The 57,671-nt window shown below is 73.6% G+C and carries 43 protein-coding genes (1 of these 43 only partly in view); 25 read left to right on the top strand and 18 right to left on the bottom strand.

All coding sequences use genetic code 11. The features are described 5' to 3' along the window. The 3 genes in view from zwf to tkt are tightly spaced (at most 21 nt apart) and all read right to left on the bottom strand, a layout consistent with a single transcriptional unit that may run on beyond the window. Positions 1–835, bottom strand: partial view of a glucose-6-phosphate dehydrogenase gene (zwf, locus tag KUM32_RS15050; RefSeq protein ID WP_217142378.1) — the 5' portion only. Its footprint begins 944 nt before the window's first position; 835 of the gene's 1,779 nt are visible here — the first part of the coding sequence; its start codon is at positions 833–835; the stop codon falls past the left edge of the window. Continuing rightward, a complete protein-coding gene (tal, locus tag KUM32_RS15045; protein ID WP_217142377.1) occupies positions 832–2,001 on the bottom strand; it encodes a transaldolase in 1,170 nt (389 codons plus the stop codon). The genes zwf and tal overlap by 4 nt, the downstream gene beginning before the upstream one ends. Positions 2,002–2,022: 21 nt before the next feature. Further along, positions 2,023–4,107: a transketolase gene (tkt, locus tag KUM32_RS15040; RefSeq protein WP_217142376.1), complete on the bottom strand. Its 2,085-nt coding sequence runs from the start codon at positions 4,105–4,107 to the stop codon at positions 2,023–2,025. A 157-nt stretch (positions 4,108–4,264) separates the two neighbouring features. Here tkt and KUM32_RS15035 point away from each other — a divergent pair, with 157 nt between their 5' ends. Beyond that, positions 4,265–5,179, top strand: coding sequence for an AraC family transcriptional regulator (locus tag KUM32_RS15035; RefSeq protein WP_217142375.1), 915 nt, complete (start codon positions 4,265–4,267; stop codon positions 5,177–5,179). Between the two features lie 101 nt (positions 5,180–5,280). Here the strand turns inward: KUM32_RS15035 and KUM32_RS15030 are convergent, their stop codons facing one another. Beyond that, complete coding sequence (locus KUM32_RS15030; RefSeq protein ID WP_374227515.1) at positions 5,281–6,315, bottom strand: Ig-like domain-containing protein; 1,035 nt, start codon at positions 6,313–6,315, stop codon at positions 5,281–5,283. Positions 6,316–6,934: 619 nt separating this feature from the next. On the opposite strand from KUM32_RS15030, the gene KUM32_RS15025 reads away from it, so the two are divergent. The 3 genes from KUM32_RS15025 (at position 6,935) to KUM32_RS15015 (ending at position 10,017) form a co-directional block, all read left to right on the top strand. Then, positions 6,935–8,272 carry a 6-phospho-beta-glucosidase gene (locus KUM32_RS15025; protein ID WP_217142373.1) on the top strand — a complete coding sequence of 446 codons (1,338 nt, stop codon included), beginning with the start codon at positions 6,935–6,937 and terminating at the stop codon, positions 8,270–8,272. Positions 8,273–8,470: 198 nt separating this feature from the next. Further along, positions 8,471–9,340 carry a metallophosphoesterase gene (locus KUM32_RS15020; RefSeq protein ID WP_217142372.1) on the top strand — a complete coding sequence of 290 codons (870 nt, stop codon included), beginning with the start codon at positions 8,471–8,473 and terminating at the stop codon, positions 9,338–9,340. Beyond that, the gene (locus KUM32_RS15015) at positions 9,337–10,017 is read left to right on the top strand and encodes a 4'-phosphopantetheinyl transferase superfamily protein (RefSeq protein ID WP_217142371.1); all 681 of its coding nucleotides are present in this window, start codon (positions 9,337–9,339) and stop codon (positions 10,015–10,017) included. The genes KUM32_RS15020 and KUM32_RS15015 overlap by 4 nt, the downstream gene beginning before the upstream one ends. A gap of 85 nt (positions 10,018–10,102) precedes the next feature. Here the strand turns inward: KUM32_RS15015 and KUM32_RS15010 are convergent, their stop codons facing one another. Further along, positions 10,103–10,339 (bottom strand): hypothetical protein, encoded by a 237-nt coding sequence (locus KUM32_RS15010; RefSeq protein WP_217142370.1) that lies wholly within the window; start codon positions 10,337–10,339, stop codon positions 10,103–10,105. Positions 10,340–10,747: 408 nt separating this feature from the next. After that, positions 10,748–11,404: a helix-turn-helix transcriptional regulator gene (locus KUM32_RS15005; RefSeq protein ID WP_217142369.1), complete on the bottom strand. Its 657-nt coding sequence runs from the start codon at positions 11,402–11,404 to the stop codon at positions 10,748–10,750. A 231-nt stretch (positions 11,405–11,635) separates the two neighbouring features. Between KUM32_RS15005 and KUM32_RS15000 the strand changes: the two genes are divergently transcribed. The 5 genes from KUM32_RS15000 (at position 11,636) to KUM32_RS14980 (ending at position 24,252) form a co-directional block, all read left to right on the top strand. Continuing rightward, a complete protein-coding gene (locus tag KUM32_RS15000; protein WP_217142368.1) occupies positions 11,636–12,283 on the top strand; it encodes a hypothetical protein in 648 nt (215 codons plus the stop codon). Positions 12,284–12,448: 165 nt separating this feature from the next. After that, the gene (locus KUM32_RS14995; protein WP_217142367.1) at positions 12,449–13,321 is read left to right on the top strand and encodes a DUF4132 domain-containing protein; all 873 of its coding nucleotides are present in this window, start codon (positions 12,449–12,451) and stop codon (positions 13,319–13,321) included. Between the two features lie 35 nt (positions 13,322–13,356). Next, positions 13,357–18,402 carry a DNA-binding protein gene (locus KUM32_RS14990; RefSeq protein ID WP_254405570.1) on the top strand — a complete coding sequence of 1,682 codons (5,046 nt, stop codon included), beginning with the start codon at positions 13,357–13,359 and terminating at the stop codon, positions 18,400–18,402. A 67-nt stretch (positions 18,403–18,469) separates the two neighbouring features. After that, positions 18,470–22,090: a DUF5682 family protein gene (locus tag KUM32_RS14985; protein WP_217142366.1), complete on the top strand. Its 3,621-nt coding sequence runs from the start codon at positions 18,470–18,472 to the stop codon at positions 22,088–22,090. Then, positions 22,087–24,252: an SWIM zinc finger family protein gene (locus tag KUM32_RS14980; protein WP_217142365.1), complete on the top strand. Its 2,166-nt coding sequence runs from the start codon at positions 22,087–22,089 to the stop codon at positions 24,250–24,252. The genes KUM32_RS14985 and KUM32_RS14980 overlap by 4 nt, the downstream gene beginning before the upstream one ends. Before the next feature lie 10 nt (positions 24,253–24,262). Here KUM32_RS14980 and KUM32_RS14975 read toward each other — a convergent pair whose 3' ends face one another. Further along, a complete protein-coding gene (locus KUM32_RS14975) occupies positions 24,263–25,558 on the bottom strand; it encodes an MFS transporter (RefSeq protein ID WP_217142364.1) in 1,296 nt (431 codons plus the stop codon). Between the two features lie 171 nt (positions 25,559–25,729). Between KUM32_RS14975 and KUM32_RS14970 the strand changes: the two genes are divergently transcribed. After that, positions 25,730–27,784, top strand: coding sequence for a phosphocholine-specific phospholipase C (locus KUM32_RS14970; RefSeq protein ID WP_217142363.1), 2,055 nt, complete (start codon positions 25,730–25,732; stop codon positions 27,782–27,784). Between the two features lie 227 nt (positions 27,785–28,011). Here the strand turns inward: KUM32_RS14970 and KUM32_RS14965 are convergent, their stop codons facing one another. Both KUM32_RS14965 and KUM32_RS14960 read right to left on the bottom strand, forming a co-directional pair. Next, the gene (locus tag KUM32_RS14965; protein ID WP_217142362.1) at positions 28,012–28,962 is read right to left on the bottom strand and encodes a hypothetical protein; all 951 of its coding nucleotides are present in this window, start codon (positions 28,960–28,962) and stop codon (positions 28,012–28,014) included. Then, on the bottom strand, positions 28,959–29,762 hold the full coding sequence (locus KUM32_RS14960; RefSeq protein ID WP_217142361.1) for a phosphatase PAP2 family protein: 804 nt from the start codon (positions 29,760–29,762) through the stop codon (positions 28,959–28,961). The genes KUM32_RS14965 and KUM32_RS14960 overlap by 4 nt, the downstream gene beginning before the upstream one ends. Before the next feature lie 211 nt (positions 29,763–29,973). Here KUM32_RS14960 and KUM32_RS14955 point away from each other — a divergent pair, with 211 nt between their 5' ends. Beyond that, the gene (locus tag KUM32_RS14955) at positions 29,974–30,588 is read left to right on the top strand and encodes a TetR/AcrR family transcriptional regulator (RefSeq protein ID WP_217142360.1); all 615 of its coding nucleotides are present in this window, start codon (positions 29,974–29,976) and stop codon (positions 30,586–30,588) included. Positions 30,589–30,733: 145 nt separating this feature from the next. Here the strand turns inward: KUM32_RS14955 and KUM32_RS14950 are convergent, their stop codons facing one another. After that, positions 30,734–31,753: a DUF2510 domain-containing protein gene (locus KUM32_RS14950; protein WP_217142359.1), complete on the bottom strand. Its 1,020-nt coding sequence runs from the start codon at positions 31,751–31,753 to the stop codon at positions 30,734–30,736. Positions 31,754–32,025: 272 nt separating this feature from the next. Between KUM32_RS14950 and KUM32_RS14945 the strand changes: the two genes are divergently transcribed. Further along, entirely contained in the window at positions 32,026–34,593 is a 2,568-nt protein-coding gene (locus tag KUM32_RS14945) for an AAA family ATPase (RefSeq protein WP_217142358.1), read from the top strand. 197 nt (positions 34,594–34,790) lie between these two features. Here the strand turns inward: KUM32_RS14945 and KUM32_RS14940 are convergent, their stop codons facing one another. Then, complete coding sequence (locus KUM32_RS14940; protein ID WP_217142357.1) at positions 34,791–35,873, bottom strand: DUF3048 domain-containing protein; 1,083 nt, start codon at positions 35,871–35,873, stop codon at positions 34,791–34,793. A gap of 222 nt (positions 35,874–36,095) precedes the next feature. On the opposite strand from KUM32_RS14940, the gene KUM32_RS14935 reads away from it, so the two are divergent. Then, positions 36,096–37,286 carry a zinc-dependent alcohol dehydrogenase gene (locus tag KUM32_RS14935; protein WP_217142356.1) on the top strand — a complete coding sequence of 397 codons (1,191 nt, stop codon included), beginning with the start codon at positions 36,096–36,098 and terminating at the stop codon, positions 37,284–37,286. A gap of 22 nt (positions 37,287–37,308) precedes the next feature. Here KUM32_RS14935 and KUM32_RS14930 read toward each other — a convergent pair whose 3' ends face one another. After that, on the bottom strand, positions 37,309–38,376 hold the full coding sequence (locus tag KUM32_RS14930) for an ATP-dependent DNA ligase (RefSeq protein WP_217142355.1): 1,068 nt from the start codon (positions 38,374–38,376) through the stop codon (positions 37,309–37,311). Between the two features lie 129 nt (positions 38,377–38,505). Between KUM32_RS14930 and ligD the strand changes: the two genes are divergently transcribed. Then, positions 38,506–39,531 carry a non-homologous end-joining DNA ligase gene (gene ligD / locus KUM32_RS14925; RefSeq protein WP_217142354.1) on the top strand — a complete coding sequence of 342 codons (1,026 nt, stop codon included), beginning with the start codon at positions 38,506–38,508 and terminating at the stop codon, positions 39,529–39,531. Between the two features lies 1 nt (position 39,532). Here ligD and KUM32_RS14920 read toward each other — a convergent pair whose 3' ends face one another. Further along, positions 39,533–41,719: an OmpL47-type beta-barrel domain-containing protein gene (locus KUM32_RS14920; protein ID WP_217142395.1), complete on the bottom strand. Its 2,187-nt coding sequence runs from the start codon at positions 41,717–41,719 to the stop codon at positions 39,533–39,535. Positions 41,720–41,733: 14 nt separating this feature from the next. Further along, entirely contained in the window at positions 41,734–44,211 is a 2,478-nt protein-coding gene (locus KUM32_RS14915) for a ThuA domain-containing protein (RefSeq protein WP_217142353.1), read from the bottom strand. Positions 44,212–44,410: 199 nt separating this feature from the next. On the opposite strand from KUM32_RS14915, the gene KUM32_RS14910 reads away from it, so the two are divergent. The 3 genes from KUM32_RS14910 to KUM32_RS14900 all read left to right on the top strand — a co-directional run bounded on the left by KUM32_RS14910 (position 44,411) and on the right by KUM32_RS14900 (position 47,254). Continuing rightward, entirely contained in the window at positions 44,411–45,424 is a 1,014-nt protein-coding gene (locus KUM32_RS14910) for a multicopper oxidase domain-containing protein (protein WP_217142352.1), read from the top strand. Between the two features lie 236 nt (positions 45,425–45,660). Beyond that, the gene (locus KUM32_RS14905; RefSeq protein ID WP_217142351.1) at positions 45,661–46,710 is read left to right on the top strand and encodes a LacI family DNA-binding transcriptional regulator; all 1,050 of its coding nucleotides are present in this window, start codon (positions 45,661–45,663) and stop codon (positions 46,708–46,710) included. Positions 46,711–47,008: 298 nt separating this feature from the next. After that, the gene (locus tag KUM32_RS14900) at positions 47,009–47,254 is read left to right on the top strand and encodes a WhiB family transcriptional regulator (RefSeq protein WP_217142350.1); all 246 of its coding nucleotides are present in this window, start codon (positions 47,009–47,011) and stop codon (positions 47,252–47,254) included. Positions 47,255–47,312: 58 nt separating this feature from the next. Here the strand turns inward: KUM32_RS14900 and KUM32_RS14895 are convergent, their stop codons facing one another. After that, positions 47,313–48,287 (bottom strand): acyl-ACP desaturase, encoded by a 975-nt coding sequence (locus tag KUM32_RS14895; RefSeq protein ID WP_217142349.1) that lies wholly within the window; start codon positions 48,285–48,287, stop codon positions 47,313–47,315. A 457-nt stretch (positions 48,288–48,744) separates the two neighbouring features. On the opposite strand from KUM32_RS14895, the gene KUM32_RS14890 reads away from it, so the two are divergent. Together KUM32_RS14890 and KUM32_RS14885 are read left to right on the top strand one after the other, a co-directional pair. After that, complete coding sequence (locus KUM32_RS14890) at positions 48,745–49,743, top strand: DUF1259 domain-containing protein (RefSeq protein ID WP_217142348.1); 999 nt, start codon at positions 48,745–48,747, stop codon at positions 49,741–49,743. After that, complete coding sequence (locus KUM32_RS14885) at positions 49,743–50,948, top strand: cytochrome P450 (protein ID WP_217142347.1); 1,206 nt, start codon at positions 49,743–49,745, stop codon at positions 50,946–50,948. Before KUM32_RS14890 ends, KUM32_RS14885 begins: the two co-directional genes overlap by 1 nt. Positions 50,949–51,038: 90 nt before the next feature. Here the strand turns inward: KUM32_RS14885 and KUM32_RS14880 are convergent, their stop codons facing one another. Next, a complete protein-coding gene (locus KUM32_RS14880; RefSeq protein WP_217142346.1) occupies positions 51,039–52,676 on the bottom strand; it encodes an ABC-F family ATP-binding cassette domain-containing protein in 1,638 nt (545 codons plus the stop codon). Positions 52,677–53,071: 395 nt separating this feature from the next. Between KUM32_RS14880 and KUM32_RS14875 the strand changes: the two genes are divergently transcribed. The 4 genes from KUM32_RS14875 (at position 53,072) to KUM32_RS14860 (ending at position 56,182) form a co-directional block, all read left to right on the top strand. Further along, entirely contained in the window at positions 53,072–53,734 is a 663-nt protein-coding gene (locus tag KUM32_RS14875) for a GPP34 family phosphoprotein (protein ID WP_217142345.1), read from the top strand. 269 nt (positions 53,735–54,003) lie between these two features. Beyond that, positions 54,004–54,420 carry an SsgA family sporulation/cell division regulator gene (locus KUM32_RS14870; protein WP_217142344.1) on the top strand — a complete coding sequence of 139 codons (417 nt, stop codon included), beginning with the start codon at positions 54,004–54,006 and terminating at the stop codon, positions 54,418–54,420. Between the two features lie 261 nt (positions 54,421–54,681). Beyond that, entirely contained in the window at positions 54,682–55,710 is a 1,029-nt protein-coding gene (locus KUM32_RS14865) for an oxidoreductase (RefSeq protein WP_217142394.1), read from the top strand. 142 nt (positions 55,711–55,852) lie between these two features. Beyond that, positions 55,853–56,182 (top strand): plasmid stabilization protein, encoded by a 330-nt coding sequence (locus KUM32_RS14860; protein ID WP_217142343.1) that lies wholly within the window; start codon positions 55,853–55,855, stop codon positions 56,180–56,182. Positions 56,183–56,195: 13 nt separating this feature from the next. On the opposite strand, the gene KUM32_RS14855 is transcribed toward KUM32_RS14860, so the two are convergent. Further along, positions 56,196–56,492, bottom strand: a complete 297-nt coding sequence (locus KUM32_RS14855) for a YciI family protein (RefSeq protein WP_217142342.1) — start codon at positions 56,490–56,492, stop codon at positions 56,196–56,198. 40 nt (positions 56,493–56,532) lie between these two features. Here KUM32_RS14855 and KUM32_RS14850 point away from each other — a divergent pair, with 40 nt between their 5' ends. Beyond that, a complete protein-coding gene (locus tag KUM32_RS14850; RefSeq protein WP_217142341.1) occupies positions 56,533–57,228 on the top strand; it encodes an endonuclease V in 696 nt (231 codons plus the stop codon). On the opposite strand, the gene KUM32_RS14845 is transcribed toward KUM32_RS14850, so the two are convergent. Then, a complete protein-coding gene (locus tag KUM32_RS14845; RefSeq protein ID WP_217142340.1) occupies positions 57,225–57,419 on the bottom strand; it encodes a hypothetical protein in 195 nt (64 codons plus the stop codon). The genes KUM32_RS14850 and KUM32_RS14845 overlap by 4 nt on opposite strands. 169 nt (positions 57,420–57,588) lie before the next feature. On the opposite strand from KUM32_RS14845, the gene mmpA reads away from it, so the two are divergent. Next, the coding region (mmpA, locus tag KUM32_RS45280; RefSeq protein WP_374227514.1) for a morphogenic membrane protein MmpA at positions 57,589–57,671 on the top strand (83 nt) is incomplete at its 3' end.

Raw genomic sequence — 57,671 nt, 5'->3', positions numbered from 1 at the left:
CCTGGTCCGGGTCGAAGACCTCGTGCACGAGAGCGTTGAGTTCACGGGCGCTGTTCAGGTCGTGCCCGAACGGCTTCTCGATCACCGCGCGGCGCCAGGAGCCCTCCGGGGCGTCGGTCAGCCCGTGCTTCTTGAGCTGCTGGACGACCTTCGGGAAGAACTTCGGCGGCACCGAGAGGTAGAAGGCGTAGTTGCCGCTGGTGCCGCGGGAGGCGTCCAGCTCCTCGACGGCCTTGCGCAGCTGTTCGAACGCGTCGTCGTCGTCGAAGTCGCCGGGGATGAACCGCATGCCCTCGGCGAGCTGCTGCCAGACCTCCTCGCGGAACGGCGTGCGCGCGTGCTCCTTGACGGCGTCGTGCACGACCTGGGCGAAGTCCTGGTCCTCCCAGTCCCGGCGGGCGAAGCCGACCAGGGAGAAGCCCGGCGGCAGCAGACCGCGGTTGGCCAGGTCGTAGACGGCCGGCATGAGCTTCTTGCGGGACAGGTCGCCGGTGACGCCGAAGATGACCAGCCCGGACGGGCCCGCGATCCGGGGGAGGCGGCGGTCCTGGGGATCGCGCAGGGGGTTGCTCCAGTCGAGGGGTGCCGCGGGGGCGACGGCCTTCTCTTCCGCCGCCGCTCCCTTGGCGCCCTTGCCGGCACCGGCCGTCCCGGACTTCTTGGAGGTCCGGGCCGCCCTGGCCGGCTTGACCGCCTCGGGCGTGCCGGCGGCGCGGGCGTCCGCGGCCTCCTCGGCCTGGAGCGGCCCCGCGGCCTCCTGGGCCGTCCTGGCCTCCTTGGCCTCCTTCGTCGCCTTGGTCTCGTGGACCGTCGTAGCGGGAAGGTCCTCGCTCATTCCCCGTCAACTCCCTTGCTGTCGAGGGACTTCGTCACGGCGTCGAGCAGGTCCTGCCAGGCCACCTCGAACTTGGCCACGCCCTCCTGCTCCAGCTGCTCCACCACCTCGTCGTACGAGATGCCGAGCCGTTCCACGGCCTCGAGGTCCGCCCGGGCCTGGGCGTAACCACCGGTGACCGTGTCGCCCCGTACGTCACCGTGATCGGCGGCGGCGTTCAGGGTGGCCTCCGGCATCGTGTTCACGGTGCCGGGGGCGACCAGCTCCTCCACGTACAGGGTGTCCCGGAATGCCGGGTCCTTCACACCGGTGGACGCCCACAGGGGGCGCTGGGCGTTGGCGCCGGCCCCGGCCAGGGCGGCGAACCGGTCCCCGGGCCGGGTCGCACCGCCGACGGAGCCGAATACCTGTTCGTACGCCTCGTAGGCCAGGCGCGCGTTGGCCAGCGCCGCCTTCCCCTTGAGGGCGAGGGACTCGTCCGTGCCCAGCAGCGTCAGGCGCTTGTCGATCTCGCTGTCGACGCGGGAGACGAAGAACGAGGCGACGGAGTGGATGTCCGCCAGGCCGATCCCGGCCGCCCGCGCCTGCTCCAGGCCGGCGAGGTAGGCGTCCATCACCTCGCGGTAGCGCTCCAGGGAGAAGATCAGCGTGACGTTGACGCTGATGCCGGCGCCGATCACCTCCGTGATCGCCGGCAGGCCGGCCTTCGTCGCCGGGATCTTGATCATGACGTTGGGGCGGTCGACCAGCCAGGCCAGCTGCCGCGCCTCGGCCACCGTGGCCTTCGTGTCGTGGGCGAGACGGGGGTCGACCTCGATGGAGACCCGGCCGTCCCGTCCGCCGGTGGCGTCGTAGACCGGACGCAGGACGTCGGCGGCGGCGCGGACGTCGGCGGTGGTCATCATGCGGACCGCCTCGTCGACGGTGACGCCCCTGGTCGCGAGGTCGGCGAGCTGCTCCTCGTAACCCTCGCCGGAGCCGATGGCGGCCTGGAAGATCGACGGGTTGGTGGTGACGCCGACGACGTCCTTCGTCGCGATCAGCTCGGCGAGGTTGCCGGACTCGATCCGCCGCCGCGACAGGTCGTCCAGCCAGATGGAGACGCCCTCGTCGGACAGGCGTCGCAGTGCTCCCGCGGGCGCGGTTGCTTCGGTCACAGTGATCATCTTCTCTTTCTGCGGGTCGGGTCAGCCGCGGGCGGCGGCCAGGGACTCCCTGGCGGCGGCGGCGACGTTCTCGGCGGTGAAGCCGAATTCGGCGAACAGGGTCTTGGCGTCGGCGGAGGCGCCGAAGTGCTCCAGGGAGACGATGCGGCCCGCGTCCCCGACGAACCGGTGCCAGGTCAGGCCGATACCGGCCTCCACGGCCACCCGGGCCCGCACGGACGGCGGCAGCACGCTCTCGCGGTACTCGCGCGGCTGCTCCTCGAACCACTCCACGGAGGGCATCGAGACCACGCGCGTGGCGGTCCCCTCGGCCTCCAGCCGCTCCCGTGCGGCCACGGCGAGCTGGACCTCCGAGCCGGTGGCGATCAGGATCACGTCCGGGACGCCGCCGGCGGCGTCCTCCAGGACGTACCCGCCGCGGGCCGCGTCAGGGTTGGGCGCGTACGTCGGCACGCCCTGGCGGGTGAGGGCGAGACCGTGCGGGGCCGGGTTGGTGGAGTGGCGCCTGAGGATCTCGGCCCAGGCGGTCGCGGTCTCGTTGGCGTCGGCCGGGCGGACGACGTTCAGACCGGGGATGGCGCGCAGGGCGGCCAGGTGCTCCACCGGCTGGTGGGTCGGGCCGTCCTCGCCGAGGCCGATGGAGTCGTGCGTCCACACGTACGTCACCGGCAGCTGCATCAGGGCGGACATGCGCACCGCGTTGCGCATGTAGTCGGAGAAGACCAGGAAGGTGCCGCCGTAGACGCGGGTGTTGCCGTGCAGCGCGATGCCGTTCATCTCCGCGGCCATCGAGAACTCGCGGATGCCGAAGTGCACGGTGCGCCCGTACGGGTCGGCCTCCGGCAGCGGGTTGCCCTCGGGCAGGAAGGAGCTGGTCTTGTCGATCGTGGTGTTGTTGGAGCCGGCCAGGTCGGCCGAGCCGCCCCACAGCTCGGGCAGCACCGGGCCGAGGGCCTGGAGGACCTTGCCCGAGGCGGCGCGGGTGGCGACGGCCTTGCCGGTCTCGAACACCGGCAGGGTGTCCTCCCAGCCGTCCGGCAGCCGGCCGGCGACCACGCGGTCGAACAGCGACGCGCGCTCCGGCTGGTCGCCGCGCCACGCGGCGATCCGCTTGTCCCAGGCGGCGTGCGCCTCGGCGCCCCGGTCCAGGGCCCGGCGGGTGTGGGCGAGGACCTCGTCGGCGACCTCGAAGGACCGCTCCGGGTCGAAGCCGAGGACGCGCTTGGTGGCGGCCACCTCGTCCTCGCCGAGCGCGGAGCCGTGCGAGGCCTCGGTGTTCTGGGCGTTCGGTGCGGGCCAGGCGATGATCGTGCGCATGGCGATGATGGAGGGGCGGCCGGTCTCGGCCCGCGCCGCCGTCAGGGCCGCGTACAGCGCGTGCACGTCGACGTCACCGCTCTCGGCGGGCTCGATCCGCTGCACGTGCCAGCCGTACGCCTCGTACCGCTTCAGCACGTCCTCGGAGAACGCGGTCGCGGTGTCGCCCTCGATGGAGATGTGGTTGTCGTCGTACAGGAAGACTAGGTTGCCGAGCTTCTGGTGCCCGGCGAGGGACGACGCCTCGGCGGAGACGCCCTCCTGGAGGTCGCCGTCGGAGACGATCGCCCAGATGGTGTGGTCGAAGGGGGACTCGCCCGCGGGGGCCTCGGGGTCGAACAGACCGCGCTCGTAGCGCGCGGCCATCGCCATGCCGACCGCGTTGGCCACGCCCTGGCCGAGCGGGCCGGTGGTGGTCTCGACGCCCGCGGTGTGGCCGTACTCGGGGTGCCCCGGCGTCTTCGAGCCGTGGGTGCGGAACGCCTTGAGGTCGTCCAGCTCCAGCTCGTACCCGGCGAGGTAGAGCTGCGTGTAGAGGGTCAGCGAGGTGTGGCCGGGGGAGAGGACGAAGCGGTCACGGCCCGCCCACTCGGGGTCGGCGGGGTCGTGACGCATCAGCTTCTGAAAGATCGTGTACGCCGCCGGCGCGAGGGCCATCGCCGTGCCGGGGTGCCCGTTGCCGACCTTCTGCACGGCATCGGCCGCGAGGAGGCGGGCGGTGTCGACGGCACGCCGGTCGAGGTCGGTCCATTCGAAGCGGTCCGCGCTGTCCGCAGTGTGCGTGCTCATCTTCAAGAAATCCTCGATCGGAGCGTAGGGGCTGGTCTGACGTGTTCAAACTTAAAAGTCTGACTTTTTGGAGTGAAGGTCGTCCTGTGCCAGCCTGTGGTGAAACTGGGACACGCCCCGGCGCCTCGGCGTACGGGTGGGACGGCGCGAGAAGGACATGGCGGACGAAAACATGCAAGACGGCGACGGTGACGGCGGCGGGATCAGAACGCTCCCCTTCCCGGTCGATCTCAGCCTCCTCGGCGTCGGCATGCAGGTCGGTCCCATGGGGGCCGGCCGCACCTGGCACACGCACGCCCCACTGCACCGGGTGCACCGCATCGACTTCCACGTCGTCATGCTCTTCACCGGCGGCCCGGTCCGGCACATGATCGACTTCGCCGAGTACGAGGCGACCGCCGGCGACCTGCTGTGGATCCGCCCCGGACAGGTCCACCGCTTCTCACAGACGAGCGAGTACCGCGGAACGGCGCTGACCATGCAGCCCGGCTTCCTGCCCCGCTCCACCGTGGAGGCCACCGGCCTCTACCGCTACGACCTGCCGCCCCTGCTCCACCCCGACGAGGCGCGGCTCGCCGCGCTGACGGCCTCGCTCGACCACCTGCGGCGCGAGTACGAGGACGCCACCACCCTGCCGCTCAGCCTGCACACCGCGGTACTGCGCCACACGCTGTCGGCGTTCCTGCTGCGCCTGGCCCATCTCGCGGCCAGCTCCGCGCGGGCGCCGGGGCAGGGGCGGGCGGACACGCCGGGGGACAGCACCTTCACCCTCTTCCGGGACGCGGTCGAGCGGGGCTTCGCCACCAACCACAGCGTCAGCGCCTATGCCGACGCGCTCGGTTACTCCCGCCGCACCCTCGTCCGCGCGGTGCGCGCCGCCACCGGCGAGACGCCCAAGGGGTTCATCGACAAGCGGGTCGTCCTGGAGGCCAAGCGACTCCTCGCCCACACCGACATGCCGATCGGCCGGGTCGGCGCGGCGGTCGGCTTCCCGGACGCGGCGAACTTCTCCAAGTTCTTCCACCAGCACACGGATCTGACGCCGGCGGCGTTCCGGGCGGAGCTGCGCTGAGCGGCCCGCGCGGGCATGGGGAAGGGGCTCCACGCGCGCGTGGAGCCCCTTCCCCATGCCCGTCGTGTCCGGGCGCCCGGGTGGTCCCGGGCTCCCGGCGGTCAGGAGCCGTGGAGTGCGCTGCCCGACTTCCACTTCTTCCAGGCGAGGTTCCAGCCGTTGAGGCCGTTGGCCGGGTCGACGGTCCGTTCACCCGAGCCGCCCGCGTTCTTCACGATCACCACGTCACCGAGCCGGGAACCGGTGTAGAAGGCGTGGCCCGCCGTGGCCTCGTCGTCCCCGCCCTTGGCGTCGTGCAGGCCGATGCAGCCGTGCGTGGAGTTGCTGTGCCCGAAGACCGAGGCGGAGGTCCAGTAGTTGCCGTGGATGAAGGTGCCCGAGGTGGTCAGGCGCTGGGCGTGCGGCACGTCCGCGATGTCGTACTCGTGGCCGAGCCCGACCGTCGAGGACTCCATCCGGGTCTGTGCCAGCCGCTCGCTGATCACCATGATCCCGGACCAGGTGGTGTGGTCCTCGTTCCCTCCCGTGACCGGGTAGGTGGCGAGCGTCCTGCCGTCCCGCTCGACGGTCATCCGCTTCGCGGCCAGGTCGACGGTGCTGATCTGCGCACGGCCGATCGTGAAGGCGACGTCCTTCGACCGGGCGCCGTAGACGCCGTCGGCGGCTTGCACACCCGCCAGGCGCAGGCGGACCGTGACCTTCGTGCCGGGCGCCCAGTACTTCTCGGGGCGGAAATCGAGCCGGGTGTCGTCGAACCAGTGGCCGACCACCTCGACGCCGGGGTCGGCGGTCACCGTGATCGCCCGCTCGACCGCGGCCTTGCGCGTCACGGCATGCGAGAAGGTGATCGACACCGGCATCCCCACGCCGTACGTGCCGCCCGCCTCGGGGGTGACGGAGGCGGTCAGCGTCTTCCGGGCGGCGGTGGGGGTCCCCTCGGCCGCGCGCGCCGGGCCGCCGCCCAGGCCGGTCAGTGCCGCCGCGACCGGCACGGCGCCGAGCGCGGCGAGCACCCCGCGTCGGGACCACCCGGTCTGCTGGCCGGCCCGGTCGGGTATGTGGGGGTTGCTCACTGCGTGCGGCCTTTCTGCGGGGTCAGGAGATTCAGGATGACGAGTGCAGTCTGTACCGTATATCCGGCCCGCCGCTGTGGGCGCCCGGCAGAGGGCTGTGACGGCTGTGAGAAATGTGGCAGACGAGCACACGCGTGCGGCCCGTCGCTCTCCGTGGCCCGTCCGTTGCGGCATGGCCGACGTCGTCCCCGCCGCACGCGCCGCACGCGCCGCACCGCCCGTGCGCCCTGCGCGCAGCGCCTGCGTGCCTCCGTGCCCTGCGCCCTCCGTGCCCTGCGCGCACCGTGTCCTCCGCGCCCGTGTCCTCCGCGCGCACCAGGTCCTCCGCGTGCACCGGGCCCTCCGGCTCTTCCGGGCTCTCCGGCCCCTGCGCGCCCTCCGGCTCTTCCGGGCTCTCCGGCCCCTGCGCGCCCTCCGGCCCCTGCGCGCCCTCCGGCCCCTGCGCGCCCTCCGGCCCCTGCGCGCCCTCCGGGCCCGGCGGCCCGGCAGCGCCGTCGTCGCCGGGACCGGTGGTGTCCGTACGGACGTGACGTCGACCGGCACCCTTTGCCAGGACGCGAGCGGTGTGCCCCGCCCCCGGTGTCGCGGGCCGGCCCGTGGCCCGGCGGTCGGCGGGGCTCCGCGCCGGACGTGCCATGATCGGCACCAGGCGGAAGTGGGCCGGGCGACGGGAGGCGCGGACATGAGGCTGACGATTCTGGGGGGCGGCGGTTTCCGGGTGCCGCTCGTGTACGGGGCGCTCCTCGGGGACCGTGCCGAGGGCCGCGTGACGCATGTCGTGCTGCACGACCTGGACGCGGACCGGCTGTCAGCGGTGACCCGGGTCCTGGCCGAGCAGGCGGCCGGGGTGCCCGACGCGCCGGCGGTGACCGCCACGACCGACCTGGACGAGGCGCTGCGCGGGGCCGACTTCGTCTTCTCCGCGATCCGCGTCGGCGGCCTGGAAGGGCGTGCCGACGACGAACGGGTGGCGCTCGCCGAGGGGGTGCTCGGGCAGGAGACGGTCGGCGCGGGCGGCGTCGCCTACGGACTGCGGACCGTCCCGGTCGCCGTCGACATCGCGCGCCGTGCGGCCCGGCTGGCACCGGACGCCTGGGTCATCAACTTCACCAACCCGGCCGGTCTGGTCACCGAGGCCATGTCCCGGCACCTCGGCGACCGCGTCATCGGCATCTGCGACTCGCCGGTCGGTCTCGGCCGCCGTATCGCCCGCGTGCTGGGCGCCGACCCGGACCGGGCCTTCGTCGACTACGTCGGCCTCAACCACCTCGGCTGGGTCCGCGGCCTGCGCGTGGCCGGACGCGACGAACTCCCGCGGCTGCTCGCCGATCCGGCGCTGCTCGGCTCCTTCGAGGAGGGCCGGCTCTTCGGCCCCGACTGGCTGCGCTCTCTCGGCGCGATCCCCAACGAGTACCTGCACTACTACTACTTCAACCGGGAGACGGTCCGCGCCTACCAGGAGGCCGAGCGCACCCGCGGCGCGTTCCTGCGCGACCAGCAGGCCCGCTTCTACGAGGAGATGCGCCGCCCCGACGCCCCGGCGCTGGCCACCTGGGACCGCACCCGTGCCGAGCGCGAGGCCACGTACATGGCCGAGAACCGCGAGTCGGCGGGCGCGGGCGAGCGCGAGGCCGACGACCTGTCCGGCGGGTACGAGAAGGTGGCGCTGGCCCTGATGCGGGCCGTCGCCCGCGACGAGCGCGCCACCCTGATCCTCAACGTCCGCAACCGCGGCACGCTGTCGGTCCTCGACCCCGACGCCGTGATCGAGGTCCCCTGCCTGGTCGACGCGAACGGCGCCCACCCGGTGGCCGTGGACCCGTTGCCGGGTCACGCCACCGGCCTGGTCTGCGCGGTCAAGGCCGTCGAGCGCGAGGTGCTGGCGGCGGCCGAGTCCGGCTCCCGCGCGGCAGCGGTGCGTGCCTTCGCCCTGCACCCCCTCGTCGACTCGGTCAACGTCGCCCACCGCCTCGTCGACGGTTACACGGCCGTCCACCCGGGCCTGGCGTACCTCAGGTAGGGCGGCCGTTCCACGGCGGGCGGCGGGGAGAGGCGTGGCATGCACGGCCGGGGGAGCGCGCCCTCCCCGGGGCGCAACGCGCCTCACCCGGATGCGCCGGGGTGGGCCGGGGCCCCGGCCGCAGAAGCGAGCCGCCCTTGTGACCGGGCACCGCGATGTGATCTCGTGGGGCGGAACGCGCGTCCGGAAGGGGTGGGGATGACGTCGACGGCCGGACGTCCGGGGCAGCTGTGGGCGATCAGCGACTTGCACATCGGTTATGCGGAGAACCGCGCCCTGGTCGAGGCGATGCGCCCCGAATCCGACGACGACTGGCTCCTGGTGGCCGGTGACGTGGCGGAGACCGTCTCCGCCGTCCGCTGGGCCCTCGGCACCCTCGCGGAGCGCTTCCGCCGGGTCGTCTGGGTCCCCGGCAACCACGAGCTGTGGACCCACCCCAAGGACCCGGTCGCCCTGCGCGGCGTCGCCCGCTACGAGCTCCTCGTCGAGATGTGCCGCGAGCTGGGCGTGACGACACCCGAGGACCCCTACCCCGTGTGGGAGGGAGCCGGCGGACCGGCGGTCGTCGCGCCGCTGTTCCTGCTCTACGACTACTCGTTCCTGCCCGCCGGATGCGCCACCAAGGACGAAGGACTGGCGTACGCCCACGGCACCGGCATCGTGTGCAACGACGAGTTCCTGCTCCACCCCGACCCCCACCCGAGCCGTGAGGCCTGGTGCCGGGCGCGGGTCGCCGAGACGGAACGCAGGCTCGCCGCGCTCCCCGCGGACCTGCCGACGGTCCTCGTCAACCACTACCCGCTCGACCGGCACCCCACCGACGTCCTGTGGCACCCCGAGTTCGCCATGTGGTGCGGCACCCGGCTGACCGCCGACTGGCACCGCAGGTTCCGCGTCGACACCATGGTCTACGGGCATCTGCACATCCCGCGCACCACCTGGCACGAGGGCGTCCGCTTCGAGGAGGTGTCGGTGGGCTACCCCCGCGAGTGGCGCAAGCGGAGCGGGCAACCGGGACGGCTGCGCCGCATCCTGCCGTCGCCGTCGCGCGAGGAGGTGGCCCGGTGATCGAGGAACTGCTGCCCGACACCGTCGTCGTCGTGGAGGCGCACGGACACGACGACGCCGGACACCCGCCCCTCTATCCGGAGGAGGAGGCGCTCGTGGCGCGCGCGGTCGCCAAGCGACGCCGCGAGTTCGCCGTCGTACGGTCCTGCGCCCGCCGGGCCATGGAGAAGCTCGGCGTGCCCGCGCAACCCGTGCTGACCGGTGAGCGCGGCGCGCCGCGCTGGCCCGCCGGCCTGGCCGGCAGCATGACCCACTGCGACGGCTACTGCGCCGCCGCCCTGGTCCGCGCCACCGACCTGGCCTCCCTCGGCATCGACGCCGAACCCGACGGGCCGCTCCCGGACGGGGTCCTGGCCGCCGTGTCCCTGCCCGGCGAGGCGGAGCGGCTGCGCCGACTCGCCGAGGAGCGGCCCGGCATCCACTGGGACCGGCTGCTGTTCAGCGCCAAGGAGTCCGTCTACAAGGCGTGGTTCCCCCTCACCGGGCAGTGGCTGGACTTCATGGAGGCCGACATCGAGATCGCCGTGGACCCGGATGATCCGCGCCGCGGAACCCTGCGCGCCGAACTCCTGGTACCGGGGCCGCGGGTGGGGGGCCGGCGCCTCACCCACTTCCGCGGCCACTGGACCGCCCGGCGCGGCCTGGTCGCCACGGCGGTGACGGTCCCGCACGCCTGAGCCGCCCCCCCGGCGGGTACGCGCCCCGGTGACCCAGGCCCACCGCCGCCCGCCCCCGGCGGGTGCGCGCCCCGGTCGGCCTGGGTCACGGGCGCCCGCACCAGTGGGTCAGCAAGCGGAAGAACGCCTCCTCGTTCCCGGCGAGTCCGGCGGCCTCCAGCGCCTGCTCCGCCTCGGCCAGGACGGAGGGCGGGACGACGGGCGGCCGAGGGGCGCCCGCAGGTCCCTCCGCGGTGTCGAAGCCGGCCCGCACGGTGTGCAGGAGCCGCAGGTACGCCTGAACGGCGGTGCGCTCACGGTCGGTCAGTACGGCGGTGGTCATCGGTCGGCTCTCCCCACAACGACGTCAGCGGTCACGCGCCCCGCCACGGCGGCGGCACACTCCCAGCTTGCCGTCCGCCACTGACAATCACCCCGGCCCTCGCCCCGCGCCCCGCACGTCGCATCCGGCGCGGGCCGCGTCGAGCCGCCGGACCAGGTGCCCCTGCGACGCGCCCCGCCAGACGTACCCGCCGCACCGGCCCGCGCCGTGACGGCCCGTCGGCCGGGGCCGGCACCAGCCGGCCGACGCAGTCTGAAGGTCTCGGCGTCCCTCTCGTCACCTCGCACGGCGCGTACGCTCGCCCCTGCCGTGCCGTGCCGTGCCGGGGCGGTGAGCGTCAGTTCCTCGGCCGGCTCGCCGCACGCGCGGCGCGTGCGTCTGCCCACCGGTGCCCTGCCCCTCCCGGGCTCACGACTCGGGCCGCTTGACGCTCTCCAGGAGCATGTCCAGCCACTCGGCGACCTTGTCACGGTGCTGGTCGGTGGGCAGCTGAGCCGCCCGCCAGGCGATGCCGCGCACGCCGTGGTCCTGCAACAGCCGTTCCAGCGGGTCGTCGGCGGCGACCGCCGCCTCCCGCTCACGGTCGGCGAGCTGCTGCAACAGCTCCTGCTCGGTGTGCCGCAGGGCGTCCGCGAGCGCCTCGGGGTCCTCGGCGGTCAGGAATCCGGCGTGCACCCGGAAGAACCGCTGGATCGCGTCGCAGTGCTCCATGGTGGGCCGCCGGTCGCCGTTGATGAGGGCCCCCGCCTGCTGCCGGGACATGCCGGCGCCGTCGGCGATCTCCTGCTGGGTGTACTTGCGGCCGTTCGGCTTCAGCCGGGTGCGGCGCAGCAGGTCCAGCCGCTGCACGAACCGGGCCTGCACATCGGGCTCGCCCGCCGGGCGCCCGCACAGCAGGGCACTCACCACGTCCTCGGGGACGCCGGAGGCGGCGGACAGGCGGCCGACGTCGAAGACCTCGGCGTGCGGCACGCCGAGCCGGTCCGCGAGTGCGGTGACGCGGGCGACGACGGCGGGCAGTACGGCCGTCGGAGGGGCACCCGGACCCTCGAAGCCATCCGTCACCGACTGATCTTCTACGTCTCTCACAGGCCTCACAGGCTTCTCACACGTGCTTGCCGTGAACTCCCGGAGAGTAGCCTGCCGTTCGAACCCGCATCCAGGTCTCGCCACAACTGTGGCCAATTTCAGCCGTCAACAGGCATGAAATGCCACGATAGTTGACACGCCTCGCGTCGGGGCACCAGGATCGGGTCGCCGCGAGAAGGCCGCATAGGCAAGAGGGGTGACCTCCCGATGGCATTTCAGGCAGGAGGGCAGCGGCCGGCGCCGCGGCCCGCTCCCGCGACCCCCGAGGCCCAGGCGTATCTCCAGGACTACTCCACCCTCCTGGAAGCCGTTCCCTTCCCGTCCCTCGTCGTCGACCACCGGTGGGACGTGGTGCTGACCAACGGCGCCTTCCGCACCCTCTTCGCGGGGGCCGGGCCGCATCCGACGGCCATGCCGGGCGACAACTTCCTCAGGTTCGTCCTGTTCCACCCCGACGCGTCCGCGGTCCTCGGGGAGCACGAGTCGAGCTGGTGCCTGCCCATGCTGGCGCACTTCGCCGCGACCCTGGAGCGGTACGGCCACGACCACGGCCTGCAGGGCGTGCGCCGCGACATCGCCCAGGACCCGATCATGGAGGCCGCCTACCGGCAGGGCCTGCCGCACTGGATGCGCGCCGTCGGCGCGGAGGCCGTCGAGCACGACGGTGCCGTACGGCCCCTGCACCACCCCGACCCGCGCTGGGGTTCCACCGAGTGCAGGGTCGTGGTCGAGACCCCCAGGGCACTGGAGGAGCTGGGGTACAGGCGGTTGACGCTGGTCCTGCGCGAGCCGCACCGTCCGCCGAGCACCCGCCGCGGCGCCTCCCACCTGAGGGTGGTCCCCGCCGCCCGGTGACCGGGGCCCTGCCCGCCCGTGCACGGCTTCCCCCGCATCGGGGAGGCGTCCGCCGGGGGACTGTCGGTGGGTGCCTCTACTCTTTCGCCATCGTCACAGCGGGCGCGCCGATGGGCCGCCGGACGTGCTGTGCCGGATTCCGGATCAGGAAGAGGCGAGGAAGCAATGGGTTGGCTGGCAGCGGGCGGCACCTATGAAGTCGCTCTCGTGGAGGGACAGGTGGTGGCCCGGTCCGCGTCGGGAGCGTCGTCCCCCGCCGGGCAGGTGACGACCCTGCCGGCCGAGATACGGGACCGTCCCGAAGTGCACGAGCTCCAGCGCTTCGCCGAGTGGCTGGAGCGGCACGCGGCCGAGTGCACCGCGCAGGTCTCCCACTGGATGGTGTCCTCGCTGCCGGTGCCGACCGCCCTGCTGGCCCAGGTCTGGCCCGACGAGGCGTGGCAGGCGGCCCTGCGCGACATCGTCGTCGTCGGTGACGGCCCGGGCGAGGCCGGCTTCCTGCGCGACGTGGACGGGTCGGGCGGACTGCGGGTGGTCGACCTGGACGGTGAGACCGTCCGCCTGGCGTGCCGCACGGTGACCATGCCCCACCCGGTCCTGCTGCCGGATCTCGAGGAACTGCGCTCGTTCGCCGCCGAGTTGGGCGTGGTCCAGGGGGTCGATCAGATCCACCGCGCCACCTGGCGCAAACCCGGCGACCTCCGTGCCGGAGCCGTCAGCGTCAAGGAATTCGCCGGGGCCGAGTACCGCTCGTGGTTCCACCTCTCCTCACGCGTCACGTCGCTCGGCTACAAGGTGTCCGGCGCGTCGGCCGTGGACCGGATCCGGGACGCCGGGCGGATCGTCACCGCCTCGGTCGACATGGGCAACCCCTTCACCGAGGAGAAGGCCTGGACCGGCAGCCTGTCCTGGAGCGACCAGGACGGACGCCGGGTCCTCCCGCTGACCGACGTCGGCCCGGTGGCCTGGTCCGAGGGCATGCGCATGGCGGCGGCCCTGCACGCCGGCCGCACCGTGACCGCGGACGGCGCCGAGTGAACGACGGCGCGGACACCCAGGAGAGGCACGCAGGCATGGACGACGCGACGACGCGGGACGGGGCGACGGCAGTGGCAGGGAGAGAAGCGGGCTCGGCGGCAGGCGCCGAGGTGGAGGAGCTGCTGCGCGCCGGTGCCGTACTGCCCCCCGGCACCACCGGGGCGGGCGACCGTGCCGTGCCCATGGTCACCCAGGCCTACCGGCATCCCGGCCTCGACGGACGCGTCGTCGTCCGCCTGACCGCCGCGGACACCACGGAGCCGGACGAGGGCCCGCGCACCGGCTTCCTCGGCCTCGAACCCGAGGGCGAGCCCGTGGAGGTGGGTCTCGGGCAGCCCCGCGCGCTCGGCTTCCCCGAATGGGTGCTGGTCCGGCACCCCTCCGACGGTCACCTGGCCATGTCGCTGGTCGAGGAGATGAACCAGGTGGCACGGACGGTGAGATCCAGGCGGAAGAAGGCCCGCGCCACCTACGAGTCGATCGGCGAGCGGCTCGCGCGATCCGTACCGCACTTCCTGCCGACCTTCTACGAGCAGGCCGGCCGGGTCTTCCTGGGGGTCGACGAGACGGCGTACGCGTCGCAGATGTTCGTCAACGCGCGCAAGGCGGAGACGGCACACGCGCTGCCGTTCGACGAGGCGCGCATGGACGCGGTGTTCCTCGAGTTCGCCCTGGCCGACGCCGTGCCGGCGAAGATACTGTCGAGCTACGCCAAGGGGCTGTCGTCGCGGGTCCCGGCCGCGACGGCGTTCCGGCACCTGCGCGGGCTCTTCGTCCGGCTGGCGGCGCACGGCGTGCCCCCGTCGAGTCCGGGCGCGACCGATCTGCGCCGACTGGCGAAGGCGGTCGCGGGCAGGAACGCCCTCGCCGAGGAGATGGCCTACCTGCGCGAGATGCTGCCCCTGCCCGGCACCGTCAAGGCACCGCCCGGCTGGTGGAAGGCCCACCGTCCCGCCCTGCTGGAACTGACCCGGCAGGAGCCCGCCGTCCGCGGCACACTGCTGGGGCTGCTGCCCGAGGACTGGGAACGGGAGGACCTGCCCCAGTGGCTGGACCTGCTGGAGAAGTCCGGCGCCACCGCCGGGCTGTGCGACGCCACGCTGCCCGCCGAAGAGCGCTCCCCGGACGGAACGGCCGGCTGGGTGCGCAGGTTCCTGGAGCTGTGCCGCACCCGCAACTGGCGCCTCGCGCCGACGGAGCTGTACCCGCTCGTCGACCGCCTGGCCGACACGCTGCGCGCCGAACTCGTCGCCTCCGGCGGCACGTTGCCGCCCCCGGTCAGTGACGTGGACCTGCTCGACCAGCTTCTGGCGCTGCGCGTCCCGGTCGCGGACCCCGGAGAACGCCAGGGGCTCAACCTGCCGGAGTGGGCGGCCCGCGACGGGCGGCGCGACCTCGTCGCCCTGGAGGCCGACGCCCGTTTCCGCGAGGCCTTCCGGCGCGGCTGCCCCACGTACGAGCGGGAGGGCATCGACAAACGCACCGTCACCGCGCTGGCACAGGCCCCCGGCGGGCGGCCGATGCTCGCCGAGTGGGTGGCCGAGGTCAGCCGGAAATACCTCACCGCGGGGCTGGGCGAGTTCTCCCGCCTCCGCGGTCCCCTGGAGACCCTGAGCTGGCTGCCGGGCGAGATCCTGGCGACCGCCGAGAAGGAGGTACGGGAAGCGCTGGGCACCGGCATGGCCCCGGTGCTCGCCCGCACCCTCCGCACCGGCATCATCGACGAACTGGGCTGGCCCGCCTGGGACGAGGCGGTCGGCTCGCCCGAATCCGGGGAGGCGGCGTCCGGCATCCGGGTGAGCGAGGCCTGGCCGCACCTCATCGTCCTCAACGGCACACAGGTCCGGGTGGTCGGCGCGGAGGGCACGGTACTCGGGCACGAGCTGAGCCTCCCGGACAAGGCGGACCGCGGGAGCCCCGACGTCCGGTACGTGGACGGCGGGCTGCTCGTCTCCTGGTACACGTACTCCACGGGCAGCTCCCACGGCTACTGGCACGACGCCGATGTCTCGTCGCCGCTGCCGGTCGACGGCGACGTCCGCCACTCCTACGTGTGCGCGGTGGACGGGAGCAACGGGATGAACGGCATGCCGCCCACCTCCCTCCCCCTGCCCGGAGGCGGCCGGACCACAGGGCACGGCGTGCTGCGGAGAGGGGACACCCTCGTTCCGCCGAGGCGGCAGGTGATCGGCGACGGCACGTCGTACTGGGTATGGGTCAAGGACTGGGCCGACGAACGGAACAGCGCCTGGTACGCCTACGACCCGCTCAGCGACACGCTGGGTGAACGCGCAGCGCCGGAGTGGTTCACCGAGGGCGTACGCACCGCCCCGGAGGGCAGCACCCTCGACACGGCCTGGCTGTTGCCCGCCCCGTCCGCGGCGCCGGGGCCGGTGTGCGCACCGGTGGACGGGCTGCTCGGCTGGCGTGTGACCACACTGCCCGACGGTTCGCGGCGGGGCGAGGACCTGGCCGGGCGCTCGGTCGTCGTACCCCCCGGCATGGGTGGGAGCCCGGAGCACGCGCTGGTGTTCCCCGGCACCGACCGGCCCGTGACCGTGATGCGGTGGTCGAGCGACATCCGGCTGCTCGACGCGGACGGCAGGGTGGTCGCCGAGGTCCCGCGTGCCCAGACGGCCGGCCCCTTCAGCGCCGGCACCGCCCTGCTGCCGCCCCTGCGCTACTGGCACCTGCTCCAGCCCCGCGACCCGCAGGGCTCCGCGGCCCTCCGGCAGGTCGGTGAGGACACCGCGGCGGCGCTGCTGGCAGCGGCCGTGGCGGAGACGCCCGGCGCCGACGGGACGGACGACCGGGACGTGTTGCCCGGCCTGGTCCGCACCCTGCTGCCGCAGGCCGGCCACGAGGCGCTGCGCGCCGGCATCACCGGCGTGGCGCGGTACGCCGCCGAGCAGCAGCGGGTCCTGGACGCGGTGCTCGCACGGCTCGACTCCGCGGTCGGGGGGGAGTCCGCGGAGGAACCGCGGCCCGCGCTCGACGACAGCCTGCTCGCCTCCGCGCTGAACGGTGTCGGGCTGACCGAGCGCGACAAGCGCGGGTACGTCCACTTCCAGCGCGGCATCTTCGGACTCCCGCGCCTGCTGGCCCGGTCGATGCGGGGCCTGGCCGAGCCCGCGCCCGCCGGGAGCGTGCACGTCTCCCTGGCCAAGCGGGAGACGCTGGAGATCGTGAACGCCCTGGCCCTGCCCGAACTGCCCGCCGTCCTGGCCCTGCGGGCCGCGTCGGAGGCCACCGTGGCGGAGCACCGGCAGGCCCTCGACGCGTACCTTGCGGAACTGGACGCGGAGGAACTGACGGAGCTGGAGCCCGCTCACTGGCGCCGGGTCCGACTGGTCCTGGACCACGAACTGTTCACCGGGCCCGGGGCCGTGCAGGGGTATCCGAAGGCGGCCGTGCTCGACCTGGGCGGCGGCGCGTTCCTCGTCTTCCCCGGCGACTGGTACAGGTTCGTCCGCGAGTACGACCCGGCCGGGATCAGGGGACGGCAGTACGGCGCTGTGTTCCACGACCCGTCCGGCCGCTTCGAGACACCGGCCCCCTACACCCTGGTGTCCGACGAACCGTTCGTACCGGAGCCGACCCGGGCACCCGGCTGGGTCGCGGCCTTCCGCGCCGAGATCGCGCGGCGCGGCCCGGCACCCTGGCGCCCGGAGGCCGCCGAGGAGTTCGCCCGGCTCACCGGCGTCACCCCGACCACGGCCCGGCTGGTGATCGCCGGAATGCCGCAGATCGACAACAAGCGCGAGGCCGTGCCCTCCGCGACGCTGAAGACCATCGGGGTGAAGTCCGCCGACGCCCGCGTGGCCAAGGACGAACTGCGGTCCCTGGACATCGGCGCCCTGCGGGCCGTCGTGGCGGCACTGCTGCCCAGCGAGCCCTCCCGGCTGTGGACGGACGGTCCCGACGTGGTCGCCGCCGCCGAGGTCTGGAACGAGCGGCTGGGCCGGCGTGCACCCGTCCCCGAGGAGGTGCTGCACGACGCGGTCCGCACCATGGCCCCCGTGGGATGGGCACCGGCCGACGCCCTGCGGGGCTTCCTCGACGTGGCCGCCGAGCCCCGGCTGAGCCAGGACCTGACCTGGACCACCGGCCGTTACCGCCTCGAAGCCTCCGAGGGCACGCCCGGCTTCGACGGCCACGTCCTCAAGGGGGCGGTGCCGTTGGCCGCCTGGCTCGCCCACCGCCTCCCGTCGGGTGACCCGGTCCGCGCCGTCCTGCCCGGGGTACTGACCGCGATACGCGACCGGCTGGCCCATCCGGGACTGCTGGTCGAACTGGGCGGGCACGTCGCCCTGGAGGCCTACCGCCGGGCCGCCGGGGAACCCACGGAGACCGGCGAGGACTTCGCACGCTACGGCGCCGTCGTGCTGGGCACCGGGGGCTCCCGCGTGTACGCCGCCGTCCGGACCGCGCTGCTGGACCCGGCCGGGAACGACCCCCACCTGGCGGCGCTGTTCCCCGGGGAGGGGCCGACCGTCACCGAGAGGGTCCTGCGCCTGGTCCACGACCAGCGGTTCGCCGACCTGCTCGCCGACCCCGGGGACCCGGTGGCGGGCGAGCGCGACAAGGACGGCCTGTGGTGGCCGCAGGACCCCGCCCGGTCCGTGCCCGACCTGGTCGGCGAGGTGGCCGAGCGGTACGGCATCGGCGAGGACGCCGCCGTCGTCTATCTGATGCTGCTCGCGATGCCGGACCCCACCGACCGCAACACCGCCCGCTGGACCGGCTGGGGCGGGCAGCGCGGCGGAACCGCCCGCCTCCGTGCCGCCCGCGCCGAACTCGCCGCCACCGACCTCGTGGTCGAGGGCAACCGCCCGAAGGCCGGACGCTCACTGTTCCTGCCCGGCGGCTGGACCCAGCTCGCCAAGCCGCACCTTCCGCTGGAGCGGTGGAAGCTGCCGATGTACGACCTGCTCGACGGGGAGAACGCCGTCCTGGGCGTCGTCGTGCCCACCCGGCCCGTCGCCGGTCTGTACCGGGAGGCCTGGCGGCGTGTCCAGGACGGGGACGAGCCGCGACTGGAGGAACTGGCGGTGCCGCGACCGCGCAGGCGCCGCCGCTGAGTTCCGCCCCGCGAGGGGACGGCCGCCGCGCGCGGCCGTCCCCTCGCCGAACCCCTCACCTGGACCCATGACCGCAAGAGACGAGGCAGCCGCCCGTGCGGCAGAGCTGGCGGCCCACACACGGCCGTATCTGATCGGCGTACGGCACCACAGTCCCGCACTCGCCGTCGCCGTGCCCCGGCTGCTGGACGCCGCGGACGCCGAGGTCGTCTGCGTCGAACTGCCCGCCGACTTCCAGCCGTGGTTGCCGTATCTCTCCGATCCGCGCACCACCGCGCCGGTGGCCCTGACCGGAGCGCACGAGGACGGACGGCTGCGCTTCCACCCCCTCGCCGACTTCTCCCCGGAACTGGCGGCGATCCGCTGGGCACGGGAACACGGCGCGGAGGTGATCTGCTGCGATCTGCCCCTCACCGCCCCGGAGTGGCAGGCCCGGCCGGAGCACGGCGCCCGGCCGGCCGGTGCGGACGCGGGCGAGTTGTGGGACCGCACGGTGGAGGCACTGGCGCCCGGCAGCACCCCGGAGGCCGTACGCGGCGCCGCCCTCGGCTTCGGCTGGGCGCTGCGCCGGGACACGGCGGCCCACGGTGGGATCCCGGCCGTCGACCTCGCCCGCGAGGCGCACATGCGCCGCGTCGTCTCCGCGGCCGGGGAGCGCCGGGTCGCCGCGGTGGTCGGCGCCTTCCACGCGCCCGGCCTGGTCGGCGAGGGGGCATCCGGGGCGGTGGGGGACGGCGCCGCCGCCGGCCTCCCGGACGCGGGCTCCCCGGTCGTCACGTCCCTCGTGCCGTACGCCTTCGCGCTGCTGGACTCCCGCTCCGGTCACCCGGCAGGCGTCCGGGACCCGCGCTGGCACCAGGCGGTGCTCGAAGCGGACGGCGACCCCGACCGGATACGCGACGCCGCCGCCCGCCTCGTCACCGAACTGTGCCGGGAGATCCGCGCCCGCGGGCACCCCGCGGGAACCGGCGAGGCGATCGAGGCCCTGCGGCTGGCCTGCGACCTCGGCACCCTGCGCGGGCTGCCCGCACCCGGCCGCGGTGAACTGCTGGAAGCGGTGACCTCCGTACTGGGCCGAGGCGAACCGCTCGGCCCGGCCCTGGAAGCGGTGCTGGTCGGCTCCGGCCGAGGCCACCTCGCCCCCGGCACACCCCGTTCCGGACTCGGCCCCTGGGTGGAGGCGGAGCTCGCGTCGCTGCGGATGCCCGGTCCGAGCGGCCCCGCCCGCCGGGAGCTCCGCCTCTCGCCGCTCCGCTCCGCCCTCGACGCCCGGCGCGAGATCCTGCTCCAACGCCTCAAGGAGTGCGGGGTGGGCTACGCCGAGCCGGTCGAGGTGACCGCCGTGGGGGAGGGGAGCGCCCTCACCACGCGCTGGCGGGCGGCCTGGACCCCCTCGGTCGCCGCCCGGCTGGACCTGGCCGGCGTCAGGGGCGTCACCGCCGCCCAGGCGGCCGACCGCACCCTCCGGGAGAACCACCGCCGGGCGGCGGCGGACGGCGGGATCACCCCGGCCCGGGTCATCGACGTCCTGGGGGCCGCGGCCCGGTGCGCCCTGCCGGACCTCGTCGGCGACTGCCTCACGGAAGCCGCGCGGGTCCTGCCCGGCGCGGCCACGCTGCCCGAACTGCTGGAGTCGCTGGACCTGTTGGAGTCCATACGCCGGGAGCACCTGCCCGGCACCACCGAGCGGACCCGCGTCCGGGCGGCCGCACTCGCCGACACCCTGCTGGAAGCCGCCGTCCGTGCCCTGCCTGGGCTGGCGGGCAGCGACGAGAAGGAGGACGCCGTCGCCGTGGTGACCCTGGCCGTCCGCAGCGCCGAGGACCGGCTCGGCCTGCGGCTGGACGGCGAGCTGCACCGGCTCTCGCGCACCGGCTCCCCGCTCGTCCAGGGCGCGGCCCTCGCCGCCCGGGTGCTGCTCGACCTCGACGGTTCGGACCTGCTGGGCCACAGACTCGCCGACTGGGTCGACACGGCGACGGGACCTGACACCCGGCACCGGCTGGAGCGCCGGCTCACCGGACTGCTCGTCGCCGCCGGACCACTGATCGAGTCCGCGTCCACCGCCCTCGACCCGCTGTTCGAGCGCGTCGAGACCATGGGCGACCGGGACTTCCTCGACCGGCTGCCCGCACTGCGCGGCGGCTTCCGGTCGCTCACTCCGGCGGGCCGCGGACGGCTGCTCGCGGCGGTGACCGACCGCCTCGGGGACCGCCCCGACCTCAGGCTCCCCGCGTCCGCCGAGCTGGCCGGCCGGTGGGCCGAGGCCGACCAGGCGGGGCTCACCGCACTGCGGCGACTGGGCCTGGCGGACCTGGTGGGCCCTTCGGCACCGGAGCCCTTCGTGGCCGGGCCCGTGGCGGGGCCCGTGGCCGGGTCCGGGTTCGTGCCGGCCACGGACGGTTCCGCCCCGGTCGCGCCCGCGCACGCGGCGCCACGGATCGGCCCCGCCGACCGCTGGCGGCTGCTGCTGGGGCGTGACACGGCGGGACTCCCCGCGGATCTGTGGCCGTACGCCCGGGCCCTGGACGAGCTGTTCGGCCCCGACGGGCAGGACCGAGAGCCCGGCGCGGACGGCGCGGACGGCGCGGACGGCGCGGACGGCGGGGCGAGCGGCGAGAGCGGGGAGCACGACGAGAAGGGGCCCAAGGGGGAGCTGGGAGAGATCGGGGAGTTCGGAGAGAGCGCCGGCGGCGGGCAGGGCCGCGGTGAGGGCGGCCGCACCGGTGGCCGGGGCCAGGCATACCCCAGCGCCCGGCACTGGGCCGACGACCTCGAAGCGCTCTTCGGCGCGGACATCCGGGAGGAAGTCCTGGGACGTGCCGTCGCGCACGGCCGTACGGACGTGATCGCCCACCTCGATCCGGCCTCCGTACGTCCCTCCGTGGAACTGCTGTCCGCCGTGCTGTCGCTCGCCCGGGGCATGCCCGAGCAGCGGGTGGCGAGTCTCCGCCCGCTCGTGAAGCGGCTGGTCGACGAGCTCACCCGGGAACTGGCCACCCGACTGCGTCCCTCGCTGACCGGCCTCACCACGCCGCGCCCCACCCGGCGCCCCGGCGGCCGGCTCGACCTGCCCCGCACGCTGCGCGCCAACCTCGCCCACACCCGTCGCCTGGAGGATGGCAGGGCCGAGGTCATCCCCGCACGGCCGGTCTTCAGGACCCGCACCGCACGGCAGAACGACTGGCGGCTGATCCTGGTCGTCGACGTCTCCGCCTCCATGGAGGCCTCGGTCGTCTGGTCGGCGCTCACCGCCGCCGTACTGGGCGGAGCGCCCATGCTCTCCACCCACTTCCTCACCTTCAGCACGCGGGTCGTCGACCTCACCGGCCTGGTCGCCGACCCACTCTCCCTGCTGCTGGAGGTGAAGGTCGACGGCGGCACGCACATCGCGGCCGGTCTGGCGCATGCCCGCTCCCTGGTGACGGTGCCCGACCGCACCCTCGTGGTGGTCGTCAGCGACTTCCAGGAGGGCGGCGCGATCGACGGGCTGCTGACCGAGACCAGGGCCCTGGTCTCCTCCGGTGCCCACCTGCTGGGCTGCGCCGCGCTGGACGGCGCCGGAGTCCCCCGCTACTCGGTGCCGATCGCCCGGCGACTCGTCGAGGCCGGTATGCCGGTGGCCGCTCTCAGCCCCCTCTCGCTCGCCCGCTGGGTGGGCGAGCGCGTCCGTGGAGCCACCCGGTGACCCCTGCCCGCCCGGACACCCCGCTCCCGCCGGTCGCACCGGAGGTGTTCGCCTCCGTGGTGGCGGGCCTGACCACCCGGCTGCGCGGCAGACTGGACGCGGCCGTCGGAGCCCTGGCCGCCACGCCCGTCGTCGCGACCGAGGACGGCACGTTCCGCGTCCGCTGCGGTGAGGACGCCTGGGTGACCCTGACGCCGGACCCGTCCGGCACGGTCACCGACCCCGGACAGGCACGCTGCACCTGCCTGCTGGCACCGCGCTGCCTCCACCGGGCGGCGGTACTGGGCGCCTGCCCGGTCCCCGACGCGGAGACCGCCACCCGCCCCGGGGACCCGGGTCGTCCTGCGGGCCCGGGGGACCCGGCCGACCCGGACCGTTCCGTCGGTCCCGGCCGTACGGCCGACCTGGGCCGTTCCCCCGGCCCGGACCGCTCGGCCGGGCCAGGGTGTCCGGCTGAGCCGGGCCGGCGCCGACGGGGCCGGCCCGCGGGACCGGACCACAAGGCCGATACGGACCGCGGGGCCGTCCCAGGCCGTCCGACCGACCGTCCTGCGTCCCCGGGCCGTCCCGCCGAGCTGGTCCCTCTCGCGTCCCCGGGCCGTCCCGCCGAGCCGGTCCCTCTCGCGTCCCCGGGCCGTCCCGCCGAGCCGGTCCCTCCCGCGTCCCCGGGCCGCCCCGCCGAGCCCCCTCCGGCCGCCCCCACCGCCGAGCAGGTCCGTGCCGCCTGCGGTCTCTGGACGGCGGCGGCGGCCGTGCTCTCGGCCGGAACGGCCGGTGCCGGAGCGGTCCTCCAGGCCGAACTGCTCCGTGCCGCCCACACGGCTCGCCTGGCCGGTCTGCACCGCGCGGAGAACGCGGCCCTGGGCGTCGTACGCCGTCTGCGCGACGTGCGCGATCCGCACAGCGCCCATGGCCTCGCCGAGCTGGTCCCCGCCCTTCGCGACCTCCTCCTCGTCGCCCACCGGCTGAAGGCGGCCGACCCCGATCCGGCCCTCATCGGCACCGTCCGCCACCACCACCGCCCCGACGGACCGCTACGGCTCCACGGCGTCTGCCGCGAACCGGTGATCGGCCCCGGCGACCTCGGCGGGGTGGTCACCCATTTCCTGGACGACGACGGCCGCTGGTACACGCTCCACGACGTTCGCCCCGGCGGCCCCGCCCGGGCCCGCCGCGCCGGCACCGCCCACGTCGCCATCCGGTCCTTCCTGAGCGACCACGTCCGGCTGTCCCGCGGCGGCCTGATCGTCTCCGGCGCGGTCGTCGCCCCGGACGGCCGCCTTCTGCCCGAGAACGGTGTCCGTGCGAGCTTCGCCGCCGGTCGGTCCTGGACCGCGGCCGCGTCGGCGACGGTGTTCGCCCGGCCGGCCGCCGGGACCGCCGGCGGTGAGCTCCCGGCACACCCCGCGGGCATCGCCGGCGGTGCCGGGCAGGCCCGGCCGCTGACCGGCTGCGCCGTGGAGATCGTCGCGGCCGACGGCGACGAACTGCTGGTCCGCGTACTGACCGACCGGGGCGGCGCGTCCCCGTACGCACGCCCCGTCCCGGCGCCCCCGGTCCGTCTCGCCCCCGCCCACCGCCACCCCGGCCTCGCCCACACCGCCAATCTCCGGCGGCTGGGCGCGTACCCGGGGCTGCGGATCCGGGTCCTCGGCCGCATCGACCCCGACCGGGTCACGACCCTCCGTCCCCTCGCCGTCGGGCCGGTGCCCGGCACCGGGGCGACGCTGCGCCTGCCGGACGAGTGGCAGGGCCGGGCCGATCTCGGCTACGACCACCTCCAAAGCGGCCACTTCCCGCCGGACCTCCCCCGTCCGTCCCCGCCCGCCGCCTCCCACACCGCCCCGCCCACGGCCGACCCGCCGCTCTGGCGCGTGCGCGGTCTGCTCGAACTGGCGGTCGCGGGAGGACGCCGGGCCGCCGCCGAATGGGCTCGGGACAGCGACCGCCACGGCCACGTGGCCGCGCTGCGCCGGGGCGGATTCGTCACCGGCGCGGAGCTGGTCGCCACGCTCGGCGCGGTGGCCGCGTACCGCTCCCGCGACGTCTTCGGCCGCCTCGCCGAGGACGATCAGGACCGCTACGCGGCCCAGTGGCTCGCCACGGCCGTCCATCTCGCCGGTGCGGAAGCGGCCCTGGGCCGCGGGACCTGGCAGGGGTGAGCCGACGTGGTCACCGCTCCAGCTCCTTGTGCGCCGTCTCCGGCAGCCGCAGGTACACCAGCGAGGACAGCAGGCACAGTACGGCGACGTACCAGGGGAAGAGCCCGGCGTGGCCCAGGTCCTTGAAGAGCGTGCCCACGTAGGGTGCCGTGCCGCCGAACAGGGCGACCGTGAGCGAGTAGGGGAAGCCGATGCCGGCCGCCCGCACCCTGGGCGGGAAGATCTCGGCGTTGACGGCGGCGCTGATCGACGTGAAGCCGGTCAGCAGGATCATGCCGGCGCAGCTCACGAGCAGCAGGACGGCGAAGGAGTCACGCAGGGAGTGCAGCAGCGGCACGCTCAGCAGGGCGAACCCCACGCCGAAGAAGAGCAGTGGGGGACGGCGCCCGAAACGGTCGGAGAGCATTCCGCCCAGCGGCTGGAGCAGCCCGAAGAAGGCCAGCGAGAGGGTGCCCGTGAGCAGCGCGTCCGACTTGTCCAGCCCGGTGTTGAGTTCCGCGTACGTCGGCAGGTACGACGTCCAGGTGTAGTAGGCCAGGGTGCCGCCCGCCGTGATGCCGCCGATCAGCAGGGACTCGCGGGGGTGACGGCGCAGTGCCTCGAACAGTCCGGGGCGCGGCGCCCGCCGCTGCTCGGCGCTGCGGGTCTCCTCGGCGCCCTGCCGGATCCAGAAGCCGACCAGACTGAGCACGGCACCGAGGACGAACGGCACCCGCCAGCCCCAGCCGTTCATCCGCTCCTCGCTCAGCGTGTTCACGAGTACCGTCGCGACGCCGGAGGCGACGAGCTGACCGGCGGTCGTCGAGACGTACTGGAAGCTGGAGAACAGGCCGCGCCGGCCGGGCCCCGCCGACTCCACCAGGAAGGTCGTCGAGGCCGCGAACTCACCGCCCACGGACAGGCCCTGGAGCAGCCGCGCGAGGACCAGGACCACCGGCGCCAGCACGCCGGCCGCCGCGTACGTCGGGGTGAGCCCGACCAGCAGGCTGCTGCCGCCCATCAGCAGGATGGTGACCGTCAGCGCGGCGCGCCGCCCGCGCCGGTCGGCGATCGCGCCCATCAGCAGTCCGCCGACGGGCCGCATGAAGAAGCCCACCGCGAACACGGCGAACGTCGACAGCAGCGGCACCAGTGAGTTGTCCGCGCTCTCGGGGAAGACCTGGTCGGCGATGTAGGTGGCCAGGAAGGTGTAGGCGTACCAGTCGTACCACTCCACGGCGTTGCCCACCGAGGCGGCGAGGAGCTGCCGTACGGGCCGTCGGGTCGGGGGTGGGTCCGTGTGCATGACTGTCATGATCGCGACCATCCCCGGGTGACGCGCCCGGCACACCTCGCGTACCGCCGACTTTCACATGAGCGACACCACACCCTTCCCTGACGTTTGGTGCTCCTGGAACACTCCTTTCGCGCGCGTTCCATCATCACCCGGCACCGCCCGCCCGGCCGGACACCCCCAAGGCGAGAGGCCCTTCACCCCATGCCCGAAGTCAACCGGCGTCGATTCCTCCAACTCGCGGGCGCCACCACGGCGTTCAGCGCGCTGTCCGCGAGCATCGAGCGTGCCGCCGCGCTCCCGGCGAACCACCGCTCGGGGACGATCGAGGACGTCGAGCACATCGTCGTCCTGATGCAGGAGAACCGTTCTTTCGACCACTACTTCGGCAGGCTGAGAGGCGTCCGCGGCTTCGGCGACCCGCACCCGGTGACCCTGGACAGCGGCAAGACGGTGTGGCACCAGACCAAGGCCGACGGCACTGAGGTGCTGCCCTTCCACCCCGAGGCCGACGACCTCGGCATGCAGTTCCTGGAGGGGCTGCCGCACGGCTGGCCCGACGGCCAGGCCGCCTACCGGGGCGGCAAGTACGACCGGTGGCTGCCCGCCAAGGGCACCACGACCATGGCGTACCTGACGCGCGAGGACATCCCCTTCCACTACGCGCTCGCCGACACCTTCACCGTCTGCGACGCCTACCACTGCTCCTTCATCGGCTCCACCGACCCCAACCGCTACTACCTGTGGTCGGGGCACACGGGCAACGACGGCAAGGGCGGCGGCCCGGTCCTCGGCAACGACGAACTCGGCTACGACTGGACGACGTACCCCGAGCGGCTGGAGGAGGCCGGGATCTCCTGGAAGATCTACCAGGACATCGGCGACGGCCTGGACGCGGCCGGCCACTGGGGCTGGATCGACGACGCCTACCGCGGCAACTACGGCGACAACTCCCTGCTGTACTTCAACAAGTACCGCAACGCGAAGCCGGGCGACCCTCTGTACGACAAGGCCCGCACCGGCACCGACGTGAAGAACGGCGACGGCTACTTCGACCGGCTCCGCGCCGACGTCAAGGCGGGCCGGCTGCCGAAGATCTCCTGGATAGCCGCCCCGGAGGCTTTCTCCGAGCACTCCAACTGGCCCTCGAACTACGGTGCCTGGTACATCTCCCAGGTCCTCGACGCGCTCACCTCCAACCCGGCGGTGTGGGCGAAGACCGCCCTGTTCATCACGTACGACGAGAACGACGGCTTCTTCGACCACGCGGTGCCGCCGCTGCCGCCGAAGTCGGCCGCGCAGGGCCGGTCCACCGTCGACGTCTCCCTGGACGTCTTCAAGGGCAGCGGCACCCACCGCGAGGGCTTCTACGGGCTGGGCCCGCGCGTGCCCATGCTGGTCGTCTCGCCCTGGAGCAAGGGCGGCTTCGTCTGCTCCGAGACCTTCGACCACACCTCGGTCATCCGGTTCATGGAGCGCCGCTTCGGCGTCCGCGAGCCCAACATCTCGCCGTGGCGGCGCGCCATCTGCGGCGACCTGACCAGCGCCTTCGACTTCTCCCGCAAGGACAGCCGGCCGGCCCGCCTGCCGGACACCGACGCCTACGAGCCGCAGGACCGCGACCGCCATCCCGACTACCGGCCCACCCCGCCCGCGGACCCGGACATGCCCCGCCAGGAACCCGGTCTGCGCCCCACCCGCCCGCTGCGGTACGCCCCGCAGGTGGACGGCGCCGTGGACGCGGTGGCCGGCAAGCTCACGCTCACCTTCGCCTCCGGCGCCGGCGCCGGCGCCGCCTTCCTCGTCACCTCCGGCAACCGCACCGACGGTCCCTGGACGTACACCACCGAGGCCGGCAAGAGCATCGCGGACACCTGGAACTCGGCGTACTCGGACGGTTCGTACGATCTGACCGTGCACGGCCCCAACGGCTTCCTGCGCGTCTTCCGGGGACCCAACCGGGTCGCCGGACCCGAGGTGACCGCCCGGCACGCCGGGGACGACGTCCGGCTGACGTTCACCAACCCCGGCTCCGGCGTGGTCCGCCTGCGGATCGAGAACGCCTACGGCGGCCGGAGCAGGACCGTCACCGTGCGTCCCGGCACCACCGTGCGCCACACCGTCGACCTCCAGCGGAGCCGGCGCTGGTACGACCTGACCGTCACCTCCGAGACCGACCCCGCCTTCCTGCGACGCTTCGCCGGGCACGTGGAGAACGGACGTCCGGGCGTGAGCGACCCGGCGATCGTCACGGAGTGACGTCGGCCACCAGCGCGGTGTGAGGTGCCCCGGTTCCGGTCGCCGGGGCGCCAGGGCCGGCTCCGGGCGGGCCGGTTCCGGTCCCGTCGCGCGTCGCGCTTGTGCGCCGCGCTGCTGCCGGCTCCGGGCGGGCCGGTTCCTGTTCGGTGTGTGTGCCGCTTGCGGTGTCGGTCCGTCGGCTGCCGGGTGCGGGCGGTGGGGTGGTGGCCACGGGGCAGCCGCCGGGGTCAGAAGGGGGTGAGGTGTCCCGGTTCGGGTTGCCGGGGCACCAGGGGTGACCCCGGGCGGGCCGGTTCCGTCTCCGGGCGCGTGGTCTTCGGCGCCGGAACGCCGGCCACCGGGCGAGGTGTGTCGGGCGGCCGGGGCGTCGCACGGCTCAGCTGGACCACGCCCCAGGCGGCCAGCGCCGCGCCGGCCAGCGCGAGCAGCACGCCGCCCGGGCCGCCCCGCAGCCGCTCCCCGAGCAGGGAAAGACCGATCACCGCGGCGGCCACCGGATTGGCGAGGGTCACCACCGCCAGCGGGGCGCCCAGACCGCCCCGGTACGCCGTCTGCGACAGCAGCAGCCCGCCCGCCGCGAAGGCCGCCACCAGCACCGCCACCCCGGTCACCTGCGCGCTGAGCAGCGGACCCGAGCGGTCCGTGACGGCGACCGTGACCGTCTGGGTGAGCGCCGACGCGACCCCCGAGGCGACGCCGGACGCCGTCGCGTGCCGCAGTCCCGGCCGTGCGCCGGGCCACGACAGCACACCGATCAGCGCGGCCGTCGCGCCGGAGACCACCAGCGCCTCCGGCACGTCCAGGACGTCGTCGGGCGCGGGTCCGGACGCGGTGAGCAGGAGCGCGCCCAGCCCCAGCAGCGTCAGTCCGGTGCCCCGCCACTCGACCGCGCTCACCCGCCGGCCCGCCAGCCGCGCCCCGAGGGGCACCGCCGCGACCAGGGTGAGCGCACCGAGCGGCTGGACCACGGTGAGGGGGCCGTACTTGAGGGCCACGACGTGCAGCAGCGCGGCCGCGGCGTTGAGTGCGACCGACCACCACCAGGCCCCGGCGGCCAGCAGGCGCAGGGCGCCCGCTCCGGGCGTGCGGGAGGCCAGCCGTTCCTGGGCCACGGCCGCGGCGGCATAGGCGCACGCGGAGACCAGGGACAACAGGACGGCGACCAGGGCGGCGCTCACCGGCCCGCCCCCACCAGCTCCTGCTGTTCCGCCGCCCGCCGCCGCATCGCCGGCCGGCCGCGCGGTACGACGCCCGGCGTGCGGCGCGGCAGGTGGATCACCGCGAGCGCGAGACCGAGCAGGGCCGCCGCCACGATCACGTCGAGCCAGTAGTGGTTCGCGGTTCCCACGATCACCAGCAGTGTCACCAGCGGATGCAGCAGCCAGAGCCACCGCAGGCGCGAGCGCGTCGCGAGGATCAGGCCGATCGCCAGCATCAGGGCCCAGCCGAAGTGCAGCGAGGGCATCGCCGCGAACTGGTTCGACAGCTGGTCGGCGCGGGGCGGACCGTACACCGACGGACCGAACACCCGGGCGGTGTCGACCAGGCCCGTCGCGCCCAGCATGCGCGGCGGGGCGAGCGGGAAGAGCAGGTGCAGCACCAGCGCCGCGCCCGTCACCGCGGCCAGTGCCCGGCGGGCCCGGACGTAGTGCCCCGGCCGTCTCAGGTAGAGCCAGACCAGGAAGGCCGCGGTGGCCGGGAAGTGCACGACGGCGTAGTACGTGTTCGCCACGTGCACGAGGGTGTCGCCGTGCAGGAGCAGGGACTGCACCGCGCCCTCGTCGGGCAGCCGGAGCGCCCGCTCCCAGTCCCACACGTGGCGCGCGTTGCGGAAGGCCTCGGCGGTGTGGCCCGTCGCCAGCTGCCGGCCGAGCTTGTAGACGAGGAACAGTCCTGCCACGAGCAGGAGTTCACGGACGAGCGGAGGACGCGCGGGCGCGTCCGACTCCGCTTGTGCAGGCTCGGTGCGGGCAGTCATCCCCCGGCCCCTTCGCTGACGGTGGTGCGTGTGGCTCACAGGGACGGGGACGCGTGACGGTTTTCATCGATACGACCTCGTTCCGATACGCCAGTGTACCGATACGGTGGTGTACCGGTACACTGCCGTATCGATAGACGTACGACACACTGAAGTACAGGACACTCGAGCGCCGCTGTAGCGACGCTGGACCCGATGAGGAGCAGAGCCGATGACGTCGCAGGCCGCGGACCGACCGGAACCGGTCGGCACCTCGCGCCGCTCCAAGATCACGCCCGAGCGTGAGCAGGAGTTCTTCGACGCCGTGCTCGAACAGATCCGGTCCTGCGGCTACGACGCCGTCACCATGGAGGGCATCGCCGCCAGCACCCGGTGCAGCAAGTCCACGCTCTACCGGCAGTGGAAGACCAAGCCCCAGTTCGTGGCCGCGGCGCTGCGCTCCCACCGCCGGGTGCGCTTCGCGGGCATCGACACCGGGTCGCTCGCCGAGGACCTGCGCCAGGCGGCCCGGGCCGCGGGCGCGGGAGCGGGCAAGGACACCGGGCTGCTCCAGGCACTCGGCCACGCGGTCATGCAGGACCCGGAACTCCAGGGCGCGCTGCGCGAGGCGCTCGTCGAGCCGGAGATCGCCGCGCTGCGGGAGATCCTGGACCGCGGTGTCGCCCGCGGAGAGGTCGCCGCCGGCCACCCGGCGCTGGACTACGTGCCGGCGCAGATGTTCGGCATGCTGCGGATGCGGCCCGTCGTCGAGGGCGAGCAGGCCGACGCGGAGTACCTGGTCGGGTTCGTGGAGGCCGTCGTGCTGCCGGCGCTCGGCCTCCCCTGAGACCCAGGCCGCCGTCCACGGGATGACTGGACGGTGGCCTGCCCGCGCCGCACCGTGGGGACGGGGGCGGCGCGCACCCCCGGCCGGGTGGGGCGCCCTCTGAGCGGAAGGGCGTCCCACCCGGCCGACCGACGCGCGGGGCCGGTCAGACGTCCTGGCCGTCGCCGCCGGAGGCGGCGGACACCTTGATGCCCTTGGTCATCTCGTCGATCACCCTCTGCTGCTGGTCGGTGTCGACGCCGAAGCGGACGACCACGATGCGCTCCGGGTCGGCGGGCGAGGGGAAGGCGAGCGACTCGACGTAGCCGTCGGCGCCCTTGTCGGTGACCGCCTTCCAGCGGACCAGATAGCCCTTCTGCCCGGCGACCGTGATCGCCTTGGAGGCCAGTTCCTCGTGCGAGGTGATCCCGCCGTAGGACTTTCCGCCGTAGGACTCCTCGGCGTTGGCCTCGATGTCGGCCTTCGCGACCTCCTCGGCGGTGGTGCCCTTGGTGCCCAGCACCATCGCGGGCGCCGAGTAGGCGCCCCCCTTCGTGCAGGTGCTGGAGGCGTCGCCGGGGCACTGGTAACTGGCGTCCGACGTCACCTGCGCCCCGACCGACAGCTGCTGTCCGGACCAGCCGTCCGGAATGGGCAGGCTGATCCCGCTGACCGGGTCCGCCACCGACCCGCTGTCGATGGTGGGCGGCTCGGACCGGTCCGGCGAGTCGGGGGAGCCCGGCGCGGCCGACTCGCCGTTCCCGCCGCCCGAGCCGCCGAAGGGATCCTTCCGGTCGCCGGGGCCCCGCCGGTCCTGCTGCGCGGGCCCCGCGCCGTCACCGCTCGAACCGCCGTCGTCCGTCAGCACGTACACACCGGCACCGACGCCGGCCAGCACGGCCACGGCCGCCGTCACCGCTATCCCGGTACGCAGCCGGCGCCGCCGCGCGGACGGCTGCTGCACGGGGTAGCCGGGATAGCCCGGGTGCACGGGGTACGGCCCGGGCACGGTGAAAGGCGCTGCGTCGGGTGCCGGCGGCTGCGTCGGAGGACCCCACGCGGCGGCCGACCCCGCGGGACGGACCTGGTCCGTCCACACCTTTCCGTCCCACCAGCGCTCGGTGGCGGGACCGTCGTTCTGCTGTCCGGGGTCCGGGTACCACCCGGGAGGAGTCACCTGCGTCATGTGCCCACCGTATGAGGCGTCGGTGAAAGCCGGATGAGAGGCCCGCCGGAACCGGATCCCCGCCGGAACCGGATCCGTACCGGCGAGCCCGCAGCGGCGAGTTGACGGATGACGGCGAGCCACGTCGCTGATGGGCCGCCCGCCGCGTCGCCCGTGCTTTACCGCATGTCACCCGTGACGGCAACTAGTGTCCCGACGGCCCACCACTGGCGCGATCGGACGGCTAGGCTCAGCCCCTGTACGTCATTCGAGCGACTTGGGGAGGCAGCGGGATGACGGAGGTACGGCGGACGGCCGTCGCCTCGGCCTCCCTCTGGGAGCGCGACGAGGAAATCGCCACCCTCACACGGGCGGTGGACACCCTGTGCGCGGACCGCTCGTCCACCGGCACCCTGTTGGTGGCCAGCGGCGAGGCGGGACTCGGCAAGACGGCGCTGCTCGCCGAGACCCGCCGCATCGCCGAGGCCCGGGGCTGCGCCGTCTGGTCGGCGCGCAGTGGCGAGACCCTGCGGTCCGTCCCCTTCAACGTGGTGCGGCAACTGCTCCAGCCCGCGCTCGTGTCCATGCTCCCGGAGGAGGCGCGGGAGTACCTCGGCGACTGGTACGACATCGCGGGTCCCGCCCTCGGCATAGCGGACCCGGGCGAGCGGCAGGCCGACCCGCAGGGCGTGTGCGACGGTCTGGTCGCCGTCGTACGCCGGCTCGCCCGCCGGGAGTGGCCGCTGGTCCTGCTGCTCGACGACGTCCACTGGGCCGACCAGGAGACCCTGCGCTGGCTGGCCGCGCTCGCCGACCGGCTCGACGAGACCTCCGTCCTGGTCGTGGTCGCCCGCCGCCCCGGGGACGTCACCGGCGACAGCGCCCGCCACCTGGACGCGGCCGCCGCACTGGGCCGGCCCCTCGCCCCGCTGAACCCCCTCACCCCGGACGCGACGGCCGGCCTGACCCGCGCCACCGTGGGCCACCACGCCGACGCCGCGTTCTGCCGCGAGGTGTGGGCCGTCACCGGCGGCAACCCGTACGAGACGGTCGAACTCCTCGCCAAGGTCCACGACAGCGAACTGGAACCGGTCGAGGCGCACGCCGCCGAACTGCGCGCCCTGAACCGTTCCGCCCGGGGCGGTGGCCTCCTCGCCCGACTGGAACAACTCGGCGTCGACGCCACCCGGTTCGCCTGGGCCGCCGCCATCCTCGGCGGCGGCATCACCGTCGACATGGTGGCCCGGCTCTCCACCCTCGACCGCGCCGCCGCGGCCCGCTGCGCCGAGCTGCTGTGCGGCGCCCGGATCCTCACCACGCCCGACCCGGCGGCCGGGCAACCGGCCACGGGCGAGCTGGAGTTCGTCCACCCGCTGATCGCCACCGACGTCTACAACTCCATTCCCGGCGCCCTGTGCACGGCGATGCACGGCATCGCGGCCCAGCTGGTCACCGAATCCGGACTGGGCGCCGCGGCCGCCTCCCGCCATCTGCTCCGGGTGTACCCCGACGACGATCCTGAGGTCGTCGACCAGTTGCGCGAGGCCGCCCGCGAGCACCTCGCCGTCGGCGCCCCCGACGCGGCCCGCCGCTGCCTCGAACGCGCCCTCGAGGAGCCGCCGTTGCCCGAGATCCACGCGCGCGTGCTCTACGAACTGGGCTGTGCCACCCTGCTCACCGCGCCCGCCACCACCATCGGCCACCTGCGCACCGCGCTCGGCATGCCCGGCCTCGACGGCGACCAACGCGTCAACGCCGTCTTCCGGCTCTCCGAGGCCCTGGTCCACAACGACCAGCTGGAGGAGGCCGTCCGCACCGTCCAGGCGGAGGCGGCCCGGACCGCGGACCCGGCCGCCCGGCTGCGGCTGCAGGCCGTCCAGTACATGTGGGAGGGCATCCACCCCGGTGAGACGTCCTCGCCCGGCCGGTCCGCGCGCCTCGCCGAGATCGCCGGGACCTGCGCCGGCCGGGACGACACCGAGCGCGCCCTGCTCATCCTGCGCGGCTTCGACGCCATGAGCCACGGTGAGAACGCCGAGGAGGTCCTCGAACTCTGCGACCGGACCCTCGTCAACGGCCGCCTCGCTCCGGGGCTCGGCTGGACCGACTCCGAGTGGGGTCTGGAACTGCCGATGATGCTGGCCAACTGCTATGCCTACACCGACCGGCTCGACCGCGCCGAGGCACTGTTCACCGAGGCCCTGCGCGCCTACGAGAGCGCCGGCTGGAGCGGCGGCCACCTCGCCCTCGCGCACACCTACGTGGGGCTCGGCCACCGCAGGCGGGGCCGCCTCAGGGAGGCCGAGAAGTCCCTGCGCCAATCGCTGCGCATCGCGGAGCGCGTGGGCCGCGGACTCCCGCTGTACTGGTCCGCGGTCTGCAACCTGATCGACACCCTGCTCGCCCGCGGCCATGTCGCTCAGGCCCGGACCGTCGCCGAACTGGAGGCCGCCGAGAAGACGGCCGCCGTACGCGGCCGGTACAACCCGGTGGTGTCCCCCTGGGCGACCGAGCTCGCCCGCGCCCTCGCCACCGAGGACCCCGGCCGCGCCGCCCACCTGGCCACCGACGCCCGCCGCCAGGCCGAACGCTTCGGCACGGATACCGCCATAGGAGAGGCCCTGCGCTGCGCCGCCGCCCTGGAGACCGGCCTGCGCGCGGTCCGGCTCGCCGCCCAGGCCGTCACCTACCTGGAGGCCTCGCCCTGCCAGTACGAGCACGCCGCCGCCCGCGTGGAGTACGGCATCGCGGCGCGTTCGGCGGCGGAACTCGAGCGGGGCATGGCGCTGGCGGACTCGTGCGGCGCCGACGGGCTGGTGGCGCGGGCCCGCGAGGCGCTGGCGGCGGGACACGCGACCTGAGGTCCGCCGCCTCGGCCCCCGTCCGGACGCGCGGGGACAGGGGCGGCACTTCGCGGTGTCCGCGCGGGGCCGGCCCGGGTCGGCTGAGCATGCCGCACCGCGGTGCCGCGCCCGGCGGGCGCGTCCGTCCGCGGGCTGCGCGGACGGCCCGGACGCGGCAGGTCTTCCTCGGCGAACCCGCCGGGGCCACGACCTGGTCAGGGCGTGTCCGTGAACACCACCCACACCTGGCCGTCGGCGAAGTTCACCGGTGTGCCGTCCGGCGCGGTGAAGGACGTGCCGTCCGAGGCCGCCCCGCGCTTCCACGTCGCCTCGTAGGTGCGCCCGTCGCGCAGCACCTCCGCCCGCCCGGACCCCACGGTCTCCACGTAGGGGGAGTTGTTGCCCAGGAAGTCGCCGAACGCGGACTCGCGGACCCTCACATGCTGCACGACGACCGTCGCCGGCGCCGCCCGCCGGCCGCCGTCCGTGGTGGCCGGGGTGCCGTCCATGGCGACCAGCCAGCGGTCACGCCGCTCGGACCAGGTGAAGGTGAAGCTCGCCGACGGATAGCGCACCGTGCGCGAGGACTGCGCCCGGCCGCCCGCGGGCGCGTCGCCGTAGCGGAACCCCGTGGTCAGCGCGGCGGCGCCGGCGGGCGACGGCAGTAGTCGGCCGGGCCGCACGTAGAGGTTGTGCGGTGCGGCCCGGCCCTTGTCCCGGAGGTAGGCGTCGGACGTCCTGCCGGGCGGCTCGGCCCGCAGGGGCGCCCGGTCGACCAGGGGGAGCAGCTTGCGCTGGGCGCCGGAGAACGCGAGCGTCGGCCGGTCGAACTGGCGCAGCAGCTCCAGGTCGGACTCCCGGGCGCTGCGCACCGGGCCGACCGTCTTCGGGAACGCGGTCGCGTAGACCGCCATCAGACGGCTCAGTCCTGCCTCCACCGGTTCCACGTAGACGACGTCCGCCGCTTCCAGGCCGGCCTGCGGCCGGGCGGCGGGCACGTTGTCGAGCTTCACGGCGAGCACGGACGCGGCGCCGTGCCTGTCACGCGACGGCGGCGTGCCCTGCCGCTGCGGGTCCGGGGGCCGCTCGGCGTCGTGCGACCGCCCGGTGTCGTGCGACCGCCCGGCGGGGTGCGACCGCTCGATGTGGGGCGCTCGCGCGTCGTCCTCCGTTCCCGGCTCCGTGGCGCAGCCCGCCGCCAGCGAGACGGCGACCGCCGCGGCCAGCAGGGCCGGCACGGCGCCGACCTGTGTGCCGCGCCGTACGGCACGTTCCCGTCTGCGCGTACCTCGACGCATTCCGACCACCCGCTACCTATCCCATGTCATGGATTGTCTGTTTCTGACAGCATTCAGTGCCCTACCCGACCGCATCCGGCAGCGCACCCGGAATCCGCTGTTCGGCCCAGCGGGCGGCGGTTCGCCGGGGGAACCGCCGGGTACCCGGCCGCCACGCAGGCCCGACGCGCGAGACCGACGCGCACGGACGACGGGCACGAGCCACGGAGGGAGCGCGAGGCGATGAAGGCGGTTGTCTGGCAGGGCAAACGGGACGTGCGGGTCGAGGACGTGCCCGACCCGCGGATCCAGGAGCCGACGGACGCGGTCATCCGTGTCACGTCCTCGGGACTGTGCGGCTCCGACCTGCACCTGTACGAGGTGCTCACGCCGTTCATGACACCGGGCGACATCCTCGGTCACGAACCGATGGGGATCGTGGAGGAGGTCGGCCCCGAGGTGAGGGGCCTCAAGCCCGGCGACCGGGTGGTGGTGCCCTTCCAGATCGCGTGCGGGCGCTGCTACATGTGCGACGCGGGGCTGCAGACCCAGTGCGAGACCACCCAGGTCACCGGCGAGGGCATGGGCGCCCCGCTGTTCGGCTACACCCGCCTGTACGGGGCCGTGCCCGGCGGCCAGGCCGAGTACCTGCGCGTGCCGCAGGCGCAGTACGGCCCGATCAAGGTGCCCGAGGGCCCGGCCGACGACCGCTTCGTCTACCTCTCCGACGTCCTGCCCACCGCCTGGCAGGCCGTCGCCTACGCCGCTGTCCCGCCCGGCGGCAGCGTCGCGGTGCTCGGCCTCGGCCCGATCGGTGACATGGCCTGCCGGGTCGCCCGGGCCACGGGGGCCGGCCGGGTGTTCGGCGTGGACCTCGTGCCGGAGCGGCTGCGGCGGGCGCGGGAGCGGGGCGTGGAGACGTACGACCTGCGGTCCTTCGACAGCGAGAAGGAACTCGTCGCCGCGATCCAGGACGAGACCGGTGGCCGCGGCCCCGACGCCGTGATCGACGCGGTCGGCACCGAGGCGCACGGCGGCGCCGCCGCCAAGCTGGTCCAGCAGGCCGCGGCCGTGATGCCCCGCTCCCTCAGCGGCCCGCTGGCGGAACGCTTCAGCGTCGACCGGCTCGCGGCCCTCCACACCGCCATCGGCCTGGTGCGGCGCGGCGGCACGATCTCGCTGAGCGGCGTCTACGGCGGCATGGCCGACCCGATGCCGATGCTCACCCTGTTCGACAAGCAGGTCCAGCTGCGGATGGGACAGGCCAACGTACGCCGCTGGAGCGACGAGATCATCCCCTACCTGACGGACGAGGACCCCCTGGGCGTCGACGACTTCGCCACCCACCGGGTGCCGCTGGCGGACGCGCCGCACGCGTACGAGATGTTCCAGAAGAAGCAGGACGGTGCGGTCAAGGTCCTGATGAAGCCGTAGGGCCGGTGCGTCCGCGGGGTGCTCAGGGGCCGCCGAGGATCTCCGCCAGGTCGTACCGGACCGGCTCCTCCAACTGGGCGTAGGTGCAGCTCTCCGGCGTCCGGTCCGGCCGCCATCGGCGGAAGCGGGCCGTGTGCCGGAAGCGCGCCCCGTTCTCCATGTGGTCGTACGCCACCTCCACGACCCGCTCCGGCCGCAGCGGCACCCACGACAGGTCCTTCTTGCCCGACCAGCGGCTCGGTGCGCCGGGCAGCCGGGCCGACTCGTGCGCCGCCTCCTCGGCCCAGGCGGCCCACGGATGACCCCGGACGTCGTCCATGCGCAGCGGTTCCAGCTCCTCCACCAGCTCGGCGCGCCGCTTCATGGAGAAGGCGGCGCTCACGCCCACGTGCTGGAGGACGCCCCGGTCGTCATGGAGGCCGAGCAGCAGTGAGCCGACCACCGGGCCGCTCTTGTGGAGGCGGTAACCGGCGACGACGACATCCGCCGTCCGCTCGTGCTTGATCTTGAACATGGCCCGCTCGTCCTGGCGGTACCGCAGGTCGAGCGGCTTGGCGACGACCCCGTCCAGCCCCGCCCCCTCGTACTGCTCGAACCACCGCCGGGCCACCTCGATGTCGTCCGTCGCCGGTGCCACGTGCACGGGCGGCGTGACCCCGGACAGCGCCCGTACCAACAGCGCCCGCCGGTCGGCGAGCCCCACGTCGAGCAGGGACTCGTCGTCCAGCGCCAGCAGGTCGAAGGAGACGAGGGAGGCAGGCGTCCTCTCGGCCAGCGTCCGCACCCGGGAGTCCGCCGGATGGATCCGCTCGGTGAGCGCGTCGAAGTCCAGGTGTCCCTCCCGCGCGATGACGATCTCCCCGTCCACCACGCACCGCTCGGGCAACCGCTCCCGCACCGCCTCGACCAGCTCAGGGAAGTACCTGGTCAGCGGCTTGCCCGTACGGCTGCCCAGCTCCACCTCACCACCGTCGCGGAACACGATCGCCCGGAACCCGTCCCACTTCGCCTCGTAGTGCATGCCCGGCGGGATCTTCGCCACGGACTTGGCGAGCATCGGCTTCACGGGCGGCATGACGGGCAGATCCATGCTCCGACTGTAGGAGCGGCCCACCCGGCCCGCCTGCCGGAAGCGGACAGCCGCGGACGGACACGGACAGCCGCGGACGGGCCCCGGGCCGGTGTGCGAGGTCCCCCCGGTGCGCCTACCGTGGCTCGCATGGCGGAAGCGGTGGAACTGGAAGCGGGCGGACGGACCGTGCGGCTGTCCAGCCCGGGCAAGGTCTTCTTCCCGGAGCCCGGCTACACCAAGCTCGACGTGGCCCGGTACTACCAGGCGGTCGCCCCCGGCATCCTGCGCGCCCTGCGCAACCGGCCCACCACCCTGGAGCGCTACCCGGACGGCGTCACCGGCGAGTGGTTCTACCAGAAGCGCGCGCCCAAGGGCATGCCCGACTGGATCCCGACCGCGCACATCACCTTCCCCAGCGGACGCAGCGCCGACGAGATGTGCCCCACCGAGGAGGCGGCCGTCCTGTGGGCCGCCCAGTACGGCACCCTCACCTTCCACCCCTGGCCGGTCCGCCGCGACGACGTCGACCACCCCGACGAACTGCGCATCGACCTCGACCCCCAGCCCGGCACCGACTACGACGACGCCGTCCGCGCCGCCCACGAACTGCGTGCCGTCCTGGAGGAGTCCGGCGGGCTGCGCGGCTGGCCCAAGACCTCCGGCGGACGCGGCATCCACGTGTTCGTGCCGATCGAGCCGCGCTGGACCTTCACCCAGGTGCGGCGCGCGGCCATCGCCGCCGGGCGGGAACTGGAACGGCGGATGCCGGAGCGGGTCACCACCAAGTGGTGGAAGGAGGAGCGCGGCGAACGCATCTTCGTCGACTACAACCAGACCGCCCGGGACCGCACCATCGCCTCCGCCTACTCCGTGCGCCCCCGCCCGCACGCCCCGGTCTCCGCGCCGCTGACCTGGGACGAGGTCGGTGTCGCCCATCCGCGGGACTTCGACATCACGACGATGCCCGCGCGCTTCGCCGAACTCGGCGACGTGCACGCGGGCATGGACGACAAGGCCTACTCTCTCGACGCCCTGCTGGAACTGGCGACGAAGGACGAGCACGACCACGGGCTCGGCGATCTGCCGTACCCGCCCGAGTATCCGAAGATGCCGGGGGAACCCAGGCGGGTACAGCCGAGCCGCGCGAAGAAGCCGCGGCCCCAGGAGACCTGAACTACAACTCCTTGATCCTCACGTCCCGGTACGACACCACGTCCGAGGTGCCGTGGACCTGGAGCCCGATGTAGCCGGAGGCGAACCGCCGCCCGTCCGTGCCCGGGTCGTCCGAGCGCGGCGGGTAGAAGTCCTGGCCGCCGGTGTTGTCGAACTCGTTGATCAGCGCGCCGTTGCGGTAGACGGAGTAGTGCTGGTCGACCACCCGGATCTCGTAGTCGTTCCAGGTGCCCTTCTCCGTCACCCCGGCGCCGGCCAGGCCCACCCGGTCGAAGCCGTAGACCGAACCGGACTTGTACAGGTCGCCGGTCGGGCTGTCGAACACCTGCACCTCGTGCCCGTACTTGATGGCGACCCACTCCGGCCGTGACTCCTCCGGGTGGTCGTGGACCTGCGGGAAGCGCACGAAGACGCCGCCGTTGGTGTTCGCGGTGCCCGGAGCGTCGTCCCGCCACTGGAGCTTCAGCGAGAAGTCGCCGTACTTGCGCTCGGGGAACCACAGCATGCCCATGCCCGGCGTGGCGGTGCTGGAGGTGATCGACCCGTCGGGGTTCAGCCCGAACGAACCGCCGCCCACCTGCTGCCACCTGGCGAAGGACTCCTGGGTGCCGTCGAGGATCGCGCGGTAGCCCTCGGTCTGGCCGGGCAGGCCGATCCCGGACTGGCGGGCGGCCTTGTTGATCGCCCGGTACTCCCGCTTGTCGACGACCCCCTCGTCCAGGAGTCCGTCCGTCACCTCACGCACGTGCTTGAGGAACAGCGCCTGGGACGTCCACTCCTTCTCGTCCTCGATCAGCTCGTTGATCCGGCACCGGCTGTTCGTGACCCGGTTCGGCACACCCGTGTCGACCGTCCCGACGATCACCGTGAGCCGCTCGTCGTACTCCGGGCAGGGCGGCGCCGGTACCTGGCCCGCCACCACCGTGAAGCTCACGGTCAGCGGTGCGGAGGTGTTGCCCGCCTTGTCGGTCGCCCGGTACGCCACGGTGTGCCGGCCCACGCGGTCGACGACCACGGGCGCGGTGTACGCCAGGTAGGGTCCGGCGTCGAGCGAGTACTCCACGCCGGCCAGCCCGTAGCCGCCCTCGTCCGTGGCGTTGACGCTCACCCTGGCGCTGCCGACGTAGGCGCCGTCGGAGTTCCTGGTGCCGTCCACGGTCGCGCCGGTCACCGGCGGGGTGGTGTCCTGCGGGGGAGCGGCGGCGACGGTGAAGGCGACGCTCTTCTCCGCCGCGGCGTTGCCCGCCTTGTCGGTGGCGCGGTAGCGCACGGTGTGCTTGCCGACCTGGTGCACCATGACGGGCGCGGTGTACGCCTGCCAGGCCCCGTCACCGATCGCGTACTCGATGGTGTTGACGCCGGAACCGGTGTCGGAGGCGGTGACCGTCACCGTCGCCATGTCGACGTACGCGCCGTCCGCGTCGCGCTCGCCGCTGACCGTCGCCGAGGTCTCCGGCGGGGTCGTGTCGTCCGTGGGCACGGGGGCCACGGTGAACGTGACGCTCTTCTCGGCGGCGGCGTTGCCCGCCTTGTCGAAGGCCCGGTAGCGCACCGTGTGCTCGCCGACCTGGTCGACGACGACCGGTGTGGTGTACGGCTGCCAGGCGCCGTCGGCGCCGATCGCGTACTCGACGCGGTCCACGCCGGAGCCCGCGTCGGAGGCGCCGATCGTCACGCTCGCGCTGCCGACGTACGCGCCGTCGGAGTTCCGCGTGCCGCCCACGTCCGCCGACGTCTCGGGCGCCGTCGTGTCCTCGCCCCCGCCGCCCTCGGTCACCACGAGCACGCCCTTCATCTCCCCGTGGCCGGGGATCGAGCAGTAGTACAGGTAGCGGCCGGGCGAGAGGGTGACCTCGGCGGTGTGCCTCCCACCCTGGGCGTCGCCCGGGGTGGCCAGGATGTTCAGCTGGACGTCCCTGTTGTACTCGGGGTCGCTGACGACGAACGTCAGCGTGTGCGGCATGCCGGTGGTGTTGCCGGTCGCCGCACTGTTCTCGAAGACGATGGTGGCCGGTCCGGCCACCGCCGTCTCGGGCGCGGACGTGTACTTGGTGATGTCGTCGCCGGCGGTCCAGGTCAGGAGCTGTTCGGCGGCCTCGGCCCGCCCCGCCGACCCGGGCTGCCCCGAGGCGGACGTCGTCTGCAGGCCGAGCATCATCAGCAGCCCGGCCAGCAGGGCGGCCCACACTCTTCGTCGGCGCGTCATTCGGTCCCCCTCGCCAGCTGTCCGGCGGCCGGGGTGGGCCCGCCGCCCTTGTAGGTGACCCGCCACAGGGCCGACTTGGAGTCCGAGGTGAAGAAGCCGCGGCCGTAGTCGAGGACGTACAGCGCGCCGTCCGGGCCGAACTTCCAGCCCATCAGGTTCCTGATGCCGTCGTTGCCGACCGGCACGATCTTCTTCAGCGACTCCGCGTGCACCGGCAGACCGCCGTCGCCCTGCGTCTTCGGGTCCATCAGCACCGCGTTGCGCGGCTGGTCGGCGTCGTAGAAGTCACCGACGAACCACTTGCCGTCCCAGTACGCGGGCCACTTGGTGTCGCTGGTGCTGCCGGCGTCGTACCGGTAGACGGGGCCGTTCATCGCGGCCTGGCCGCCGCCCTTGAGCCAGGGCAGCCGGTAGGTGGCCTCCTCCTGCTTGTACGAGGGGATCCCGTTCCCGTCCCGCGGGAAGTCGGGGCCGCCGCCCTGCGGCGAGTACCAGATGTTGTTGCCGGTGACCGGAGGCAGGTTGACCAGGCCGTCGTTGTTCGGCGACTCGTTCTTCGGGTGGTCGCAGTCGTACCAGCCCAGCGGCTTGGACGGGTCCGGCAGGTTCCGGTCCCGGTACGGCTGCTTGTTGCCCATGCAGTAGGGCCAGCCCCGGTTGCTCGCCTTGGTGATCACGGCGAACGTGTCGTACTTGGCCGGGCCCCACGTCGGTGACGGAGCGCCGGCGTCCGGGCCGACCCAGCCCGCGTACAGCGTGTCGGTCGCCTTGTCGACGGAGATGCGCGCCGGGTTGCGCACGCCCATCACGTAGATCTCGCCGCGCGTCTTGCCACCGCCCTCGGCGGTCTCCTTCCCGGTGAACAGGTTGCCCTCGGGGAGGGTGTACGTCCCGTCCGGCTCCGGGTGGATGCGCAGGATCTTGCCGTTGAGGTTGTTGGTGTTGCCGGCGGTGCGGCGCGCGTCGGCGAAGGACACGCCCTTGAAGTTCGGCTCCGGGTTGTTTCCCGAGTAACCACCGCTGAACCCGCTGGAGTTGTTGTCACCGGTGGCGATGTACAGGTTCCCCTTGGAGTCCCAGGCCATCCCGCCGCCCGCGTGGCAGCAGCTGTGGATCTGCACCGGCCACTTCAGCAGCACCTTCTCGCTGCCCAGGTCCAGTGTGTTGGTGGCCTGGTCGAGCGTGAAGCGGGAGACGCGGCGCTCGGCCATGTGCGTGTCCCGGTTGATCTCGGAGTGCGGCGTGTAGTGCAGGTACACCCAGCCGTTCTCCGCGAACCCCGGGTCCAGCTCGATGCCGAGCAGGCCCTCCTCGACCTTGACCAGTTCCTCGCCGCCGCCCTTGTTGCCGAAGACGGTCAGCTCACCGGCGAGCGTGACCTTCCTGGTCTTCGGGTCCCAGACGTGGATCTCGCCCTTGCCCTTGCCGATGTCCGGGTCGTTCCAGTCGGTCACCACGGGCTGGGAGGAGTCCGCGCCGCCGCGGCCGATGTAGAACACCCGGCCGTCCGGTGCGGTGACCAGGCCGTGCGGCTCGCCGATCTGGTCGTTGCGGCCGGGCTGGTTGGGCTGGGTGAGCCGCTCGGCCTTGTAGTTCCCGGTGATGGTCGCCTTGCAGTCGGCCTGTGCCAGCCGGGTCGTCCACATCAGGGCGCCGCGCAGATGGGCGCGGAAGTCGGTCTCGTCGTACGACGACACCGTGCCGCCCATGCCGGTGTAGAAGGACCGGCCGCCGTCGTAGTCCCGGCACCAGCTGACCGGGTGGTCCGCGCCGTTGGCGCTCGCGCCGGGCGCGTACGTCGACTCGCGCACCCGGGCGACGGTGTGGACGTCACCGGACGGGTTCTTCTGCCAGTTCAGCCACTCGTCCGGGCGTTTCCACTCCATCGGCAGGTCCTTGGTGGCCGGATGACGCCGGTCACCGACCTCCACGGTGGCCCGCTGGACCTTCGCCGGGCTGGAGGCCGCCGGGCGGGCGCCGACCAGACCGGTGAACCAGTCCGAGTACGGCTCCGCGCGCGCCGCGTCGTGGACGCCGACGAAACCGCCGCCGGCCTCCATGTACGCCTCCAGGCCCGCCTCCTGCTCCGGATCGAGGACGTCACCGCCGCCGGTCAGGAAGACGATCGCGTTGAAGCGGCCGAGCTTCTTCTCGTTGGTGAAGACCGAGGCGTTGTCCGTGGCCTCGACCTTGAAGCGCTCGTTCGCGGGGCCGGACAGCCCGATCCGCTCGATGGCGGCGATCCCGGCGTTCACGACCGGTGACTCGTCCCCGGCGGCGGCGGACCCGTAGAAGATCAGCACCCGTACGTCGGCGCCGCCCGGTGGTGACGTGATGGACATCGTTGTCAGGGGCGGATCCGGCGCCGGACGCGCGCTGGCGGCGGGACCCGACAGCAGTCCGGTGGTGACGAAACCGGCGGTCGCGAACGCCGCCCAGGCCCTTCTTCTCGCGCTCAACCCTCGTAAGTGCATGGGCACCTCCTCGGTCACGGCAGCAGCGCCAAGGAAGCTAGACCTCTTTGCGCGGTTCGCCAATAGGTATGACCGGGATCGAACGAACTTTGTCCTGAGTGTGGAGAAACCCGGCCGCAGCCGGTACCGTCCCACGGGTTCATTACGGCCAATCAGGGCTGCGTCTCCGCAAATTCCGTATCGGCGTGGGGAGTTCGGCATGGACAGGCGTGGTTTCAACCGACGGGTACTGCTGGGTGGCGCGGCCGTCGCGACATCGTTGTCCCTCGCCCCGGAGACGGCCGGTGCCCAAGCCCCGGCGAAGGCGGCGGCCCCGGCGAGGACGGCGCCGGCCGGGGGTCAGGTGAGACGCGTCAAGATGTACGCCGAGAGGCTGCCCGACGGTCAGATGGGCTACGGCTTCGAGAAGGGCAAGGCGTCCGTCCCCGGCCCGCTGATCGAGCTCAACGAGGGCGACACGCTGCACATCGAGTTCGAGAACACCATGGACGTACGGGCGAGCCTGCACGTCCACGGCCTGGACTACGAGATCTCCAGCGACGGCACGGCGATGAACAAGAGCGACGTGGAGCCCGGCGGCACCCGCACCTACACCTGGCGCACCCACACGCCCGGCCGCCGTGCGGACGGCACCTGGCGGGCGGGCAGCGCGGGCTACTGGCACTACCACGACCACGTCGTCGGCACGCCCCATGGCACCGGTGGCATCCGCAACGGCCTGTACGGACCGGTGATCGTGCGCCGCAAGGGCGACGTGCTGCCGGACGCCACGCACACGATCGTCTTCAACGACATGCTCATCAACAACCGCAAGCCCCACACCGGACCGAACTTCGAGGCCACCGTGGGCGACCGCGTCGAGATCGTGATGATCACGCACGGCGACCTCTACCACACCTTCCACATGCACGGTCACCGCTGGGCGGACAACCGCACCGGCATGCTCACCGGCCCCGACGACCCGAGCCAGGTCATCGACAACAAGATCACCGGCCCGGCGGACTCCTTCGGCTTCCAGATCATCGCGGGGGAGGGCGTCGGCGCGGGCGCGTGGATGTACCACTGCCACGTGCAGAGCCACTCCGACATGGGGATGGTGGGGCTGTTCCTGGTGAAGAAGGCCGACGGGACGATCCCGGGGTACGACCCGCACGAGCATCACGGGCAGGGGGCCGAAGGGGCCGAGGGCGGATCGGCGCACCACGGGCACTGACGACCGGCCGGAGCGGCTGGCCCCGCACGACCCCTGCGGCCCCCGCGCCCGTACGCGCGGGGGGCCGGGCGCGGGTGGCGAGCCGGTCAGGCGTCATGGGCCGTTCACGTGAACATGAAGCGATGGTGACGCCGTCCGTCCCCCGGTACAACCCGTTTTCCCGCGCCGGGAGCGTGCTCTCCCGTCCGGTGGCCTGCCGCTATCCTGAGCCGCAGCCGCCGACGAGGAGTCCCGAAGTGACCGCGACCGCGCCACGTCCCACGCTGGAGGCCGTGGCCGAGCGGGCCGGGGTCTCGCGGGCCACCGTGTCCCGGGTCGTCAACGGGGCGCACGGGGTGCGGGACGCGCTGGCCGACCGGGTCCGGCGCGCGGTGGAGGAACTCGGGTACGTGCCCAACCGGGCTGCCCGCAGCCTCGTGACCCGACGCCACGACGCCGTCGCCGTCGTCGCCGCCGAACCGGAGACCCGGGTCTTCGCCGACCCGTACTTCGCCCAGCGACTGCGCGGCATCAGCAAGGAACTGACGGCCCACGACAACCAGCTCGTGCTGCTGCTCACCGAGGGCCGCGAGGACCACGCCCGGGTCGGCCGCTATCTGGCCGGCGGCCACGTCGACGGCGCGCTCGTCTTCTCCCTGCACCTCGACGACCCGCTGCCCGGCCTCGTCCGGGACGCCGGCGTGCCGACCGTGTTCGGCGGGCGCCCCGACTGGGACGACGGCCGGGACGACGTGGTCTACGTGGACAGCGACAACCGCGGCGGCGCCCGTGAGGCCGTGCGCCACCTGGCCGGCCTCGGCCGCGCCCGTATCGCGCACATCACCGGCCCGCTCGACCAGACCTCCGCGGCCGACCGCCTCGCCGGCTTCCGCGACGTCCGGGCGGGCGCCGGCCCGGAGCTGGTCGCACGCGGCGACTTCACCTCCGGCGGCGGGGAACGGGCGATGCGGGAGCTGCTGGAGCGGTGCCCGGACCTGGACGCCGTGTTCGCGGCCAACGACCTCACCGCCGCGGGCGCGCTGCGGGTGCTGCGCGAGCGGGGGCGGCGGGTGCCGGACGACGTGGCCGTGGTCGGCTTCGACGACATGCTGCCCGTCGCCGAGCAGACCGACCCGCCGCTGACCACGGTCCGCCAGGACATCGAGGGAATGGGCCGGCTGATGGCCCGCCTGCTGCTGCGCGGCCTGGACCGCGGCGCGGGCGCCGAGGACCCCACGGCGACCGCACCGGACACGCCGTCCGGCGTGGTCCTGCCGACGACCCTGGTCCGCCGCGCGACCGCGTGAAGCGAGGCGGCCGACGCCCTCGCTGTCCGTGGCGGGCATCCGCACCGTGCCGTCCAGCCCGCCGACGTCGGTCCAGTCCGGGACGCCGGTGACGAAACGGGTGGTGAGCGTCATCGCCCTCCTCGGAGGGGCCCGTCGCCTGCCCTGCCGAGTCATTCACCGACGACCGGCCGTCGCTTCCGCGCGCCGCCGTGCGACCCCGTGCGGCGCGGGGGACCATGGGACGGCCCGGGTCCCCGCCGCGCGCGTTGATCCCGCGTTGATCGAACGTTTTTCGCCGCCCGGCACGCTCCTGCCCATGCACATCGAAACGATCGCGACGCCCGACCTCGCCTGGCAGCAGGAGGCGTTGTGCGCACAGACCGGGGCTGACTTCTTCTTCCCCGAGCCCGGGAGCTCCGTGCGGGACGCGAAGCGGATCTGCGCCCTGTGCCCGATCCGCTCGGCCTGCCTGGAGTACGCGCTGAGCAACGACGAGCGCTTCGGCGTCTGGGGCGGGCTGTCGGAGAAGGAGCGGCTGGAGCTGCGGCGCACCCGGCACTGACGCGGGGCCCGTCCCGCACCACTCGTGCTGGTGGCCGGCACGGGTGGCGGGGATGCGGTCAGCCCGCCGCGCGGGCCGCCATCCGCGCCTTGCGCGTCGCGAGCTTCTCGTCGAACTTGGCGGCCTCGGCGTCCAGCCCGCCCATGTACAGACCCAGTTCCTCCTGGGCCTCGCGGCCCTCGGGCCCCAGGCCGTCGATCTCCATGACCTTCAGGAAGCGCAGCACGGGCTGGATCACGTCGTCGTGGTGGATGCGCAGGTTGTAGACCTCGCCGATCGCCATCTGCGCGGCGGCGCGCTCGAAGCCCGGGATGCCGTGACCGGGCATCCGGAAGTTCACGACCACGTCCCGCACCGCCTGCATCGTCAGGTCGGGAGCGATCTCGAAGGCCGCCTTGAGCAGGTTCCGGTAGAAGACCATGTGCAGGTTCTCGTCGGTCGCGATGCGGGCCAGCATGCGGTCGCAGACCGGGTCGCCGGACTGGTGGCCCGTGTTGCGGTGCGAGATGCGGGTGGCCAGCTCCTGGAAGGCGACGTAGGCCACCGAGTGCAGCATCGAGTGCCGGTTGTCCGACTCGAAGCCCTCGCTCATGTGGGCCATGCGGAACTGCTCCAGCTTGTCCGGGTCGACCGCGCGCGAGGCGAGCAGGTAGTCGCGCATCACGATGCCGTGGCGGCCCTCCTCGGCGGTCCAGCGGTGCACCCAGGTGCCCCAGGCGCCGTCGCGGCCGAAGAGGCTCGCGATCTCGTGGTGGTAGCTGGGGAGGTTGTCCTCCGTCAGCAGGTTCACCACCAGCGCGATCCTGCCGATCTCGGTGACCTTGGACTGCTCCTTCTCCCAGGCCTCGCCGTCCTCGAACAGCCCCGGGAAGTTGCGGCCGTCGCTCCACGGCACGTACTCGTGCGGCATCCAGTCCTTGGCGACCTTCAGATGCCGGTTGAGTTCCCTCTCGACGACTTCCTCCAGCGCGAACAGCAGCCGGGCGTCGGTCCATTCGGCGGAACTGCCGAGGTACGGGGAGACGATCGTCACGAATAACTCCAGGGGGACGTGCGACAGGGCGGAGCGGCCGGCGAGCGGTGCCGGGAACCTACGGGATCGTAGGCTACGAAACCGTAGGTTACGAGACCGTAGGTTAAACGCCCCGTAAAGGCGCTGATCAACCACCCGCCGTCAGCGCACGCGAAGGCCCCGGGATGTACGGGTCCTGCGCCGGACGGGTGATATCCGCACCCCTGCGGCGTCCAGCTCCCGCGGCCGGACCGAGAGGCACGTCACACAGCTCTCCGGCTTCCCGGCCTGGCCGGTGTCCACGGCCACCGGCGTGCGGGAGGGCCCCCGTCCGCCGCCCGGGCACCGGCAGGGCCCGCCCGCCGGCACCGGCGGTCCGGCACCCTCCCCGACCCTTAGCCCACCTGGCTGGCGTGACGGTGCGGGTCACCGGTCCGTGCGGCCTCTCGTGTTTCCATCGCGCCAGGAGGCATACGACATGGCTGACGACCGACAGCAGAACACCCGCTTCCGGCCCCCCGCGTCCCGGCGCCGTCTACTGGCCGCGGCGGCCCTGGGGCCCGTACTCGCCGGGATGCCCGCCCGCGCCGGTGCCCTGCCCGCAGGACGGGCGGACGGCGCGCCGGTCGAGCCCGTGAGGACCGAACCGGCTGACTGGACGGAGGTCGGCAGGGCCCTCGGGCGGACCGGTGACATGCGGCGGTACATGTACCACACGGGCTTTCCGCGCTGGGACCTCACGATCTTCTCCCACGGCGTCCGGATCGACCCCGCGCTCGCTCTGGGCACCCACGTGTCCTTCGTCCGCTACGCCGACCACAGCAGCCTCCTGATGGGCGACACCGTGGTCACCGAGCGCGAACTGCAGGGCTTCAGTGACGTCCTGCACCAGCACGGGATCGAACAGACCGCCATCCACAAGCACCTGCTCGCCCACCAGCCGTCCGTCTGGTGGGTCCACGTGCACGCCCACGGCCACGACCCGGTCGCCGTCGCCCGCGGTCTGCGCGCCGCGCTCGAGCGCACCGGCACCCCGCTCGCCGAACCCCTCTCCGTCTCGCCGCCCGCGGACCTCGACACCGCCGGGATCGACGCCGCGCTCGGCGTCGAGGGGTACGCCGACGACAGCGTCTACAGGTGCACCTACGTCCGTCGCGAGACCATCACCGACGGCCACGTGATCCTGCCGCCGGGACTGGGCGCCACCAGCGCCGTCGGTTTCCAGCCGCTCGGCGGTGGCCGGGCCGCGCTCAGCGGCGACCTGGCGTTGGTCGCCCACGAGGTCCAGCCCGCCCTCAAGGCCCTGCGGCGCGGTGGGATCGACCTCGTCGAGCTGCACCACCACGGTCTGACCGACGAGCCGCGCCTGTTCTTCGTCCACTACTGGGCCGTCGGTGACGCCGTGAGCCTCGCCAAGGGCCTGCGGCCGGCCGTGGACACCACCAACGTCGTACCCATGCCCGGAGGAGTGGTCTGATGGCTGACAACAACGAAGCGATCACCTGCCCGTTCGACTTCAGCGAGGTCCTGGACTTCGACCCCGCCCTGGCCGACCTGATGCGCCGCGGCTCCCCCACCCGCATCCGGCTCAGCTACGGGGACGCCGACGCCTGGCTGGTCACCGGCTTCGAAGGCGTCAAGCAGGTCACCACCGACCACCGGCTCAGCCGGGCGGGCATCATCGGCAAGGACTACCCGCGGATGACGCCGGAGCCCATCGTCTCCCCCGAGTCGATCAACGTGATGGACCCGCCGCACAGCAGCCGCGTCCGCCACCTGGCCTCGCAGGCCTTCACCCAGCCGCACGTCGAGGCGATGCGGCACCGGATCGTCCGTCTCGCGGACCTCCTGCTGGACGAGATGGAGGAGCAGGGACCGCCGACGGATCTGGTCCGGCACCTCTCCGACCCGCTACCCCAGCACACCATCATGGACCTCCTCGGCATCGAGCGGCAGGAATGGCCCCGGATCCAGGAGTCCGTGCACCAGCTGCTCGCGGTCGGCGCGGACAGCAAGGAGGCGGCCGCGGAGGCCAAGGCCGATCTGACGGCCTACTTCGGGAAACTCGTCGAACAGCGCCGGAACTCGCCCGGCCCGGACCTCATCAGCGCGATGGCCGCCGCGCGGGACGGCCAGGAGCAGCTCGACGACAGGGAACTGGCCGTCATGGCGCTGATGCTGGCGCTCAGCGGCCAGGACACGGCGACCTGCGAGATCAGCAACATCGTGTACCTGCTGCTGACCCGTCCCGAGCTGATGGAACACCTCAGGCGCCGGCCCGAGACCCTGACCGGCGTCCTGCACGAGATGCTCCGCCACATCCCGTTCCGCAAAGGGGTCGGCATCCCCCGGGTGGCCCTCGAGGACGTGGAACTGGACGGTGTGCGGATCCGGGCGGGCGAGTTCGTCCACGTGTCGTACCTGACGGCCAACCGCGATCCGGAACGCTTCCCCGACCCGGACGTCATCGACCCGGACCGGCCCAGCTCCCCCCACATGACGTTCGGCTGGGGCGGGCACCGGTGCATCGCGATGCCGTTGGCCATGGCGGAGCTCGAAGTGGCCATCGGCCGGCTCATCGAGCGCTTCCCCGGGCTGCGGCTCGCGGTGCCGCCCGAGGAGGTGCGGTGGGACACCGAGACCATCAGGCGCTTCCCGCTGGAGCTGCCGGTGGCCTGGTAGGAGGTCCGCCGGGCCACGGGGAGCAGGGGGTGGGGGAGAGGCCTCACGGACTCCTCCCGCACCCCCCGCCCCGCCGTGCCGGCCGCGCGGCTACGCGGGATGTCCGACGGCTTCCGGCGTGGTCTCCCTCAGCTCTCCCTCCTCCAGCAGCAGCCAGCGGGTGATGCCGATCGACTCCAGGAACGGCAGGTCGTGGCTGGCCACGACCAGCGCCCCCTCGTACGACTCCAGCGCGGTGGTGAGCTGCCGCACGCTCGCCATGTCCAGGTTGTTCGTCGGCTCGTCCAGCATCAGCAGCTGCGGGGCGGGCTCGGCCAGCATCAGCGCGGCCAGCGTCGCCCGGAAGCGTTCGCCGCCGGACAGCGTGGACGCCTTCTGGTCGGCGCGGGCGCCCCGGAACAGGAAGCGCGCCAGCCGCGCCCGGATCCGGTTGTTGGTGGCGCCCGGCGCGAACCGGGCCACGTTCTCGGCGACGCTGAGATCGTCGTCGAGGACGTCCAGGCGCTGCGGCAGGAACCGCAGCGGGACGTGCGCCGTCGCCTCGCCGGCCACCGGCTCCAGTTCCCCGGCGACGGTGCGCAGCAACGTGGTCTTGCCCGCGCCGTTGCGCCCGATCAGCGCGACCCGCTCGGGGCCGTGCAGATCGAGACCGGCCCCCACGCGCGCGCCGTACACCAGCTCCAGGTCCCGCAGTGTGAGTACGGAGCGGCCCGGCGGCACCGCCGTGTACGGCAGGTCGACGCGGATCTCGTCGTCGTCCCGCACGGCCTCCACGGCGTCGTCCAGCCGCTCCCTGGCCTCGGCGAGCTTCTCCTCGTGCATGATGCGGTGCTTGCCCGCGGACTCCTGCGCCGCGCGCTTGCGTGCCCCCATGACGATCTTCGGCTCGCGCTTCTGGTCCCACATCTTCTGGCCGTACCGCTTGCGGCGGGCCAGCTTGATCTGGGCCTCGGTCAGCTCGCGCTTCTGCTTGCGCAGGTCCGACTCGGCGACGCGCACCATCCGCTCGGCCGCCTCCTGCTCGACGGCCAGGGCCTCCTGGTACGCCGAGAAGTTCCCGCCGTACCAGGTGATCTCCCCCGAACGCAGGTCGGCGATCTGGTCGACGAGGTCCAGCAGCTCGCGGTCGTGGCTGACCACGACCATCACCCCCGGCCAGGAGGCGACGGCCGCGTACAGCCGCCTGCGCGCGTACAGGTCGAGGTTGTTGGTGGGTTCGTCCAGCAGCAGGATGTCGGGCCGGCGCAGCAGCAGCGCGGCCAGGCGCAGCAGCACCGACTCGCCACCCGAGACCTCGCCGACGGTGCGGTCGAGCCCGACGTGGCCGAGGCCGAGTTCGCCGAGCGTGGCGAGGGCGCGTTCCTCGACGTCCCAGTCGTCGCCGACGGTCTCGAAGTGCTCCTCGGCGACGTCGCCCCCCTCGATGGCGTGCAGCGCGGCCCGCCGGGCGGCGATGCCGAGCGCCTCGTCGACGCGCAGCGCGGTGTCGAGCGTGACGTTCTGCGGGAGGTATCCGACCTCGCCGACCACGCGGACGGCACCGTCGGCCGGGGTGAGCTGCCCGGCGATCAGTTTCAACAGGGTTGATTTACCTGACCCGTTGACGCCGACGAGTCCGGTCCTGCCGGGGCCGAAGACGGCGTCGAGTCCGTCGAAGACGGGCGTGCCGCCCGGCCAGGCGAAGGAGAGGGAGGCGCAGGTGAGGGAACAGGTGGGGGAAGTAGACATACGGGGTCTCCGCGGTTGCTCGAAGCGGTCAGGGGCAAACGCGTATCGAGACACCGGGAGGCGGCGACCGCCGTCGGGCGTGGGAAGGAGGAGCCCAGAGGGCGCTAGGGCGGGAGAAAAGCCCTGCTCCGCAAGGACGGCTCGAACGCCGAGGTCGCACGCGGCGCACACACGTGACGTGTGTGACGCGGTGTCTCAGGACCTCAGACGAGCAACGTCCTTCTCCGATCGGCGGCAACAGAAGCGCTGTACACCGTAGGAGGGACCGGGTGGGCTGTCAACGGTTTATCGTCCGGAGATTCCGCGGGCCCGGGATCCCAGGCCCCGGGGTCCCAGGCCCCGGGACCCCGCGATCCAGGCATCCGTCCCCGGCCCCACGGCCCCGAGGAGGTCCCGTGCCCGAAGGCCCGCTCTCACCGCCGGCCCGGCTCTGCCTGCTGGCCTGGGACTCCGCGCGGCCCGATGCCACCGGCACCGCCCGGATCCACCACCTGGTGCGCGCCGGCGCGCTCACCGAACTGGCCCGGCGTGGTCTGCTCACCGACGACGAGGGCATCGCCACCCCCGCGGACCTGGACTCCCGCACCGGGGACGCCGTCCTCGACGGACTGCTGGACCTCGTGCGCGAGTCGCTGCCGCACCGGTGGCGGACGTGGGTGCGGCTGCACGCGCGGGTCACCTTCGACGCGGTCCGGGAACAGCTGGTGGCCGAGGAGTACCTGCGTGCGGAGAAGCGACGTGTCCTCGGCGTGTTCCCGTCCGTGGAGTACGTCCTGGAGCGGGTCGCCGTGGCGCAGGCACTGTGCGAGGAGACGCGGTACGTCCTGGAGGGTCCGGTTCCGGCCGGGGAGGTCTCCGAGCGGGACGCGGTCGTGGTCGTGCTGGCGGCGGCTGCGGAGCTGCGCACCCTCGGCGCGCACGGGACCGGCGCGCGCCGGGAAGAAAGGATCGCCGAGCTGACCGCCCGCGGCGGGGCGGCGCTCCCCGGACTGCGGAGGATCGTGGACGAGGTGCGGGGCGCGGAGGCCGCGCGCGCCGTGGCGCCGGAGGGCGGCTGAGAAGGGCGGGCCGGGACGACGACCGTGTCGGATCCACGACGCGCGCGGGCACGGATCCCGCCCGGCCGGTCGAGCGAGCCGCACGCGCCGGGGGTGCCGCCCGTACCGTCGGGAGCTTGCGAGGAGAGTCACGCCACTCCCGTGCATGAAGGCGGTGACAGAGGTCACTCGGTCGTCGTGTGCACGGATCGGCTGATTCCGTCGTCTCTTCCAGTGCCCGGCCCGCACCACCCCGGAAGTCCGTCCAGCCGTCACGAGGGAGCAAGGCGTTGTCCACCGTCATCGAGCAGCCCGTCGAGGCGCGTCTCGTCGCCGCCGCGCCGCGCATGCCGAGCATTCCCGCCACCCTGCGCTACGACCGGAGCGACCCGTTCGCCGTCCGCATGACCTTCCCGGCGCCGGCCACCCTCGAGGGCGTCGAGGTCTGCTGGACCTTCTCCCGCGAGCTGCTCATCGCGGGGATGCGGGAGCCGGACGGTCACGGCGACGTGCGCGTGCGCCCGTACGGATACGACCGCACCGTCCTGGAGTTCCACGCACCCGAGGGCACGGCCGTGATCCACGTGCGCTCGGGCGAGCTGCGCCGGTTCCTGCAGGCCAGCAGCGAGCTGGTGCCCGTCGGACGGGAACACCTCCAGCTGGACCTGGACCACGACCTGGCGGAGCTGATGCGCGGGACGTGCTGAGACGCGGGCCAGGGGGCGGCTCCGGGCCCCGTCCGGGCAGTCGCCGTCGGCCCGAGTCCCGCGGCGGGACGGTGCCCGCGGGCACCGTCGGTCACGTGCGGCACTCCCGCCCCGCGCGCCCGCCGCTCGCGGTCCTCTGGACGGCACCGGGGCGGTGGGCTAGCTTCGCCCGCCATGAGGCGCTTGGGGAGCACGCGAAGCACGGCACGATCCACCCGGACCCGCGGCGGGCGTACGGCACGGGCGGCGACCGCGGGGGCGGTGTGCGCGGCGGCGCTGGCCGCGCTGACGGCCGTACCGGCGCAGGCGCACCAGCGGTCGCACTGGGACGTGAAGGACACCGGGGTGTCCGACGTCCGGTTCCGGGGGCTCGCGGCCGTCAGCCGGCACACCGCCTGGGTGGCCGGCACGCGGGGCACCGTCCTGCGCACGACCGACGGTGGCGACACCTGGCGGGACGTGTCACCGCCGGGCGCCGGTGAGCTGCAGTTCCGGGACGTCGAGGCCTTCGACGCCCGCCGGGCCGTGGTGCTGGCCATCGGCGAGGGCGAGGCGTCCCGCGTGTACCGCACCGACGACGGCGGGGCGACCTGGACCGAGTCCTTCCGCAACACCGACGCGCGGGCGTTCTACGACTGCCTCACCTTCTTCGACCACCGTCACGGACTCGCCATGAGCGACCCGGTGGACGGGAAGTTCCGCATCCTGTCGACCGGTGACGGAGGGCGCTCCTGGAAGGTGCTGCCCAGCAGGGGGATGCCGGCCGCGCAGGAGGGCGAGGCCGGGTTCGCCGCCAGTGGTCAGTGCCTGGTCTCTTCCGGACCCAGGGACGTGTGGCTGGCCACCGGCGGCGCGGAACGCGCGCGCGTGCTGCACTCCGCCGACCGCGGCCTCACCTGGACGGCCTCCGACGCTCCGGTCCCGGCGGGCGACCCGGCCCGGGGCGTCTTCGCCCTCGCCTTCCGCGACCGTGCCCACGGCCTCGCGGTCGGCGGCGACTTCCGCCCGGACCAGCCCTCACCGAGGGCGGCGGCGCGTACCGGCGACGGCGGCCGTACCTGGCGGACCGCGGACCGCTCACCGTCCTCCTACCGCTCCGGCGTGGCCTGGCTCCCGCACAGCCGCGGCTCCGCCCTCGCGGTCGGCCCCACCGGCACCGACCTCACCACGGACGGCGGCCGTACCTGGCGGACCGTCGACGCGGGGTCGTACGACACCGTGGACTGCACCCCGGACCGGGGCTGTTGGGCCGCCGGCGAGCAAGGGCGGGTCGCCCGGCTGGAGCACTGACGCCGCGCGCGGCGGGACGTCCGTCCGGCCATGCCCGTCCGGAGATGCCCGTCCGACGATGTCCCGCCGGGCATGCCCGTCCGGGGATGCTTGTCCGCGACGTGGGTATCCGTTCGCTGAGCGTGAGAGGAAGTGAACGGACATGCCACGCGGTTCGAGCTCCAAGCGGGAGCGGCAGTACGAGCACATCAAGGAGAGCGCCGAGGACCGCGGCGAGAGCACCGGCCGCGCCAAGGAGATCGCCGCGCGGACGGTGAACAAGGAGCGCGCCCGGTCCGGCGAGTCGAAGACCGCCAGCCGTACGTCCACGCGGGACAAGTCGCCCGGCGAGCGGGGCGGCCGGCGGTCCGGGTCCCGGCAGGGCTCCCAGGGGCCCACCTACGACCAGCTGTACCAGGAGGCCAGGCGCCGGGACGTCCACGGCCGTTCGCACATGAACAAGGGCGAGCTCCAGCGCGCGCTCGGCAAGTGAGCCGCGCCGCCTTCTAGGCGAGCGTCTCCCGGTACCGCTCCAGGACGGGAGCCGTCCTGCCGGCGACGAACTCGGTGATGCGGTACGCGCACACGCCGGCCGTGACGAGCGGGTCGCCCGCGGTGATCTGCTCCATCCGCGCCCGGTCCTCCGCGACGGCGATGATCACCCCGCCGTCGCGGGGCTCCTTGCGCCCGGAAGCCAGGAAGACCCCCTGCGCGTACAGCTCGTCCAGCCATGCCACGTGGTCCGGCAGCACGGCGTCCACGGCGTCGAGCGGGGCGGTGTAGGACAGCTCCAGTACGAACATGATCACGAGCGTACTGCGCGCCCCGTAGGCTGGGGCCACCATGACGACCGTGACCGTGCAGATCCCCGCCGACTGGCCCGCGACCGAGGACCGGGCCCGCGCCGTCCAGGACGAACTGCGGGCGCGCGTCGTGCTCGACGAGCCGGGCCCGCCGCCCGGCACCGGCCGCGTGACCGGGGTGGACGTCGCCTACGACGACGGACGCGACGTCGTCGTGGCGGCGGCCGTCGTGCTCGACGCCGCCACCCTCGCCGTCGTCGCCGAGGCGACCGCCGTGGGGCGGATCTCCTTCCCCTACGTGCCCGGTCTTCTCGCCTTCCGGGAGATCCCGACCGTCCTCGCCGCCCTGGAGGCGCTGCCCTGCCCGCCCGGCCTGGTCGTCTGCGACGGCTACGGCCTGGCCCACCCGCGCCGCTTCGGCCTGGCGAGCCACCTCGGCGTGCTGACCGGCCTGCCGACGATCGGCGTGGCCAAGAACCCGTTCACCTTCACGTACGACGACCCGGACGCGCCGCGCGGCAGCGTGTCCCCGCTGCTCGCCGGTGCCGAGGAGGTCGGGCGCGCCGTCCGTACGCGTGAGGCGGTCAAGCCGGTCTTCGTCTCCGTCGGTCACCGCGTGAGCCTCGACAACGCCTGCGCGCACACGCTGGCGCTGGCCCCCGCCTACCGCCTGCCGGAGACGACCCGCAGGGCCGACGCCCTGTGCCGTGAGGCCCTGCGGTCCGCCACCGCCTAGGTGGGCTGCCCCTCGACGCTCCAGCGGCCCACCTCCTGGTACGCGGAGTCGTAGATCGCCGAGGCGTCACCCGGGCGCAGCTCGCAGTGCCGCAGATTGCCGCCCCAGTACCGCAGGATCCGCTGGAGCTCGCCCACGGGGTCCTCGGCGAGCGCGCCCTCGTCCATGGTGACTTCGAGAAGGAATCTCATACCCTCAAGGGTTTCATTGAACTGCCCATGGGCACTTTGCCGTACTCGATGGCCGGTGGCGGGCCTTCCGGCGCGGGAAAACCTTCCAACCGCGGTGAGGGACCCCGCCGTGCAGTCTGAGTATCCGTACGGATGTGCCACCGTCGTCGGCGGAGGCAGGCTGGACCGCATGACGACGCACCGTGCACCCCAGCGCTCCGCCCAGCAGTCCGGCCGGCCCGTGGAGCGGGCCGTGGTGGCGGGGCTGGTGCT

This window comes from Streptomyces sp. AC627_RSS907 (genome assembly GCF_019049165.1).
This window is presented reverse-complemented; position numbering and strand designations above follow the sequence as displayed.

Coding starts and splice junctions, on each gene's coding strand:
- tal (WP_217142377.1), bottom strand. CDS start 2,001: ATGATCACTGTGACCGAAGCAACCGCGCCCGCGGGAGCACTGCGACGC.
- tkt (WP_217142376.1), bottom strand. CDS start 4,107: ATGAGCACGCACACTGCGGACAGCGCGGACCGCTTCGAATGGACCGAC.
- KUM32_RS15035 (WP_217142375.1), top strand. CDS start 4,265: ATGGCGGACGAAAACATGCAAGACGGCGACGGTGACGGCGGCGGGATC.
- KUM32_RS15025 (WP_217142373.1), top strand. CDS start 6,935: ATGAGGCTGACGATTCTGGGGGGCGGCGGTTTCCGGGTGCCGCTCGTG.
- KUM32_RS15020 (WP_217142372.1), top strand. CDS start 8,471: ATGACGTCGACGGCCGGACGTCCGGGGCAGCTGTGGGCGATCAGCGAC.
- KUM32_RS15010 (WP_217142370.1), bottom strand. CDS start 10,339: ATGACCACCGCCGTACTGACCGACCGTGAGCGCACCGCCGTTCAGGCG.
- KUM32_RS15000 (WP_217142368.1), top strand. CDS start 11,636: ATGGCATTTCAGGCAGGAGGGCAGCGGCCGGCGCCGCGGCCCGCTCCC.
- KUM32_RS14995 (WP_217142367.1), top strand. CDS start 12,449: ATGGGTTGGCTGGCAGCGGGCGGCACCTATGAAGTCGCTCTCGTGGAG.
- KUM32_RS14990 (WP_254405570.1), top strand. CDS start 13,357: ATGGACGACGCGACGACGCGGGACGGGGCGACGGCAGTGGCAGGGAGA.
- KUM32_RS14985 (WP_217142366.1), top strand. CDS start 18,470: ATGACCGCAAGAGACGAGGCAGCCGCCCGTGCGGCAGAGCTGGCGGCC.
- KUM32_RS14975 (WP_217142364.1), bottom strand. CDS start 25,558: ATGGTCGCGATCATGACAGTCATGCACACGGACCCACCCCCGACCCGA.
- KUM32_RS14970 (WP_217142363.1), top strand. CDS start 25,730: ATGCCCGAAGTCAACCGGCGTCGATTCCTCCAACTCGCGGGCGCCACC.
- KUM32_RS14960 (WP_217142361.1), bottom strand. CDS start 29,762: ATGACTGCCCGCACCGAGCCTGCACAAGCGGAGTCGGACGCGCCCGCG.
- KUM32_RS14955 (WP_217142360.1), top strand. CDS start 29,974: ATGACGTCGCAGGCCGCGGACCGACCGGAACCGGTCGGCACCTCGCGC.
- KUM32_RS14950 (WP_217142359.1), bottom strand. CDS start 31,753: ATGACGCAGGTGACTCCTCCCGGGTGGTACCCGGACCCCGGACAGCAG.
- KUM32_RS14945 (WP_217142358.1), top strand. CDS start 32,026: ATGACGGAGGTACGGCGGACGGCCGTCGCCTCGGCCTCCCTCTGGGAG.
- KUM32_RS14940 (WP_217142357.1), bottom strand. CDS start 35,873: ATGCGTCGAGGTACGCGCAGACGGGAACGTGCCGTACGGCGCGGCACA.
- KUM32_RS14935 (WP_217142356.1), top strand. CDS start 36,096: ATGAAGGCGGTTGTCTGGCAGGGCAAACGGGACGTGCGGGTCGAGGAC.
- KUM32_RS14930 (WP_217142355.1), bottom strand. CDS start 38,376: ATGGATCTGCCCGTCATGCCGCCCGTGAAGCCGATGCTCGCCAAGTCC.
- ligD (WP_217142354.1), top strand. CDS start 38,506: ATGGCGGAAGCGGTGGAACTGGAAGCGGGCGGACGGACCGTGCGGCTG.
- KUM32_RS14915 (WP_217142353.1), bottom strand. CDS start 44,211: ATGCACTTACGAGGGTTGAGCGCGAGAAGAAGGGCCTGGGCGGCGTTC.
- KUM32_RS14910 (WP_217142352.1), top strand. CDS start 44,411: ATGGACAGGCGTGGTTTCAACCGACGGGTACTGCTGGGTGGCGCGGCC.
- KUM32_RS14900 (WP_217142350.1), top strand. CDS start 47,009: ATGCACATCGAAACGATCGCGACGCCCGACCTCGCCTGGCAGCAGGAG.
- KUM32_RS14890 (WP_217142348.1), top strand. CDS start 48,745: ATGGCTGACGACCGACAGCAGAACACCCGCTTCCGGCCCCCCGCGTCC.
- KUM32_RS14885 (WP_217142347.1), top strand. CDS start 49,743: ATGGCTGACAACAACGAAGCGATCACCTGCCCGTTCGACTTCAGCGAG.
- KUM32_RS14880 (WP_217142346.1), bottom strand. CDS start 52,676: ATGTCTACTTCCCCCACCTGTTCCCTCACCTGCGCCTCCCTCTCCTTC.
- KUM32_RS14860 (WP_217142343.1), top strand. CDS start 55,853: ATGCCACGCGGTTCGAGCTCCAAGCGGGAGCGGCAGTACGAGCACATC.
- KUM32_RS14855 (WP_217142342.1), bottom strand. CDS start 56,492: ATGTTCGTACTGGAGCTGTCCTACACCGCCCCGCTCGACGCCGTGGAC.
- KUM32_RS14850 (WP_217142341.1), top strand. CDS start 56,533: ATGACGACCGTGACCGTGCAGATCCCCGCCGACTGGCCCGCGACCGAG.
- KUM32_RS14845 (WP_217142340.1), bottom strand. CDS start 57,419: ATGAGATTCCTTCTCGAAGTCACCATGGACGAGGGCGCGCTCGCCGAG.